The sequence below is a fragment of the Cronobacter sp. EKM101R genome (assembly GCF_963888145.1).
GTDB lineage: Bacteria > Pseudomonadota > Gammaproteobacteria > Enterobacterales > Enterobacteriaceae > Cronobacter > Cronobacter turicensis.
The window spans coordinates 265203-322873 of sequence record NZ_CAWPHW010000012.1; the positions used below are offsets into that span (position 1 = coordinate 265203).

Annotated in this window: 51 protein-coding genes (2 of these 51 cut by a window edge); 25 read left to right on the plus strand and 26 right to left on the minus strand. The window is 58.2% G+C overall.

What is annotated here, in order from left to right:
- The 7 genes from AACV31_RS09820 to AACV31_RS09850 form a co-directional block, all read left to right on the plus strand.
- Nucleotides 1-812: the 3' portion of a Mal regulon transcriptional regulator MalI gene (locus AACV31_RS09820; protein ID WP_105538478.1), read on the plus strand. Its footprint begins 217 nt before the window's first position; only the last 812 of its 1029 coding nucleotides appear in the window; its start codon lies off the left edge, out of view; its stop codon occupies nucleotides 810-812.
- Between the two features lie 724 nt (nucleotides 813-1536).
- Complete coding sequence (locus tag AACV31_RS09825) at nucleotides 1537-2067, plus strand: fimbrial protein (protein WP_165153830.1); 531 nt, start codon at nucleotides 1537-1539, stop codon at nucleotides 2065-2067.
- 68 nt (nucleotides 2068-2135) lie between these two features.
- Nucleotides 2136-2813 (plus strand): fimbrial biogenesis chaperone, encoded by a 678-nt coding sequence (locus AACV31_RS09830; protein ID WP_165153832.1) that lies wholly within the window; start codon nucleotides 2136-2138, stop codon nucleotides 2811-2813.
- A gap of 52 nt (nucleotides 2814-2865) precedes the next feature.
- Nucleotides 2866-5394 (plus strand): fimbria/pilus outer membrane usher protein, encoded by a 2529-nt coding sequence (locus AACV31_RS09835; RefSeq protein WP_165153834.1) that lies wholly within the window; start codon nucleotides 2866-2868, stop codon nucleotides 5392-5394.
- 82 nt (nucleotides 5395-5476) lie between these two features.
- Entirely contained in the window at nucleotides 5477-6415 is a 939-nt protein-coding gene (locus AACV31_RS09840) for a fimbrial protein (protein WP_165153836.1), read from the plus strand.
- 32 nt (nucleotides 6416-6447) lie between these two features.
- Entirely contained in the window at nucleotides 6448-6978 is a 531-nt protein-coding gene (locus tag AACV31_RS09845; protein ID WP_165153838.1) for a fimbrial protein, read from the plus strand.
- 96 nt (nucleotides 6979-7074) lie between these two features.
- Complete coding sequence (locus AACV31_RS09850; RefSeq protein WP_165153840.1) at nucleotides 7075-7590, plus strand: fimbrial protein; 516 nt, start codon at nucleotides 7075-7077, stop codon at nucleotides 7588-7590.
- A gap of 135 nt (nucleotides 7591-7725) precedes the next feature.
- Here AACV31_RS09850 and AACV31_RS09855 read toward each other — a convergent pair whose 3' ends face one another.
- Together AACV31_RS09855 and manA are read right to left on the minus strand one after the other, a co-directional pair.
- Nucleotides 7726-9282: a YdgA family protein gene (locus AACV31_RS09855; protein ID WP_165153842.1), complete on the minus strand. Its 1557-nt coding sequence runs from the start codon at nucleotides 9280-9282 to the stop codon at nucleotides 7726-7728.
- Between the two features lie 99 nt (nucleotides 9283-9381).
- The gene (gene manA / locus AACV31_RS09860; protein WP_165153844.1) at nucleotides 9382-10560 is read right to left on the minus strand and encodes a mannose-6-phosphate isomerase; all 1179 of its coding nucleotides are present in this window, start codon (nucleotides 10558-10560) and stop codon (nucleotides 9382-9384) included.
- A gap of 205 nt (nucleotides 10561-10765) precedes the next feature.
- Between manA and fumA the strand changes: the two genes are divergently transcribed.
- Entirely contained in the window at nucleotides 10766-12412 is a 1647-nt protein-coding gene (gene fumA / locus AACV31_RS09865; protein ID WP_105580714.1) for a class I fumarate hydratase FumA, read from the plus strand.
- A 157-nt stretch (nucleotides 12413-12569) separates the two neighbouring features.
- On the plus strand, nucleotides 12570-13967 hold the full coding sequence (gene fumC, locus AACV31_RS09870) for a class II fumarate hydratase (RefSeq protein ID WP_165153846.1): 1398 nt from the start codon (nucleotides 12570-12572) through the stop codon (nucleotides 13965-13967).
- Here the strand turns inward: fumC and tus are convergent, their stop codons facing one another.
- The 3 genes from tus to AACV31_RS09885 all read right to left on the minus strand — a co-directional run bounded on the left by tus (nucleotide 13968) and on the right by AACV31_RS09885 (nucleotide 17480).
- Nucleotides 13968-14897 (minus strand): DNA replication terminus site-binding protein, encoded by a 930-nt coding sequence (gene tus / locus AACV31_RS09875; RefSeq protein WP_075198390.1) that lies wholly within the window; start codon nucleotides 14895-14897, stop codon nucleotides 13968-13970. It abuts the gene before it with no gap.
- Nucleotides 14898-15252: 355 nt separating this feature from the next.
- Nucleotides 15253-16548: a two-component system sensor histidine kinase RstB gene (gene rstB, locus AACV31_RS09880; RefSeq protein WP_161588864.1), complete on the minus strand. Its 1296-nt coding sequence runs from the start codon at nucleotides 16546-16548 to the stop codon at nucleotides 15253-15255.
- Nucleotides 16549-16574: 26 nt separating this feature from the next.
- Nucleotides 16575-17480, minus strand: coding sequence for a LysR family transcriptional regulator (locus tag AACV31_RS09885; protein ID WP_165153847.1), 906 nt, complete (start codon nucleotides 17478-17480; stop codon nucleotides 16575-16577).
- Nucleotides 17481-17591: 111 nt separating this feature from the next.
- Between AACV31_RS09885 and AACV31_RS09890 the strand changes: the two genes are divergently transcribed.
- Nucleotides 17592-18344 (plus strand): SDR family NAD(P)-dependent oxidoreductase, encoded by a 753-nt coding sequence (locus tag AACV31_RS09890; protein ID WP_165153848.1) that lies wholly within the window; start codon nucleotides 17592-17594, stop codon nucleotides 18342-18344.
- A gap of 34 nt (nucleotides 18345-18378) precedes the next feature.
- Here AACV31_RS09890 and rstA read toward each other — a convergent pair whose 3' ends face one another.
- The 4 genes from rstA to ydgH all read right to left on the minus strand — a co-directional run bounded on the left by rstA (nucleotide 18379) and on the right by ydgH (nucleotide 22443).
- The gene (gene rstA / locus AACV31_RS09895; protein WP_007760913.1) at nucleotides 18379-19104 is read right to left on the minus strand and encodes a two-component system response regulator RstA; all 726 of its coding nucleotides are present in this window, start codon (nucleotides 19102-19104) and stop codon (nucleotides 18379-18381) included.
- 75 nt (nucleotides 19105-19179) lie between these two features.
- The gene (gene folM, locus AACV31_RS09900) at nucleotides 19180-19902 is read right to left on the minus strand and encodes a dihydromonapterin reductase (RefSeq protein ID WP_075198386.1); all 723 of its coding nucleotides are present in this window, start codon (nucleotides 19900-19902) and stop codon (nucleotides 19180-19182) included.
- A 29-nt stretch (nucleotides 19903-19931) separates the two neighbouring features.
- Nucleotides 19932-21314: an amino acid permease gene (locus AACV31_RS09905; protein ID WP_165153849.1), complete on the minus strand. Its 1383-nt coding sequence runs from the start codon at nucleotides 21312-21314 to the stop codon at nucleotides 19932-19934.
- A gap of 184 nt (nucleotides 21315-21498) precedes the next feature.
- The gene (gene ydgH, locus AACV31_RS09910; protein WP_015741160.1) at nucleotides 21499-22443 is read right to left on the minus strand and encodes a DUF1471 family protein YdgH; all 945 of its coding nucleotides are present in this window, start codon (nucleotides 22441-22443) and stop codon (nucleotides 21499-21501) included.
- Nucleotides 22444-22968: 525 nt separating this feature from the next.
- Here ydgH and pntA point away from each other — a divergent pair.
- Together pntA and pntB are read left to right on the plus strand one after the other, a co-directional pair.
- Entirely contained in the window at nucleotides 22969-24504 is a 1536-nt protein-coding gene (pntA, locus tag AACV31_RS09915; RefSeq protein WP_165153850.1) for a Re/Si-specific NAD(P)(+) transhydrogenase subunit alpha, read from the plus strand.
- 10 nt (nucleotides 24505-24514) lie between these two features.
- Nucleotides 24515-25903, plus strand: coding sequence for a Re/Si-specific NAD(P)(+) transhydrogenase subunit beta (gene pntB, locus AACV31_RS09920; protein WP_015741162.1), 1389 nt, complete (start codon nucleotides 24515-24517; stop codon nucleotides 25901-25903).
- Nucleotides 25904-26013: 110 nt separating this feature from the next.
- Here pntB and uspE read toward each other — a convergent pair whose 3' ends face one another.
- The 3 genes from uspE to ogt form a co-directional block, all read right to left on the minus strand.
- Nucleotides 26014-26970 (minus strand): universal stress protein UspE, encoded by a 957-nt coding sequence (gene uspE, locus AACV31_RS09925; RefSeq protein WP_007760929.1) that lies wholly within the window; start codon nucleotides 26968-26970, stop codon nucleotides 26014-26016.
- Between the two features lie 136 nt (nucleotides 26971-27106).
- Nucleotides 27107-27859, minus strand: coding sequence for a fumarate/nitrate reduction transcriptional regulator Fnr (fnr, locus tag AACV31_RS09930; protein WP_004385865.1), 753 nt, complete (start codon nucleotides 27857-27859; stop codon nucleotides 27107-27109).
- A gap of 177 nt (nucleotides 27860-28036) precedes the next feature.
- Complete coding sequence (gene ogt / locus AACV31_RS09935) at nucleotides 28037-28552, minus strand: methylated-DNA--[protein]-cysteine S-methyltransferase (protein ID WP_165153851.1); 516 nt, start codon at nucleotides 28550-28552, stop codon at nucleotides 28037-28039.
- 605 nt (nucleotides 28553-29157) lie between these two features.
- Between ogt and smrA the strand changes: the two genes are divergently transcribed.
- Together smrA and AACV31_RS09945 are read left to right on the plus strand one after the other, a co-directional pair.
- Nucleotides 29158-29721 carry a DNA endonuclease SmrA gene (gene smrA, locus AACV31_RS09940; RefSeq protein WP_165153852.1) on the plus strand — a complete coding sequence of 188 codons (564 nt, stop codon included), beginning with the start codon at nucleotides 29158-29160 and terminating at the stop codon, nucleotides 29719-29721.
- A gap of 202 nt (nucleotides 29722-29923) precedes the next feature.
- Nucleotides 29924-30742 carry a Cof-type HAD-IIB family hydrolase gene (locus tag AACV31_RS09945; RefSeq protein ID WP_165153853.1) on the plus strand — a complete coding sequence of 273 codons (819 nt, stop codon included), beginning with the start codon at nucleotides 29924-29926 and terminating at the stop codon, nucleotides 30740-30742.
- A gap of 27 nt (nucleotides 30743-30769) precedes the next feature.
- On the opposite strand, the gene AACV31_RS09950 is transcribed toward AACV31_RS09945, so the two are convergent.
- From AACV31_RS09950 to AACV31_RS10015, 14 genes are all read right to left on the minus strand, one after another.
- Nucleotides 30770-31864, minus strand: a complete 1095-nt coding sequence (locus AACV31_RS09950) for an alkylhydroperoxidase domain protein (protein ID WP_165153855.1) — start codon at nucleotides 31862-31864, stop codon at nucleotides 30770-30772.
- Nucleotides 31861-32910: a putative FMN-dependent luciferase-like monooxygenase gene (locus tag AACV31_RS09955; RefSeq protein ID WP_165153857.1), complete on the minus strand. Its 1050-nt coding sequence runs from the start codon at nucleotides 32908-32910 to the stop codon at nucleotides 31861-31863. Before AACV31_RS09955 ends, AACV31_RS09950 begins: the two co-directional genes overlap by 4 nt.
- Complete coding sequence (locus tag AACV31_RS09960; protein ID WP_165153859.1) at nucleotides 32907-34517, minus strand: dipeptide ABC transporter ATP-binding protein; 1611 nt, start codon at nucleotides 34515-34517, stop codon at nucleotides 32907-32909. The genes AACV31_RS09955 and AACV31_RS09960 overlap by 4 nt, the downstream gene beginning before the upstream one ends.
- A complete protein-coding gene (locus AACV31_RS09965; protein WP_165153861.1) occupies nucleotides 34517-35365 on the minus strand; it encodes an ABC transporter permease in 849 nt (282 codons plus the stop codon). Before AACV31_RS09965 ends, AACV31_RS09960 begins: the two co-directional genes overlap by 1 nt.
- Nucleotides 35365-36309 (minus strand): ABC transporter permease, encoded by a 945-nt coding sequence (locus AACV31_RS09970; RefSeq protein WP_165153863.1) that lies wholly within the window; start codon nucleotides 36307-36309, stop codon nucleotides 35365-35367. The genes AACV31_RS09965 and AACV31_RS09970 overlap by 1 nt, the downstream gene beginning before the upstream one ends.
- The gene (locus tag AACV31_RS09975) at nucleotides 36309-37925 is read right to left on the minus strand and encodes a TIGR04028 family ABC transporter substrate-binding protein (RefSeq protein WP_165153865.1); all 1617 of its coding nucleotides are present in this window, start codon (nucleotides 37923-37925) and stop codon (nucleotides 36309-36311) included. Before AACV31_RS09975 ends, AACV31_RS09970 begins: the two co-directional genes overlap by 1 nt.
- 146 nt (nucleotides 37926-38071) lie before the next feature.
- Nucleotides 38072-39259 (minus strand): carbohydrate porin, encoded by a 1188-nt coding sequence (locus AACV31_RS09980; protein ID WP_007760943.1) that lies wholly within the window; start codon nucleotides 39257-39259, stop codon nucleotides 38072-38074.
- A 115-nt stretch (nucleotides 39260-39374) separates the two neighbouring features.
- Nucleotides 39375-40895 (minus strand): arabinosylfuranosidase ArfA, encoded by a 1521-nt coding sequence (arfA, locus tag AACV31_RS09985; protein WP_165153867.1) that lies wholly within the window; start codon nucleotides 40893-40895, stop codon nucleotides 39375-39377.
- Nucleotides 40896-40907: 12 nt separating this feature from the next.
- On the minus strand, nucleotides 40908-42311 hold the full coding sequence (locus AACV31_RS09990; protein ID WP_165153869.1) for a glycoside-pentoside-hexuronide (GPH):cation symporter: 1404 nt from the start codon (nucleotides 42309-42311) through the stop codon (nucleotides 40908-40910).
- A gap of 406 nt (nucleotides 42312-42717) precedes the next feature.
- Nucleotides 42718-43047, minus strand: coding sequence for an SMR family transporter (locus AACV31_RS09995; RefSeq protein WP_075198373.1), 330 nt, complete (start codon nucleotides 43045-43047; stop codon nucleotides 42718-42720).
- A 4-nt stretch (nucleotides 43048-43051) separates the two neighbouring features.
- Entirely contained in the window at nucleotides 43052-43618 is a 567-nt protein-coding gene (locus AACV31_RS10000) for a TetR/AcrR family transcriptional regulator (RefSeq protein ID WP_165153871.1), read from the minus strand.
- A gap of 130 nt (nucleotides 43619-43748) precedes the next feature.
- Nucleotides 43749-43886 carry a DUF2474 domain-containing protein gene (locus tag AACV31_RS10005; protein ID WP_007760961.1) on the minus strand — a complete coding sequence of 46 codons (138 nt, stop codon included), beginning with the start codon at nucleotides 43884-43886 and terminating at the stop codon, nucleotides 43749-43751.
- Entirely contained in the window at nucleotides 43886-44896 is a 1011-nt protein-coding gene (gene cydB, locus AACV31_RS10010; RefSeq protein WP_075198371.1) for a cytochrome d ubiquinol oxidase subunit II, read from the minus strand. The genes AACV31_RS10005 and cydB overlap by 1 nt, the downstream gene beginning before the upstream one ends.
- Nucleotides 44896-46305 (minus strand): cytochrome ubiquinol oxidase subunit I, encoded by a 1410-nt coding sequence (locus AACV31_RS10015; protein WP_007760967.1) that lies wholly within the window; start codon nucleotides 46303-46305, stop codon nucleotides 44896-44898. Before AACV31_RS10015 ends, cydB begins: the two co-directional genes overlap by 1 nt.
- A gap of 197 nt (nucleotides 46306-46502) precedes the next feature.
- Between AACV31_RS10015 and AACV31_RS10020 the strand changes: the two genes are divergently transcribed.
- The 11 genes from AACV31_RS10020 to AACV31_RS10070 all read left to right on the plus strand — a co-directional run.
- A complete protein-coding gene (locus tag AACV31_RS10020; protein WP_165153873.1) occupies nucleotides 46503-47945 on the plus strand; it encodes an aminotransferase-like domain-containing protein in 1443 nt (480 codons plus the stop codon).
- A gap of 368 nt (nucleotides 47946-48313) precedes the next feature.
- The gene (ydcS, locus tag AACV31_RS10025) at nucleotides 48314-49459 is read left to right on the plus strand and encodes a putative ABC transporter substrate-binding protein YdcS (RefSeq protein ID WP_165153875.1); all 1146 of its coding nucleotides are present in this window, start codon (nucleotides 48314-48316) and stop codon (nucleotides 49457-49459) included.
- Nucleotides 49460-49472: 13 nt separating this feature from the next.
- A complete protein-coding gene (locus AACV31_RS10030) occupies nucleotides 49473-50486 on the plus strand; it encodes an ABC transporter ATP-binding protein (protein WP_165153877.1) in 1014 nt (337 codons plus the stop codon).
- Between the two features lies 1 nt (nucleotide 50487).
- Nucleotides 50488-51432 (plus strand): ABC transporter permease, encoded by a 945-nt coding sequence (locus AACV31_RS10035; RefSeq protein WP_165153879.1) that lies wholly within the window; start codon nucleotides 50488-50490, stop codon nucleotides 51430-51432.
- On the plus strand, nucleotides 51422-52228 hold the full coding sequence (locus tag AACV31_RS10040) for an ABC transporter permease (protein ID WP_165153881.1): 807 nt from the start codon (nucleotides 51422-51424) through the stop codon (nucleotides 52226-52228). The genes AACV31_RS10035 and AACV31_RS10040 overlap by 11 nt, the downstream gene beginning before the upstream one ends.
- A gap of 17 nt (nucleotides 52229-52245) precedes the next feature.
- Nucleotides 52246-53670 carry an aminobutyraldehyde dehydrogenase gene (gene patD, locus AACV31_RS10045; RefSeq protein ID WP_165153884.1) on the plus strand — a complete coding sequence of 475 codons (1425 nt, stop codon included), beginning with the start codon at nucleotides 52246-52248 and terminating at the stop codon, nucleotides 53668-53670.
- Between the two features lie 86 nt (nucleotides 53671-53756).
- Entirely contained in the window at nucleotides 53757-54215 is a 459-nt protein-coding gene (locus tag AACV31_RS10050) for a GNAT family N-acetyltransferase (protein ID WP_165153886.1), read from the plus strand.
- A 242-nt stretch (nucleotides 54216-54457) separates the two neighbouring features.
- Nucleotides 54458-54796, plus strand: coding sequence for an FxLYD domain-containing protein (locus AACV31_RS10055; RefSeq protein WP_165153888.1), 339 nt, complete (start codon nucleotides 54458-54460; stop codon nucleotides 54794-54796).
- Between the two features lie 55 nt (nucleotides 54797-54851).
- Nucleotides 54852-55052, plus strand: coding sequence for a hypothetical protein (locus tag AACV31_RS10060; RefSeq protein ID WP_007760995.1), 201 nt, complete (start codon nucleotides 54852-54854; stop codon nucleotides 55050-55052).
- 103 nt (nucleotides 55053-55155) lie between these two features.
- A complete protein-coding gene (locus AACV31_RS10065; RefSeq protein WP_165153890.1) occupies nucleotides 55156-57054 on the plus strand; it encodes an NAD(P)-binding protein in 1899 nt (632 codons plus the stop codon).
- Nucleotides 57051-57671 carry the 5' portion of a c-type cytochrome gene (locus AACV31_RS10070; protein ID WP_165153893.1) on the plus strand. 576 nt of this gene lie beyond the right edge of the window, so only the first 621 of its 1197 coding nucleotides appear in the window; its start codon is at nucleotides 57051-57053; its stop codon lies off the right edge, out of view. Before AACV31_RS10065 ends, AACV31_RS10070 begins: the two co-directional genes overlap by 4 nt.

Here is a 57671-nt window from a genome sequence, read left to right on the forward strand (position 1 = left end):
ATCTCACCACGCCGTTTTACGCCGAGCTGACCGCCGGGCTGTCAGAAGCGCTGGAAGCGCAGGGGCGAATGCTCTTTCTGCTCCAGGGCGGGCGTGATGAAGCCCGGATGCAGCGCTGTTTCGATACGCTGCTCGATCAGGGCGTGGACGGGGTTGTGGTGGCTGGCGGCACGGGCCAGGTCGGCGCGTGGCAGACGCAGGCCCGCGCGCGCAACATCCCGCTGCTTTTTGCCTCGCGCGCCAGCCATCATGATGAAGTGGACACGGTGCGCCCGGATAACCAGCAGGCGGCGCGACTGGTGACCGAACATCTTATTCATCGCGGCCATCAGCGCATCGCGTGGCTGGGCGGCGCGAGTTCGTCGCTCACCCGCGCCGAACGGCTTGGCGGCTACTGCGCCACGCTGCTGCAGTACGGCCTGCCATTTCACAGTGAATGGATTGTCGAATGTCCCGCAGGCCAGAAACAGGCGGCGGAAGCCATTACCGAACTGCTGCGCGTTAACCCGACTATCACTGCCGTGCTGTGCCATAACAGCACCGTGGCGATGGGCGCGTGGTTCGGCCTGATGCGCGCCGGACGACAGAGCGGTGACGGGGGCTATGAGAGCTATTTTGAAAACAGCGTGACGCTGGCGGCCTTCGCGGAAGTCCCGGAGGCGCGGCTTGATGACGTGCCGCTGACCTGGGTGACGACGCCCGCCAGGGAAATGGGGCACTGTGTGGCGGAGCGCATGCTACAGCGTATTCAGCACGGTGAGGAATCTACCGGCAGCCTGATTCTCGGGCCGCGGCTGGTGGCGCGGCGCTGACATGCGCAATAAAAAACGGCCTCCTGAGAGGCCGTTTTCTTTTTTACTGCTGTCCTTCCCGGCAGGGCATGCGGTCATTTCAGTAATGAACGCCGGGCGCCAGCAAGCTGTTCCGTCTCTCATCCTATCAGGATGCTCTATATTCCTGGTGCTATTAATTAATTATATGTATGAGAAAGGCCTGAGATATTTATTGAAGAGATGGGTTTCATCTGTGAGTTTATACTGACGCGCGAAACTTTTGGCGGCAATGGAGTGTATCATTTTGGTTATAAAATACAGAATTTAATGTTAAGTCGATGTCAGGCGTGAACTTTTATTAAAGGCATCATATTGATTTGAGTGTCATTAATCATATTCTTCATGACTTATAAAAAGAGAATAAAAGAATATTGCTGTTCATTATAAAAATATGATATCGGTTTGAAGCAAATTCCAAATGTGGAACAATAAATCATTTGAATTAAAAGTTACCATTCGCTACATTTTGTGCGGTATCACCGGGCTGCAATAAGAAACTTAACGCAACAGTGTTCGTTATTAAGTTTTACTGAATAACGCTTTAAATTCCTCTGGCAATGTATGTGCGTTATTCTTTGCCTCGTAATTTAATCAGGCGGCGTATAAGATGCTAATGCACGCCAGGTGATTAATGAATGTAATTGACGGCTTAATATTAAGCGGTTAATTCAAAACTGGAAAATGCTCATTAAGGAAAATTGAAATGAAAAAGATCGTAATTGCTGCTGGTATCGTTGCTGCTACTGCTATGTCTGGCTCTTCCGCTATGGCGTTCGACGGTACTGTTAAATTTACTGGCGAAATTGTCGATCAGGCTTGCACCGTAAACATCGGTACGGATAACACCCTGACCGTTGATATGGGTAAAGTATCGAAAACTGCATTCACTGGCGTAGGTACTGATGCCTCCACCACCAAATTCACCATTAAGCTGAAAGACTGCCCGGCAGCGGTAACTTCTGCAAAAGTGAAATTTGATGGTGCGCCGGATGCGTCTGACTCCGCTCTGCTGGCGCTGGATTCCGCCTCTGATGCAGCTAAAGGCGTTGCCATTAAGCTGATGACTGTTGATAAAGAAGCTCTGCCGCTGCACAGCGTTAATGACTACAGCTACAAACTGTCCAGCACTGAAGAAAACAATCTGGATTTCTATGCAGCGTATCGTTCTACGTCAGCGACTGTTACCGCGGGTAAAGCAAACTCCGTTGCTAACTTCACTGTTAACTACAACTAATTTCTGAGGGTATTTCCCTCAAAAATATGCACAGGGCCGATTCCGGCCCTTTTTATAGAGGTTTTAAAATGAAATTCTTTCAGAAGACGGTATTAACAGCGCTAACGCTGGTTTCGGCAATGCATGCCGCTCAAGCGGGCGTTATTATCGGCGGCACGCGTGTAATTTATGATGGTAATAAGAAAGAATCTTCTCTCAGCGTCAACAACCCTGATACCGTGCCCTATTTAATTCAGTCATGGGTGGAGGCGCCAGATGGGGGTGCTGAGAAAGCTCCTTTTATTATTACACCGCCGCTTTTTCGGCTCGATAAAGGCCAGCAGAATCTGATGCGTATTGTGCGTGCGGGCGCGTTGCCGGAAAATAAAGAGTCAATGTACTGGCTCAATATTAAGTCCATTCCTTCAGCGGAGCGTCGTGATAATACGCTACAAATCGCCGTTAGAACGCGTATTAAAATAATTTATCGCCCGGTCGCGCTTAAAGGAGAAACACCGGAAGAGCACGCCGATAAATTGCAGTGGCGCGCTTCGGGTAATGAGGTTCTGGTGACCAACCCAGGGCAATATTATATGAATTTCAATGAAATCAAAGTCAATGGCGCTGCGCTGGATGATGTGACTTATGTTGCTCCAGGCGCCACGGCGCACTTTCACCTGCCGAATGGTGTAAGCCACGGTAGCGTGACGTTTAAATTAATCAATGATTATGGCGGCGTCGGCGAAGCCCATAAAACCAGCATTTAATTAACGCCGTAATTAATAAATGTGAGCTCAAGGAAAGGTCTGGAGAATATTAATGCGTAACAAAAGCAGGGATGGCTATTTTAAGCCAGCACGTCTGGCGGTACTCATCCCGATGGCGCTGTCAGGCGTAATGACAACAGGCTACGCGCAAGATTACTTTAACCCTGAACTACTGGAATTAGATAACCCAGGTATGAAAGGGGCGGACCTCTCTTCTTTTGAGTCAGGCTCGCAGGCACCCGGGACTTATCGTGTTGATGTAATCATTAACGATCAAACCGTCGATACCCGTGAAATTAAATTCCGGACTGTTAAAAGCGCCAGCGGCGAAGAAAAACTGGAGCCTTGCCTTTCGGTCGCTCTGCTTCAGAGCTACGGCGTAAAAACGCAGCTTTTCCCTGAGCTACAGGCTGACAGTGAATGCGCGCGTTTATCCGCCATTCCCAAAGCGTCCTCAGAGTTTTTGTTCAACACGCAGAAACTGATATTGAGCATACCGCAGGCAGCCCTATCGCCGCAGGCGCGTGGTTATGTCGATCCGGCGTTATGGGATGAAGGTATTCCCGTAGCGATGCTGAATTACAGCCTGAGCGGCGCGAATAACTATGCCGATAAAGGCGGTAACAGCAACAGCCAGTACGCTAACCTGCGTCCGGGCGTAAACCTGGGGGCCTGGCGGCTTCGCAATTACACCACCTGGAACCGCGACGATAAAGGCAAGGATAAATGGGACACCGTCTATACCTATCTGCAGCGCAACATTGTGCCGCTAAAAGCCAAACTGGTGGCGGGCGACAGCTCCTCGCCTGCGGATGTGTTTGACAGTATTTCGTTCCGTGGTGCCCAGATAGCCTCCGATGATGACATGATGCCGGAATCGCTGCGCGGCTACGCCCCGGTGGTACGTGGCGTGGCTCGCACGAATGCGCAGGTCGTGATTCGGCAGAACGGTTATGTCATTTATCAGAGCTATGTAGCGGCGGGCGCTTTCGAAATCACCGATATGTATTCCACCGGCGGCGCGGGCGATCTCAACGTCACGGTAAAAGAGGCAGATGGCAGCGAGCAGCACTTTGTCGTGCCGTTTGCCTCGCTGCCGGTATTGCAGCGTGAAGGGCGCCTGAAATATGCCCTGACCGGCGGTCAGTATCGCTCATATGACAGTAGCGTCGAAAAAACCCCGTTTGCTCAGTTAACCGGGATTTTCGGCCTGCCGCACGGTTTCACGCTGTATGGCGGTCTCCAGGAGGCCAGTAAATACCAGGCGCTGGCCTTAGGGCTCGGCAAAAACATGGGGGCCATCGGCGCCATTTCCGCTGACGTGATTCAGGCGTGGTCGCGCCTCAAAGGTTTTGATAAGAGCAGCGGCCAGTCCTGGCGGATTCGCTACAGTAAAGATTTCGTGGAAACCGGCACGAACTTTGCGATTGCGGGCTATCGCTATTCGACAGCGGGCTACTACAGCATGCAAGAGGCGCTTGATTCTTACAGCAATAATCAGGCCGTCCTGGATCGCCGTCGAAATCGTGCCGAGCTTAGCGTCAGCCAGTCGCTTGGGGGCTCTCTGGGTTCACTGACGGCCAGCGCAGTGCGCGAAGATTACTGGGGTCAGAATAAAACTATGGAGTCTTATAACCTCGGTTATAACAACTCCTGGCGGGGTATCAGCTATGGCCTGACTTACACTTACAGTAAGAACGGCAGCGCCGGTAACTACCACAACAGCGTCAGTTACGATAAAGACCAGATTATTGCGCTCAATATCAGCGTGCCGCTGGATCGCTTCCTGAGCAATACCTGGGCGAACTACAGCATGAATACCAGTAAAAACAACGGCACCACGCACACTGCCGGTATGAGCGGCATGGCGCTGGAAAACAACGCGCTGAACTGGAACGTACAACAAGGCTACGGCAGCGATGACGTCGGCTACAGCGGCAACATGAACGCCGATTATAAAGGGACTTATGGCGAGGTGACGGCAGGCTACAGCTACGACAAGAGCGGCGAGCGCCTGAACTATGGCCTGCAGGGCGGCATTCTGGCGCATGAAGACGGCGTCACGCTGTCGCAGCCGCTGGGTGAAACCAACGTGCTGGTCAAAGCGCCAGGCGCGGGCGGCGTGAGCATTCAGAACCAGACGGGCGCGAAAACCGATTTCCGCGGTTATACCACGGTCAGCAATATTTCACCGTACCGTAAGAACGATGTGACGCTTAACACCGAAAGTATGCCGGATGATGTCGATCTGGAATTGACCAGCCGTACTGTCGTACCAACCCGAGGCGCCGTCGTGCGCGCAGAGTATGTGGCCAATGTCGGTTTGCGCGTCCTGATGACGCTGCTTCAAGCCAACGGCCAGCCGGTGCCGTTTGGTGCGACAGTGTCTGTTGCAGGCCAGCATAATCAGGGCTTTATTGTAGGCGATAAAGGGCAGGTGTATTTAACCGGGCTTGAGCCACACGGCACGTTAAAAGTGACATGGGGGAATAATGATGGCGATAGATGCCAGGTTGTATATTCTCTACCTAACAGTACGCAAGGTAATAATATCTTAACAGCTAATGGTCAATGCCATTAATTACGGCGATTTTAACTCTGAACAGCCTCGAATATAAAGGTTGTAAATTTCGTGGCTATCATATTCGCTAAACAGGTGCGTGATGAAAATTATATTTTTTTTATTAGTGAACTGCATGGCTTGCTCTTGCTTTGCGGCTTGCATGGGATACCCAACATTAACTGACTCCTTCAGCTTCGATGATGTTGTAGTGCAAAGAGATCTGCCTATAGGATCTACGATTAAATCTGTCAATTTTAACTCTACAGGGGGAGCGATTGGCGAATGTGATGGCTCAGGAGGGCACGAATTTGAAGAAATGACTTATGGAGCTGCCACTTCTATTTCTCATGTATATGCGACAAATCTGCCCGGGGTAGGCATTCGTATTCTTCTCTGGAAAAGCGATTATCCAGAATTACCGGCCAGGACCCGGTATTTAAGCAGCTTGGTCGTTCGTGATGGCATGAGTGCTGCTGATTATCATATTGCTGATCTAGTAAAAACAGGTGATATTACTTCAGGTCAGTTGACACCAGGGCAGGTGGCAAAGGTTTATTTTAGCGAAAATCCTGCGGTTCCAGGTTTGGTTATTCAGATGGGTAACAGTTCTGTCACTCAAGTTGCCTGTTCAATTACAACGCCAAATTTAAACTTCCCGATCGGTGATGTACCTGTGTCTAAATTTGGTTCTTCGCCAGGAACGATTCCAGTCGGGGCGCAAAGCACACAAAATCTGGGGCTGGATTGTGAGGCGGGGGCCAATATTAACGTGAGCCTGAGCGGCACGCAAAATCCAGATGTGAGTGACACCAGTGTACTGGCACTGACCGGGCAGGGTTCCAGCGACGTGGCTGGAGGAGTAGGCGTACAGTTACTTTATAACGAATCGCCACTGAAGTTGAATAACCGTATTTTATTAAAGCAATCATCCGGTGGACAAGAGACGTTCCCAATTATAGCTCGTTATTACCAGACCAAAAAAACGGTCACGCTCGGTAAAGCTAATGCGTCCGCTACGCTGGATCTGACTTATCAGTAATTGAAGAGATGTTTTGAAGAAAGGTATTAATCATGAGAAATAAATTAATTGCTGGCGCTCTGTTTAGTACGCTGGTTTCACTCGGCTGTTATGCCGGAGATCCGGTAACAATTAATGTGACCGGCAATATCATCTCTGCGCCTTGCACTTTCGATACTTCAGCGTCAACGCTAAATATTGATTTGGGAGAAAAAGGTATCTCTGACCTTGCCAGTGCAGGCGCAGAGATGCCCTATAAAGTGTTTAGCCTGGCAATGAAAGATTGCCCGGCAGGTACAACGAAAGTTACAGCCACCTTTACAGGCACTGATGATACATCGTCAACGGTCGGGAATGGCTTTAAAAATACAGGCACTGCAACCAATATGGTGGTTCAGATTAAAGATAATACCTCTTCTGACTGGACCTCTTCATTTAAAAGTGGTGACAGTATGACGGTGAATGTTAATACATCGGATAACACCGCTAAATTTGATTTAGCGACCCGGGCTTATACGCCGACAGGCTCCGTGAACCCCGGGACGATTAATGCCAGCATTGTTGCGAATTTCACATATCAGTAAATCAACGCAGCAGGAAATTATTACTGTCAGATGTAATAAATAACGGACAGGTTTTTATTGGTTCGTTATTGATATCTGCCGGTTGCAGGAGAGAATATGCGACACGTTTTTTTATATGCATCGCTTGTACTGTTAGGTAGTGGTTATGCCACGCTGAGTCGGGCCGAAACGGTTATTAACATTCATGGCAAAGTGACAGCTAACCCTTGTACCGTCGATGCGGATACTGTGGATAAACAGATCGATTTGGGGACATTCTACCGTTCGCAATTGACCACCGCCGGGCAGGGCAGCGACTGGAATGATTTTTCACTGCTGCTAACGCAATGCCCGGTAAGCACAACATCGGCTACGGTGACATTCAGCGGTACCGCGGATACTGACGACGCGACGGCGTTTAAAAACAGCGGCGACGCTGCCAATGTCGCGCTTCGCCTTAGCAGTGCGGACCATGCCACGACGTACAGTAATGGGGGCTCAATGAAGGTGACGATTGACGCTTCCACGAAGAAAGCCACGTTTCCGCTCTCTGCACGTATATTTACGCCAAAAGGCGGTGCGGGTGCCGGGAGTTTTAATTCGGTACTTAACGTCGATTTTACCTACGAGTAAAGCCGTCCTGTTGACATACGGGATGTAAAAGAGATATCGAAAGAAAATAAAGCCTCATCTCGTCGTCGCCCGCGATACGGTTTTAGCAGTGCGACAGGTAATAAAAAACGGCCTCCTGAGAGGCCGTTTTCTTTTTTACTGCTGTGGAACCAGCTGCGGCGCGGTTTGCGGCACTGCGCCCGGTTCCGGCGTCCCCTGAGGCTCTGGCGCGGTCAGGCCTGGCATACCGAACATGCCGACAAACTCCGCCAGTGGCATTTTCTGCCCGTTCAGGTTGACCTGGCCGTTGGCGTACTGAAGGCTGGTAACGATGCTGTTGTCCTGCATCGTGGTGATGCGGAACATCTGGCCCATCGCCGCGAGGCCCTTCACCTGCTGCGCCGCCAGCTTCTCGGCGTCCGCCTGCTGGTAGCCTTCCAGTTTCGCTACCTGCGTCATCATCTCGGTCGCCATATCTACCGGGATCACCAGCTTGCTGTCGAGGGTTTTCACCACGCGATCCAGCTGCTCGGCAGGCGCGTCCTGCGTCGCGCTGACCGGCGCCTGGCTCGGATCTTTCAGGAACAGCGACAGGTTAAAGGTGCTTTCGCCTTTGGCGTTTTTCCAGCTCAGCGGCGCGATAGTGATAACCGGGTTGCCTTTAAGCAGCAGCGGCAGGGACGAGAGCAGGATTTCGGTGGCCTGCTGCTGGTACTGCTCCGGATTATCCATAATGCCCGGCTGCGCCATCAGCGCGCGGCTGCGCTCGTTATACTGCTGGCTGAACTGGTGCCACGCCTGACCGTCGATGTTGCCGATTTTCAGCGTCATTTTGCCGCTGCCCAGATTCTGGTTCTGCACCTTCAGGCTGTTCATGACGTAATCCATCTGGCTGTCGATGCTCTTGCCATCTTTCGCCACTTCGGATTTGCCGTTCAGGCTGATGCCTTCCAGCAGCGCCATCTCCTGGCCTTCAATCGCGATAGCCAGTTTGTCGAGATCCAGCTTCTGCTCGCCGACGCGCTCGTTAAAGGTGGTCATTTTGGTATTGCCGTCAGCTTTCAGGCCATTGAAAGTGAGCTGAACGTGCTGGCCGTACTCATTGACCGCGTTAACGAGGCCGCTTCCGGCTTCACCTTTCAGGCTCACTTCATTGCCGTCTTTATCGGCATCCAGCTGGAATTCGCCGCCGCTGAACGACACTTTCTCATCCGGCGTGTCGTAGTTCAGCGCCTGGAGCTGGATATCGCTGGAGGTTGCGCCGCCGTAGCCGATGCGGGTCTGGACGTCAGCGAACGATTTACCTTTCGCGATATCAAACAGCGCTTTGGTCGTGGCGTTGTTCACAAGCGTGGTATGCACGGACGCCATTGCGGGCAGGATATTGAGTTTTTTCAGATCGGCGAGCGGGAAGGGGCCGTGGCTCACCACCTGTTCCAGCACCACGCTCTGACCCGGCTTCAGCAGGGCTTGCTGCTGGCCTGCCGCAGGTTTCACCACCAGTTGCAGATGACTGCTGAAAATCCCTCGCTGGTAATCCTGGTAGCTCAGCTCAAGCCCCGCCTGCGGCGCGCTGCGCTTAAGCTGCGCGTTGGCTTCGGCCACCATTTCGCCGACATGTTTTTCAAACTGCTTACCGGTGTACCACGCGCCACCTGTCCAGATAACCCCGAGAGCGACAATCACGCCCACGGCGACCAGCGATTTTTTCATGATTCAGTTCCCTTAAAACGAAGCCAGACGGCGGTCCGTCTGGCATGACTGGCAAAGATGTTACCAAGCTTAGCAATCCTTGCTTAAAAGATCAGTAACTTAGTTGAGCTTATTATAGACGCGCGCAAGACGCCCCACGCCGCTCGCGTTGACCGGCGATTCATTCGCCGCCACGAAGGCCGATTCGCCCGGTTTCAGGGTCAGACGCTCGTCTCCTTTGCTGAGCACCGCTTCGCCCTCGACACAGAACAGAATCGCGGCGCTCTCCTGCGCCAGGCGCTGAGGCTGCGACTGAAGATCGTGCAGCGAGAAGGCGAAATCCTCGACCGGGATCGGGAATTCCAGCGCCGCGCCGTCTTTTTCAGGCTGCGTCAGCAACTGCGCCGCCGGTTTGGCGACAAACTTCACGTTGGCGACCAGCTCCGGAATATCGATATATTTCGGGGTCAGGCCCGCGCGCAGCACGTTGTCCGAGTTGGCCATAACTTCCAGCGCGACGCCCTGCAGGTAGGCGTGCGGCGTTTCAGCAAACAGGAACATCGCCTCGCCGGGGTTCAGTTTCACCACGTTCAGCAGCAGCGGGGAGAAGAGACCGCTGTCGTCCGGGTAGAACTGCGCGATAAAACGAATGGTGTCCCACGGCTCGCCCTGCTGGCTCGCGACGGTCGCTTTCAGCACCGCCAGCGCGCGGGATTTCTCCTCGCCCTGCATATTCAGCAGCCCGGCGAAGAGCTCGCGCAGGCGGTCGGCATTCGGCTCGGCCAGGAAATGCGCAATAGCGGTATGCGCGCCCGCGACCGGCTGCAGCAGGGAGACAATCTCAGAAAACTCACGAAACGCGTTCATGGCGAGGAACGGCGTCAGGGCGAAGACCAGCTCCGGCTTGTGGTTCGGATCTTTATAGTTGCGCTCGGCGGCATCCAGCGGAATGCCCGCCGCGTTTTCGCGCGCGAAGCCTTCTTCGGAGGCCTGCTTGTTCGGATGGACCTGGATTGAGAGCGGCTGGTCGGCGCACAGCACTTTAAACAGGAACGGCAGTTCGCCGAAGCGCTCCGCCACCGGCGCGCCGAGCAGGGCGGTTTTATCCGCGTCAATCACCTCGCGAAGCGCGGGGGCCTGGCCCTGCGCATCCTGAATTTTCGAGCTGCTTTTCGGGTGAGCGCCCATCCACAGCTCCGCCATCGGCAGGCCTTCCGGGTTCGCCACGCCATAGAGTTCCGTTAACGCCGTTTTGCTGCCCCAGGCGTAGTTTTGCACCGAGTTAATGAGTTTCTGCATGATCAGTCCCTGTATTCGAAGGAAAACATTTTTCGGTATTAAACCAATAAAGCGACGCGAAGTAACCCGGCTGGGTAAAAAGTCGGTTTAGTCTCAGTTTTTGTTAAAAAATTGTGTACGATGTAGCGACTCGCTTTTTCATGCCGCACACGGAATCAGTGGCGGAACGACCTATTTCTTAACTGTAGCTGTAAGTGAGAGTGCAATGTCTGGCAAACCCTTCTTCTGGCAAGAGCCTTTTCCACTGAAAAAGGACGAGACCGAGTATTACCTGTTAACCCGCGATCACGTCTCCGTTTCCGAATTTGAAGGTCAGGAAATCCTGAAAGTCGAGCCGCAGGCGCTGACCCTGCTGGCCCGCCACGCCTTCCACGACGCCTCGTTTATGCTGCGCCCGGCGCACCAGCAGCAGGTGGCGGATATCCTGAGCGACCCGGAAGCCAGCGAAAACGACAAATATGTCGCGCTGCAATTCCTGCGCAACTCGGAGATTGCCGCCAAAGGCATTCTGCCGACCTGCCAGGATACCGGCACCGCCATCATCATGGGCAAAAAAGGCCAGCGCGTCTGGACCGGTGGCGGCGATGAAGCCGCGCTGGCGCAGGGCGTCTACGAGACCTATACCCAGGATAACCTGCGTTATTCGCAAAACGCGGCGCTTGATATGTACAAAGAGGTCAACACCGGCACCAACCTGCCGGCGCAGATTGACCTCTACAGCGTTGACGGCGAAGAGTACAAATTCCTGTGCATCGCCAAGGGCGGCGGCTCTGCGAACAAAACGTATCTGTACCAGGAAACCAAAGCGCTGCTCACCCCTGGTAAACTGAAAGCGTACCTGGTAGAGAAAATGCGCACGCTCGGCACCGCGGCTTGTCCGCCGTACCACGTGGCGTTTGTGATTGGCGGCACGTCGGCGGAAGCGACGCTGAAAACCGTTAAACTCGCCTCGACCAAATATTACGACGGCCTGCCGACCGAAGGTAACGAACACGGCCAGGCGTTCCGCGATGTCCAGCTGGAAGACGAGCTGTTGCAGGAAGCGCGCAATCTCGGCCTCGGCGCGCAGTTCGGCGGCAAATATTTCGCGCACGATATCCGCGTGATCCGCCTGCCGCGCCACGGCGCGTCCTGCCCGGTAGGCATGGGCGTCTCCTGCTCGGCGGACCGCAATATCAAAGCCAAAATCAACCGCGACGGCATCTGGATCGAGAAGCTCGAAAACAACCCGGGCAAATACATTCCTGAAGCGCTGCGTCGCGCAGGCGAGGGCGAGGCGGTGCGCGTCGATCTCAACCGACCGATGAGCGACATTCTGGCGCAGCTGTCGCAGTACCCGGTCTCTACGCGGCTGTCGCTCTCCGGCACCATCATCGTGGCGCGCGATATCGCGCATGCGAAACTGAAAGAGCGCATCGACAGCGGCGCGGGGCTGCCCCAATACGTGAAAGATCATCCGATCTACTACGCGGGCCCGGCCAAAACGCCGGAAGGGTACGCCTCCGGCTCGCTCGGCCCGACGACGGCCGGACGCATGGATTCTTACGTGGATCTGCTCCAGGCCAACGGCGGCAGCATGATCATGCTCGCCAAAGGCAACCGCAGCCAGCAGGTGACGGACGCTTGTAAGAAACATGGCGGTTTCTATCTCGGGAGCATCGGCGGCCCGGCGGCGGTGCTGGCGCAAAACAGCATCCGTCATCTGGAGTGTGTCGAATATCCGGAACTCGGCATGGAAGCTATCTGGAAAATCGAGGTTGAAGATTTCCCGGCGTTTATTCTGGTGGATGACAAAGGCAACGATTTCTTCCAGCAAATCCAGGCCGGGCAGTGTTCGGCGTGCCTGAAGTAACGTAAACGACCCTGATGCAGGCCGGGTAAGGCGCAGCCGCGCCCGGCCAGTCAACCGCAAAAAGAGCGCACAAAGCGCCATACAAATTCTCTGAAGCCATCAATACTTATTCCTGAAGCATGCGAGCAATCCCATCTTTGTTATCAAGGAGAAAGTAATGACCGCCTACCGCAGTGAAAAAGATTCCATGGGCGCTATCGACGTGCCGGCAGATAAACTCTGGGGCGCGCAGACGCAGCGTTCGCTGGAGCATTTCCGCATCTCCACCGAGAAAATGCCGACGGCGCTGATTGAGGCGCTGGCGCTGACCAAACGCGCCGCCGCTAAGGTCAATATGGATCTCGGCTTACTGCCCGCTGAGCGTGGCGACGCCATCATTAAAGCCGCCGACGAAGTGCTGGAAGGCGCGCATTCTCTGGAGTTCCCGCTCGCCATCTGGCAGACCGGTTCCGGCACCCAGACCAACATGAACATGAACGAAGTGCTGGCCAACCGGGCGAGCGAGATCCTCGGCGGCGAGCGCGGCATGGCGCGCAAGGTGCACCCGAATGATGACGTCAACAAGAGCCAGAGCTCGAACGATGTCTTCCCGACGGCGATGCATGTCGCCGCGGTTATCGCGCTGCGCGAACAGCTGATCCCGCAGCTAAAAGTGCTGCATAAGACGCTCAGCGATAAGGCGAGCGCGTTCAGCGATATCGTGAAAATTGGCCGTACCCATCTGCAGGACGCCACGCCGCTGACGCTCGGCCAGGAGATCTCCGGCTGGGTGGCGATGCTTGAGCATAACCTGAAGCATATCGATAACAGCCTGCCGCATCTGGCGGAGCTGGCGCTCGGCGGCACGGCGGTCGGCACCGGGCTGAACACGCATCCGGAGTATGCGCAGCGCGTGGCGCAGGAGCTCGCCGCGTTTACCGGCCAGCCGTTCGTCACCGCGCCCAATAAATTCGAGGCGCTCGCCACCTGCGACGCGCTGGTGCATGCCCACGGCGCGCTGAAAGGGCTCGCCGCCTCGCTGATGAAAGTCGCCAACGATGTGCGCTGGCTCGCGAGCGGTCCGCGCTGCGGCATCGGCGAAATCTCGATCCCGGAAAATGAGCCGGGTTCTTCCATCATGCCGGGGAAAGTGAACCCGACCCAGTGCGAAGCGCTGACCATGCTGTGTTGCCAGGTGATGGGCAATGACGTGGCCGTCAATATGGGCGGGGCGATGGGCAATTTTGAGCTCAACGTGTTCCGCCCAATGGTCATTCATAATTTCCTGCAATCGGTGCGTCTGCTGGCGGACGGCATGGAGAGCTTTAACCATCACTGCGCTATCGGCATCGAGCCGAACCGCGAGCGCATCAGCCAGTTGCTTAACGAATCGCTGATGCTGGTGACGGCCCTGAATACTCACATCGGCTACGACAAAGCCGCGGAGATCGCCAAGAAGGCGCATAAAGAGGGGCTGACGCTGAAAGCCTCCGCGCTGAAACTCGGTTATCTCAGCGAGGAGGAGTTTGACGTCTGGGTACGCCCGGAAGAGATGGTGGGCAGCATGAAGCCCTGATCAGGGCGCGAGGTAAAGATGCAGGCGGGGGATCATCATGACGAGTTCTTCCGCCTGCGGCTTATAGCGGTGCTGTACGTTTTCCGCATCATAGTTCAGCAGTTCGCCGATATCCGGCACCGCGCCGCCGCGCGTCTCGTGACACAGCACAATCAGCGGCGACGGGCAGGCGTATTGCACCTGCCGCTGGTTTTGCGCGTACCAGACGCGCGCTACCGGCTGCACTTTCACCGGACGCTTAATTTTCAGTCGCGCCTTTTGGGGGAGCGCGGCGATATCGTTGTACTCCTGCGTGAGGCGCGCATGCCACTGCTCTTTGGTTAACCCGCCCACCGCGCGCGGCGCTTTCAGCCCGCGCTCCAGCGTCGCCAGCACCTCATCGCGCGTCAGGTTTTTAATAATGTGTTTATTCGCCCAGCCGAAACGCAGCGTGGCGGGGTTGTCCAGCACCGTCAGACGACGATAGGCGTTGAGCGTAATCAGCCCCGGCAGATAACGGTGCACCCATTCAAAACGCTGGGTGGAGGGCAGGCCCGATTCCACGGTGATAATCTCTTCCAGCTGCGTTTTCAGCGCGTTGATTTTCTGCGCCAGCGCGTGCAGCGCCTGGTGCTGCGCGTCATCGACGCTAAAACAGACTGCGCCCGGCAGGCGCACTGCCGCTTTACTGCTGCGCTTTTCCGACTGCTGCTGGATAAACAGGTGCGTAAAGTGACGCAGCGCCGCCTCCTGCGCCTCTTTACCGATTTTTTGCGTCACCGCAATGGTGAGCAGGGGATCGTGCTCTTTGCCTTTTTCCACCTCGGGCAGGCTGAACACCCGCGCCGCCAGCAGACGACAGGCCGCGAGGCCGTCCCGCATTTCCATTAATGCATGTTCCAGTTCGCGAAAGGTGACGTTAAGGCGTTCAACGAGATCGTAACGGGCCATGATGCGCTCACATTAGTTACAACATACTTTATGTTTAGCACAATTTCGCCCGGTTTGACTATAACGAGTTAAACGCCGGGCAGGAAAAAAGCGGGCGGGATGTGGGGGGAAATGGTGGGGTAATGGAAATGGTGGGTGCGCTGCGCTTACCCACCCTACGTATTTACGTACGCGTTAAGAACGTCTGTAGGGCGGGTAAGCGTAGCGCACCCGCCGCAAAACGGGATATAACGCAAATGCTGTTAACCGTAGGGCGGGTAAGCATCGCGCACCCGCCGCAAAACGGGATATAACGCAAATGCTGCTAACCGTAGGGCGGGTAAGCATCGCGCACCCGCCAGATAGGCCATAACCGTTACGCGCTTTCTGATGGCATCGCCACCACCGGCCAGCGAAAACGAAAATGCGCGCCGCCGAGGTCGCTTTGCGTCACGCTCACTTCGCCACTCATGGCCGTCGCGATGGAATGCACAATCGCGAGCCCCAGGCCGCACCCGCCGGTGGCGCGATCGCGGCTCGGATCGAGGCGCACGAACGGCTCAAACACCCGGCTGCGCTCATCTTCCGGAATACCGGTGCCGTCATCTTCCACTTCAAGCGTCGCCTGCGCGCCATCCAGCGACAACCCGATCCGCAGCCGCTGCTCGCTGTAGCGCAGCGCGTTATTCACCAGGTTATCCAGCACACGCTCCATCAGGCGCATATCGAGTGCGCCATAATCGCCTTCATCGACGCGCGTGACGATAAGCTCGCGCTCCGGGTGCAGCAGGCGCACATCGTCAACATAGTCATGCAGCCAGCGCGGCAGCGCCGGGTGCGTCAGATGCAGCTCGGTTTGCGGCCGGTCAAGCCGCGCGTAAGTCAGCAGCTCCTCAATCAGCGCTTCCAGCTGGCCGATATCGCGGTTCAGCGCCTGCGATTCTGACGCGCTCAGGTTATCGCTCATCTCCAGCCGGTAGCGCAGCCGCACCAGCGGCGTACGCAGCTCATGGGCTATCCCGTCAATCAACTGTTTTTTACTGACAATCAGCGCGTTAATGTTGTTCGCCATCTGGTTAAACGCCACGCCGAGCCGCGAAAAACTCGACGCCTTATCAAAATGAATACGTTCATCCAGATGTCCCTCGCCAAGCCGCTGCGCCGCCGACTCAAGGCGCAGCATCTCCTGCCAGTGCGGGCGTATCCAGATAAACACCGGCAGCGCCAGTGAAATCGCAATCAGCGCAATCAGAGCGATATCCAGAAGACGCATCTGATGCAGGAAATAGAGATAGGGCACGGGGCCGACGGCCAGTACATAGTGGCTGCGCGGGATGCGCTGGATAAACGTATATTCGTCGTCCAGCGCCACTATTTCGCCCTCGCGCAGGCGGCGGCTGTTAATGTCATCAAGGTGAAACTGATTCATCGGCTGAATGCGCAGCTTAAATGACAGGTTCAGATCCAGCTCTTTGATGGTTTTATTCCACTCGTGCGGCGGGATCTCACGCAGTTCGCTGCGCATCAGGTAGAGCGAGCTTTTCATCAGGTCGTCCAGCGACTGACGCCCGGCGCGCTCGGCGGTAAATTTATAGACCAGCCCCACCAGCATCGTCATCACCAGAAAACAGACAAACAGCAGCAAATAGAACTGAATAAAGAGTTTTTTCATGAAGATATCTCACGCCTGCGGCGCGGTTACGGGATAGCCGATGTCGTATGCGGAAAGTGCGCGGCCAGATGATCGATAAAGGCTCTGACCGCGGGCGGCAAACCGCGACGCGTGGTAAACACCAGATGCACAATCCCGCGCTGTCCCTGCCAGCCGCGATAAACATGCACCAGCTCGCCGGTTTTCAGCGCCTGCGCGCAGACGTGATCCGGCAGCAGCGCAATTCCCAGCCCGGCGATGGCCGCCGCGCGGATCGCCGTAAAATCGCTGCAGCTGAGCCGCGGCTGATGGCGAATCAGACACCGTTTTCCCTGTTCATGTTCCAGCGTCCAGCTCAATTCGCCGGGTTCGTCGCTGGTGCCAAGCGTCGGGTGGCAGGCGAGGGTGTCGATGGCGCCGCTAAGTTTACTCGCAAGCGTCGGGCTTGCCACCAGAATGCGGTTCGAGGTGCCCAGCGAGCGCATGATCAGCTCGGCGTCGCTGGTGAGTTCCGTGCGCACGCGCAGCGCCACATCCACGCGCTCTTCAATCAAATCGACAGGGCGATCGATGGCGATCATTTGCAGCTTCACCTGCGGGTAGCGGCTCATAAAGTCGGGCAGCAGGGTCTGGATAATTTCCACCATGCCCGTCGGACAACTGAAACGCACCACGCCCTGCGGTTCCTTACGCGCCTGGGCGATGACCGCCTGGGCTTTTTCAGCCTCCAGCAGCATCGCCCGGCACCGGTCGTAAAACGCCTGGCCAATATCGGTGACGCGAAAACGGCGGCTGGAACGCTCAATCAGCCGCACGCCAAGCTGCGCCTCAAGGCCCGCCACACGGCGGCTGAGCTTCGATTTCGGCTGCTTAATCGCCCGGCTGGCGGCGGCGAAACCGCCGTGGTTCACCACTTCGGCATAGTAAAAATAATCGTTAAGATCGGGATGCATTATCGTTCCTCAGACAGAACGCAGGGTGCCATTTTGTCCTGGTACACAGCCTGATGGGAAGCGCTTATTCTCAGCCCATGACAGAGGTCATCATTCACTGAGGATAAAATCATGAACGCACGTTTCACTAATAAAGTCGTTATCGTTACCGGAGGCACCAGCGGTATCGGTCTTGCCACCGCTAAAGCGTTTGCCGATGAAGGCGCGCATGTGTTTATCACCGGGCGTCGGCAGGCGGCGCTGGAGAGCGCGCTGCAACAATTAGGTGACAACGTCACGGGTGTGCGCGGCGATATGAGCCAGCTTGCGGATATCGACCGCCTGTATGAAGCGGTGCAACAGCGCCACAGCCATATCGATGTGATTGTTGCCAACGCGGGCGGCGGCGAGCTGGCGCCGCTCGGCGCGATTTCGGAGGCCCATTATCATGAAACCTTCGATACCAACGTCAAAGGCGTGCTCTTTACGGTGCAGAAGGCGCTGCCGCTCCTGCGTGACGGCGCCGCCGTGGTGCTGACGGCGTCTACCGCCGGTTCCAGCGGCACGCCCGCGTTCAGCGTTTACAGCGCCAGCAAAGCCGCAGTACGCAGTTTTGCGCGCAACTGGATACTCGATTTGAAAGACCGCCATATTCGCGTGAACGCCATCAGCCCGGGGCCGGTTAACACGGCGGGACTGAATGAACTGTTTGGCGGCGGCGACCAGGCCGAAGATGTTAAAAACGAACTCACCGCGCAAATCCCGCTCGGGCGCGTCGGCCAGCCGGAAGAGATAGCCAAAGCGGTGCTGTTCCTGGCGTCGGACGAGGCGAGCTTTGTGAATGGCGTCGAGCTGTTCGCCGATGGCGGGATGGTGCAGATTTAGCAGCCAGCGCCGCGCGGGGAGCGCGGCGCGTACGTTACGCCTCGCTTTCCCAGGCGTGCGGCGCGAACAGATACCCTTTGTTGCGCACTGTTTTTATACGATAAGGCTCGGTTGCGCTGTCATTAAGCTTTTTACGCAGCCTTGAAATCGCCACATCCACGCTGCGATCCAGCCCGTCATACGTCACGCCGCGCAGGTTTTTTAACAGCGCGTCGCGATCCATTATCTGCCCGGCATGGGTTGCGAGCTCCCACAGCAGGTCAAAATCGGCGGTAGAGAGCGCCACCTGTTCGCCCACGAGCGTAACCTGGCGGTTTAACGGATCGATACACAGCGTGCCGAAACGCAGCGCCTTATGGGGCTGTAGCGTCGGGGCGCTATCCGTCGGTGCAGGCGCGGCCATATGCTGGCGCAGGTGCAGACGCAGGCGCGCCAGCAGCACGGCGGGCGGCGTGGTTTTAAGGATGTAATCGCTGGCGCCCATTTCGAGCGACAGAATATGGTTCATATCGCTGTCGAGTGAGGTCAGCAGTACCACCGGCCCCGACCAGCGGGCGCGCAAATCGCGGCACAGCGTCATACCGTCTTTGCCCGGCAGCATAATATCCAGCAGCACCAGATCGGGGTTCTCGCGCTCAATAACCGCTTCGGCGCGATCGCCGCGGCTTTCGACAACCACATCGATATCGTGGCGGCCCAGATAGGCGGCGATAAGCTCGCCGACTTCCGGGTCATCTTCAACAAAAACGATCTTGCTCATAGGTTTCTGCGTTGCGGTAAAAACACCAGGATACACCGGGCCGGCGCGACGCGCCAGCAATGGCGGCTCAACAGGTTAACGCAACGGACGACCGCCGTTCACCGGGTAGCTGTGGCCGGTCACGTAACGGCTGGTAAGGAGATAATCCACCAGATCGATAATCTCTTTTTCGCCGGGGGCGATTTTCATCAGCGATTTATTGAGCGCCTTCTGGCGGTACTCCGGGTCGTCATGCTCGTTAAAGAGAATCTGCGATGGCGCGATGGCGTTCACTTTCACTTCCGGGGCGAGCTTGCGCGCAAACGAGCGGGTGAGATTATCGAGCGCCGCTTTGCTCGCGGCATAGGCGATGTATTTCGCGCTGCCGCGCTCCACGACGTAATCGGTAAAGTGAATAATATCGCAGGCGGCGTGGCCCTGGCCGCGTAGCAGCGGCTCAAGGGCGAAGTTAAGGAGATAGGGCGCATGCACATGAATTTGCAGCATGGCGTTCAGCACATCAGCGGGCGGCACAGGCGGGCTTTCATCCTGCCAGGTGCTGGCGTTGTGCAACAGCGCGCGAATATGCGTGGTGCGCGCTTTAACGGCCTCGGCAAACGCCAGAATGCCGTCGTCATGGCAGAAATCGGCTTCAATGCAGACCGCGCCCGCGTCTTCCAGCACGTCAATCGCCGGGTAACGGGTGCGGTAGCTGACAATCACATCATGCTGTTGCGCCAGGAAATGGTGCGCCAGCGCAAGGCCGATACGGCGGCCCGCGCCGGTGATAACGATGGGTTTATCCAGTTTTTTCACCATGACTCTCCTTAAGCGTTAGCGGCAGGAGATTAGCGCACCAGCATCCAGGTCGCCGGCAGCGCGGCAATCAGCAGCAGGCCGATGACGATTTTCTCCTGACCTTTCAGCGCCACGTTATCCACATGGGTGCGGCGCGCATAGAGGAAGAACACCACCCCAGGCGCGTACAGTACAACGGAAAGCAACAGATGCATCGGGCCTGAGGCATACAGCAACCATAGGCCATAAATGCACGCCCCGACAGCAATCGCCTGATGTAACGGACGCTTCGCGATTTTCAGCAGATAGGCGCCGACCAGGAAATAGGGCACCAGAATCATCTCGGAGGCGATGGTCAGCAGCGTGTTGTAATCAGAGCCGGTAGCCCAGATCAGCACCAGACAGATCTGCACGCTGATATTCGTGAGCCACAGCGAGGCCGACGGCGCGTTACGCGCGTTCTGGCGGGCAAACAGGCGCGGAAACGCCTTATATTGCGCGGCCAGCAGCGGCACTTCAGCCGCCATGATGGTCCAGCTCAGGTAGGCGCCGCACACCGAGACAATCAGCCCGGCGGCGATAATCACTTCGCCCCACGGGCCCATCATTTGCACCATCAGGCCCGCCATCGACGGGTTGCGCATCTGCGCCAGCTCCGGGCGCGCCAGCACGCCAAGCGATAACAGCGTCACCAGCAGATAGACCGCAAGCGCCGCGAGAACGGCCAAAAGCGTCGCCATGCCGACATCTTTTTTGTGCCGCGCGCGGGCGGAAACCACCACCGCGCCTTCCACGCCGATAAACACCCACAGCGTAATCAGCATGGTGTTTTTCACCTGCTCCCAGACGGGTACGCCCAGATCGACGCCGGTGAAATCCAGCGTAAAGGTCTGCAGGCGGAACGCGATGGCGGCCAGCACTACAAACAGGCCAAGCGGCAGGAGTTTAGCCAGCGTCGCCGCCAGGTTGATGCTCGCGGCGGTCTGCACGCCGCGCAGCACCAGAAAATGCACCACCCACAGCAGCACCGACGCGCCGACGATGGCCTGCCAGGTGTTGCCGTCGCCAAAGAGGCGCAGCTGCGGTGTGTCGGTAAAGAAGCTCAGCGCGGAGAAGACGATAACCAGATAAGAGACGTTGGCGATCACGGCGCACAGCCAGTAACCCCAGGCGGAACAGAAGCCGACCAGCTCGCCGAATCCTTCGCGGGCGTAGGTGAAAATGCCGCCGTCAAGATCGGGGCGCAGGCGCGTTAAGAACAGCATCGCCAGCGCCAACAGCAGGATCCCCGCGCCGGTAATGGCCCAGCCGATAAGCAACGCCGCAGGACTCGCCACCTCGGCCATATTCTGCGGCAGACTGAATACTCCGGCACCCAGCATGGAACTTAAAACAAGCGCGGTTAACGCGGCGAGGCCCAGCTTCTTTTCCATAGACAACCTGTTTTGCAAAAGGAAAGATCCAGAATAATTATTGTGCCAGAGCGCATAAAAATGGTGGATCGCACTAAGGCGCGGGATTTTACGGAGTGCGAAGCTCGCTTGCAATGCGACGTACACAAAATGTAGCGGAAAAACAAAAAAAGCGGCCGTAGCCGCTTTGTTTTGAGACTGAGTCTTACTTGTAGAGGTCGGCGCTGATGGTCATGTTGCCGCCGCGCTCTTCCCACTGACGGGTGATGTGATAGTACTTGGCGCCTTTCTTCGCGGCACGTTTTGCCACGTTGTAGGAGATATCGGTCATACTGCTGTAGTGGCCGGTGAACTTCACGCTGTCGAACGGCACCATCTGCGCGGCGGTGATTTTGTTCACCTCTTCGACTTTGGTACCGTCCGGCAGAGTGACAGTGTAACGTCCGCCTTTCGATTCCTGCGTTTCAAAGAAGCGGCCCACATCGCTGCTTGGCGAGGCGGTGGTGGCAACGCCCGGGATTTCTACTTTTTTGGCTTCTTCGCCGCCTTTAGCGAGCGCCGCGCGGCCTGCTTCGGAATCCGCTGGGATCGCGTCCGGGCTTTGCAATACGCGTTTTTTGGCGTCGGCTTTATAGATAAACGCGGTGATGCGCTGGTTGCCGCCCTGGTTGGTGTCAACCTGGCGCACAATCCAGAAAGAGGCCGCGCCTTTGGCTTTCGCCGCTTTGGTGATGGCGTCGTTCACTTCCGGCTGGCTGCGGTAGAAGCCCTGAACGGTAACGGTATCGTACGGCTCAAGCGCGATCGCCTGATCTTTCGGCAGTTCCGTCACGCCATTGATCACACGGTTTTTCGGCGCGTCGGCTTTCGGCGCGTTTTCGTGGTAGACATCGGCCACCACGCGCCAGTTGCCGCTGTTGCCGGTATCGCTGGTGTCCTGAATGTAATAAGACGCCGCGCCCAATGCGTCTGCGCGACGGGAAACGGCGTTGGCCGCTTCGTTAATGGCGTTGAAACGGCCCGTAATGACGATACGGTCAAACGGTTTCAGCGCCGAGGCTTGTTCCGGCGTTAACTCTGTCGCCGCCTGAGCGGACAGCGAAGCCGCGGAAAACAGAGCGGTCGCCAGAAGGGTATGCTTGAGCTTCATAAAAATAGTCCTTCGCCTTGCGCAAAACAGGTACTGATACAGCCTGTGTGAAATGGTTAGTCGTTGATTATTGCATTGAAAGGTGCCGGATGTCTGCGCCATTTTTCACACCTGGTGCTGCCGCTCGCGGTTTATAAATAACTTCAGGTTATGAATGGCGAAAATCGACATCTGACCACTAAAATTGATAAAGCTTATGACTTTTAAAGTTAAATCATTGTTAAATCAGTGCGTGCTGGCGGCGCAGAATCGTTTTTTCCTCCCCGGAAAGAGCGTAAACGTAGCGGCTGACCGCACATTTTAAGCAAAAATCCCTGCCAGACAGCCAGGACGCTACACTTTCACGCATTAACCGTTAAATAGTTGTCCCCGACGGTGGATCGAAGGCGTTTATTTCAGTAGGTTATAGAAAGTTTGTGACAACGATATGGATGGCGAACACCACGGCGCTGCGCTTTTTCGCCGGGCGTTTTCGTCTGCTAAGCGAGTGACAGACCATCTTAAAAATCGATGGAAGGGAATACTATGCGTATTGGTGTACCAAAAGAGCGGGTTGCGCTGGAAACCCGCGTCGCGGCGACCCCAAAAACGGTGGAGCAGCTGCTGAAACTGGGATTCAGCGTCGCGGTGGAGCGCGATGCCGGTAAGCTGGCGAGTTTCGATGACGACGCGTTTATCGCCGCAGGCGCTAGCGTCGTGGAGACCGCCGAGGTCTGGGAATCGGACGTTATCCTGAAGGTTAACGCGCCCCAGGATGACGAAATTGAGCGGTTGCGCCCCGGCACGACGCTGATTAGCTTTATCTGGCCTGCCCAGAATCCCCAGCTGCTGGAAAAACTGGCCGCGAAAAACGTTACCGTGATGGCGATGGATTCCGTGCCGCGCATCTCCCGCGCGCAGTCTCTGGATGCCTTAAGCTCAATGGCCAATATCGCCGGTTACCGCGCGATTGTGGAAGCCGCTCATGAGTTTGGCCGCTTCTTTACCGGCCAGATCACCGCCGCCGGCAAAGTGCCGCCTGCCAAAGTCATGGTGATTGGCGCAGGCGTCGCGGGCCTTGCCGCTATCGGCGCCGCCAACAGCCTTGGCGCTATCGTGCGCGCGTTCGACACCCGCCCGGAAGTGAAAGAGCAGGTGCAGAGCATGGGCGCCGAGTTCCTGGAGCTCGATTTTAAAGAAGAAGCAGGCAGCGGCGACGGCTACGCCAAAGTAATGTCCGAGGCCTTTATCAAAGCGGAAATGGCGCTGTTCGCCGCCCAGGCGAAAGAGGTGGACATTATCGTCACTACGGCGTTGATCCCAGGCAAACCGGCGCCGACGCTCATCACCCGTGAAATGGTCGATTCCATGCAGCCGGGCAGCGTGATTGTCGATCTCGCGGCGCAAAACGGCGGCAACTGCGAATACACCGTGCCGAATGAAATTTTCGTCACCCCCAACGGCGTGAAGGTGATTGGTTATACCGATCTGCCGGGCCGCCTGCCGACCCAGTCTTCTCAGCTTTACGGCACCAACCTGGTCAACCTGCTGAAACTCCTGTGCAAAGAGAAAGACGGCGCGGTCGTGGTTGATTTCGACGATGTCGTGGTGCGCGGCGTGACGGTTATCCGCGAAGGGGAAGTCACCTGGCCCGCGCCGCCGATTCAGGTTTCCGTACAGCCGCAGGCTGCCGCGAGCGCGAAACCGAAAGCCGCGCCGGTTGAGCCGCCTGCGCCATCGTCGCCGTGGCGTAAATATGCGCTGATTGCGCTCGCCATTATTCTGTTTGGCTGGCTGGCGAACGTGGCGCCGAAAGAGTTCCTCGGCCACTTCACTGTCTTCGCGCTTGCCTGCGTGGTGGGCTATTACGTCGTCTGGAACGTTTCCCATGCGCTGCATACGCCGCTGATGTCGGTAACGAATGCTATCTCCGGGATTATCGTCGTCGGCGCGCTGTTGCAGATTGGCGACGGAGGCTGGATCAGTTTCTTTAGCTTTATCGCGATCCTCATCGCCAGCATTAATATTTTTGGTGGTTTCACCGTCACTCAGCGCATGCTGAAAATGTTCCGGAAGAACTAAGGGGTAAGTTATGTCTGGAGGATTAGTTACGGCTGCGTACATCGTCGCCGCAATTCTCTTTATTTTCAGCCTGGCGGGGCTTTCGAAGCACGAAACCTCACAGCAGGGCAACCTGTTCGGCATCGCGGGGATGGCGATTGCGCTGATCGCCACTATTTTCGGGCCGTACGCCAGCAATGTGGGCTGGATAATCATCGCGATGGCGATCGGCGGGGCTATCGGTATTCGTCTCGCTAAGCGCGTCGAAATGACCGAAATGCCGGAGCTGGTGGCTATCCTGCACAGCTTCGTGGGTCTCGCGGCGGTGCTGGTGGGCTTTAACAGTTATCTGCACCATGAGCCGGGCCTCGCGCCGGTGCTGGTCAATATCCATCTGACCGAAGTGTTCCTCGGCATTTTCATCGGCGCGGTGACCTTTACCGGCTCGGTGGTGGCGTTTGGCAAACTGCGCGGCAAGATCTCTTCTAAACCGCTGATGCTGCCGAACCGTCACAAGCTGAACCTGGCGGCGCTGGTGGTTTCGTTCATTCTGCTGCTGATTTTCGTGCAGACAGAGAGCGCCGGTATGCAGGGCTTCGCGCTGTTCGTGATGACGGTTATCGCGCTGGCGTTCGGCTGGCATCTGGTGGCGTCTATCGGCGGCGCGGATATGCCGGTGGTCGTCTCCATGCTGAACTCCTACTCTGGCTGGGCGGCCGCGGCGGCAGGCTTTATGCTGAGCAACGATCTGCTGATCGTCACCGGCGCGCTGGTAGGTTCTTCGGGCGCCATTCTCTCTTACATCATGTGTAAGGCGATGAACCGTTCGTTTATCAGCGTGATTGCCGGGGGCTTCGGCACCGACGGCTCCTCCACCGGCGAGAGCGACGAAGTGGGCGAACACCGTGAAATCACCGCGGAAGAAACGGCAGAAATGCTGCGCAACTCCACGTCGGTGATCATTACCCCCGGCTACGGCATGGCGGTGGCGCAGGCGCAATATCCGGTGGCGGAAATCACCGAAAAGCTGCGCGCGCGCGGCATCAAGGTGCGTTTCGGCATTCACCCGGTGGCGGGCCGTCTGCCAGGGCATATGAACGTACTGCTGGCGGAGGCGAAAGTGCCTTATGACATCGTGCTGGAGATGGATGAAATCAACGACGATTTCAGCGATACCGACACGGTGCTGGTGATTGGCGCGAACGATACCGTCAACCCGGCTGCCCAGGACGATCCGAAAAGCCCTATCGCCGGGATGCCGGTGCTGGAAGTGTGGAAGGCGCAGAACGTTATCGTCTTCAAACGCTCGATGAACACCGGCTATGCCGGCGTGCAGAACCCGCTGTTCTTCAAAGAGAACACGCAGATGCTGTTTGGCGATGCCAAAGCGAGCGTGGATGCCATCCTGAAAGCGCTGTAATTCACCTCAGCGTCCAGAACCGCCAGCCTGCTGGCGGTTTTTTTTCGCCTGTCGCGCGCATTTAGTAATAAAAAACCCACCGGGCGGCGGGTTTTATCAGACGAGAGACCTCAGTCGTCATCGTCCTCTTCATCATCAAGCTCAACGGTGCTCTGGAAATCGTCCGGCTTGATAACCAGCAAGTCGCAGCGCAGATGGTCGATGACCTGCTCGGCGGTATTGCCGAGGAACGCCGCGGAAATGCCGGTGCGCCCGATAGTGCCCAGCACCACAATCCCGGCCTGCAGATGCTCTGCCAGATCCGGGATGACTTCTTCAGGCAGCCCTTTTTCGACATGCGTAACGCGCTCGCCGATGCCGAATTTCTGGCGCAGGGCTTTCATCGCCAGCAGATGCTGGCCGCGAATGGCGTCGTTATAGACGCTCGGGTCGAAATCGGGAAGTTCGATGGCGATATTAATCGGCGTCGCCGGGTAGGCGCCCACCAGATGCACTTCGGTATGGTTAACCTGTTCGGCCAGGTGCAGCGTTTCGCGCACCAGTTTCTCGTTCAGGCCCGTATGGTAAGGCTCTTCGCTCGCGAGATTCACCGCCACCACGGCTTTACCGCCTTCCGGCCACGGCTGGTCTTTCACCATCCACACCGGGCAAGGGCATTTGCGCAGCAGGTGCCAGTCGGTCGGCGTGAAAATCACCGATTCCAGACGGTCGTGCTGGTGCGCCATTTTCAGCAGCAGATCGTGCCCGCCGCTGATCACTTCCTGGATGATGGCTTCAAAGGGGCGGTTATGCCAGACCACTTTGATATCAATGGGGACGCCTGCGTCTAAATAGTATTTCGCCTGCTCGCGGATCCACGCGGTGCGCTGGCTGATAACGCCCTGGCGCATCGCGGTGCGCTCATCAGGCGACAGCAGGGTGGTCATTTCGTAGGAAAAGTCATAGATCGGCAGAAAGGCTTTGATTCGCCCGCCAATGCGCTGGTGTAGATAAACTGCACGCCGTAGAGCCGGTTGGTCATCCTGATTGGGGTCGATGGCCACCAGCATGTTTTGATACCTTGCCATACAGGGTCTCCTTACAACTGCTTACCCACAGTTTGTCATTTAAGAGTAACCCATATGATGTGAATGAAACAGGAGAGAATTCCCAGCCGGATCAATAAATCACGAAAAATTAACGATCCGGCGGGAGAGGAAAAGCTTATGCCACGTTGCGCGATTGTCCGGCGAGTTCCGCCAGGATTTCGTGGTTTTCGATGGTGATGTATTTGCCTTTTACTGCCAGCATTCCGCTCTTCTGGAAACGGCCCAGCAGACGGCTGATGGTTTCTACCGTCAGGCCGAGGTAGTTGCCGATATCGCCGCGGGTCATGGTCAGGCGGAATTCGCGAGGCGAGAAACCGCGTTCGGCGAAACGGCGCGACAGATTGTAAATAAAGGCCGCCAGGCGCTCCTCGGCGTTCTTTTTAGACAGCAGCAGGATCATATCCTGGTCACCTTTGATCTCGCCGCTCATCAGACGCATCATCTGCTGGCGCAGGCTCGGCATTTTGCCGGAGAGATCGTCGAGCGTCTCGAACGGGATTTCACAGACCATGGACGTTTCCAGCGCCTGAGCGAAGCTGGGATGATGCGCGGTGCCGATAGCATCAAAGCCCACCAGATCGCCTGCTAGGTGGAAGCCGGTAATCTGCTCGTCGCCCTGTTCGGTAATGGTGTAGCTCTTGATCGTGCCGGAACGGATAGCGTACAGCGATTTTAATTCATCGCCCGCTTTAAAGAGCGTTTGCCCTTTCTGGATGGGCTTTTTGCGCTCGATAATATTATCGAGCTGATCAAGCTCATGCTCATTCAGGGTAAAAGGGATACACAACTGGCTGATACTGCAATCCTGGCAATGGATGGCACAACCGCCAGACTGAATGCGTCGTATAATTCGCTTTTCCGGGATCATAAGTTCGCTCAAGCCTTAATTGATATTAGTCAATTTTAACATAAATTGACCGCACAGGTAAATCGGGCTAATGAGCAATTAGGCAAAAGATCCTGGTTCAAATCTGGCGTTTACCGCCATCCAACTGAATTACGGCGTGTTTAATAATTTCCAGAAAATATTATTTTCCAGTCTGAATTAAATCAGTAAATAGCCTTCATGGCGCAACAGCCATTCTTTACGCGCCACGCCGCCCGCATACCCGGTTAGCGTGCCGTTGCGGCCGATAACGCGATGGCACGGCACGACAATACTAATGGGGTTCGAGCCATTCGCCGCACCAACGGCGCGGGCTGCGCCCGGACGTCCCAGCCGCTGCGCCATCTCACCGTAATGCATCACCTGGCCGCACGGGATCGTGCGCAGCATCTGCCACACTTCACGCTGAAACGGCGTGCCGCCGGTAGCGGTGGGCAGGGTGTCAATCACCGCCAGATCGCCGGCAAACCACGCGCGCAGCGAGTCTGAGAGCCCGCCGGGGTTGTCACAACCCACGCGGCGAAATCCTTCCGTACGGTAGTGAATCGCCAGCAACTGCTCCATGCGATCGCTGTGTTCTTCCCATTCCACGGCGCGCAGGCGCGACTGTTCATCGGCGATAACCCACAGCGGGCCTAAGGGGGTATCGATTTTATCTTCCAGTAAGGTCAGCATTCGCGGTCTCCTTGTTGAGGCGTCAAAATAGCATGGCGGCCAGCGGCTCGCCATACCGCCACAGGAGGAGCGGAGGGGGGATAAACCGGGCATTCCGTTGCCCGAAGCGGCCGCTAAACGGCGCGCCCCTGTCACTGCGGGAGCAGGATAGGGGATACACATTCGCGCTGCGCCGCCTGCATTCCCAGAAAAAACAAAGTGAACTCTCTTTTTTCTGGAAAATAAAAAATAGAGCCTGAAGACATCATATTCAGGCCCCACAGTACACACAGCAGCGCTTCCTGGCTTTGGTACCGCTTTATTATTCCTTAACATGCGGATAAGAAATATATAGCAACATAAACGCCCATTGTCACAGCGAAGGGGTGATTTATTTCACATATATTTAACATGAAGCATTAACGAAACTGAATAATGTGATCCCGCATCGCCTTGTTTGCTGCGTCATTAACGGGAAAATACGCGATTTATTTTTACGGTTCGCGTTTCGCTTTAACGAAGCGCGAAGAATGCCCGCAGAAAATAGTGCGCACAACGCGGCGCATTGAGCCATTCTGAAAGGGAAGCTATAGTGTGCGCCCTGACGAAGTCCCGGAGGATTGACCGTGAACCCTGACGACAAATCACTCTTTCTTGACGCCATGGAAGATGTCAAACCCCTGAAAAATGCCAACGTCGCGCCGTGCCTGAAACCGAAAGCCCCGCGCCTTGCGCCGCGCATCGATACCTTACAGCTCGACAACCCGCTGACCACCGGTTTTCTGGATCTCATCCCGCGCGAACAGCCGCTCGAATTTCGCCGCGAGGGGCTCCAGCAGGGCGTGCTGGATAAACTGCGCCTCGGTAAATATACCCAGCAGGCGAGCCTGAACCTGCTGCGCCAGCCGGTGGAGCAGTGCCGCCAGATGCTTTTTGCTTTCATCAACCAGGCGAAACGCGACGGGCTGCGCAATCTGCTTATCATTCACGGCAAAGGGCGCGAGGATAACTCCCACGCCAATGTCATCCGCAGCTATCTGGCGCGCTGGCTGACCGAGCTTGATGACGTTCAGGCGTTCTGCACCGCGCTTGCCCATCACGGCGGCAGCGGCGCCTGTTACGTGGCGCTGAAGAAATCCGCCGAGGCGAAGCAGGAGAACTGGGAGCGCCACGCCAAGCGCAGCCGTTAATCCGCACCGGGCACCCCTCGCCCGGTACGCCTTCATGAGACTTCCCGTTAGCCGCGCTGCGGTTTCCGCTATCTTTAAACAGAGACAATTCGCTGTAACCTGAAGGTTTCATATGAAAATGATTCCACCTTTACTCATATGGCAAGCGAATAAAACAGTGATAGCATGAGCCGCTTATGTGGTAATGACTAAATGAGGCAGTATGAAAATTCAGCTCATCGCAGTAGATATGGACGGCACCTTTCTTAACGACAACAAACAGTACGATAAAGAAAGGTTTACAACGCAGTATGCGGCGCTGAAGCAGCAAGGCATTAAATTTGTGGTGGCGAGCGGCAACCAGTATTACCAGCTCATCTCTTTCTTCCCGGAGATCAAAGATGAGATAGCGTTTGTCGCCGAAAACGGCGCGCTGGTTTATGACCACGGCGAGCGCATCCACCACGGCGAGCTGACCCGCGAACAGTATCATCAGGTGGTGAAAACGCTCTCGGCGCAGGGCGATTTCAACTATGTGGTGTGCGGGCTTGCGAGCGCGTATTACCAGGCGGGCGCGCCGGAGGCGTTTATCAGCCTGATGTCGAAGCACTACCACCGCCTGAAGCCGGTGGAAAACCTGCTCGATATCGACGATATCATCTTCAAGTTTTCCCTCAACCTGCCGGATGACCAGATCCCGGCGCTGATTGAAAACCTGCATAACGAGCTGGAAGGCGTCGTGAAGCCCGTCACCAGCGGCTACGGGTTTGTCGATCTGATTATCCCCGGATCGCACAAAGCCAGCGGCCTTGAGCGCCTGATGGCGCGCTGGAATATCTCGCCGGAAGCCTGCGTGGCGGTGGGCGACAGCGCCAACGATCTCGAAATGCTGCGTCTGGCGACCTATTCCTTTGCGATGGAGAACGCGGCGGCGGAGGTGAAAGAGACGGCGCGCTTTGCGACTGGCTCCAACAACCAGAGCGGCGCGCTGCAGGTTATCGACGCTGTGTTGCATCACCACAGCCCGTTTAACGCGCAGTAGCCGGGCGCACTGACGCCCGGCGGCAGGTCAGGCTGGCACAAAAGGCTCGCCGAGCGTCAGCATCAGGCGGTTCGCCCAGGCGAAAAAGGCGGTGGCCTGCACCAGATCCAGCAGTTCCAGATCGGTCAACCCCTGTTCACGCAGCGCGACAACGTGCGCCGCGCCTGCCGTGGCGGGGGTGGCAGACAGCGCGGCGCTGAAATCGATAATTGCCTGCCAGCGGGCTGACTGCCCCACGCTCAGGCTCCCGCCCGGCGCCACTTCCAGTAAACGCTGCACCGCGTCGTTATCTTTTGACAGCTGACTCGCCTTACGGGCATGTACCGAGGCGCAGTAAATGCAGCCGTTCACTTTGCTCGCGACCGTCGCCGCCAGCTCCCGCTCCGCCCGCGCCAGCCCGCCCGGCGTATAGAAAATCCCTTTATCCGTCAGCGTCCGGGCTTCCAGTACGGGCAGGTTACGAGCCAGCAGGCGGAAATACGCGGAATCGTGATGCCCGAAACGGCGCAACGTCTCCTGCTCGTCGGGGCTGAACGCGGCGAGCGCTTTCGGCGCAAGCCACGGCTCCCAGCCCAGTTCATCCTGCGTGAAGGCGGTCGGGGCTGGCTGTCCACTGTGCGTGGTGGGCGTGGTATGCCAGCGGCCTGCGGGCGGTATGGCCGTCTCGACCGCCACGCGCCCGCCGTTAATCAGCCGGTAGCCATGAAGCAGGCGGCTTTGAAAACTCACAAACGCCACCACCTGCGCGAGCGACACAATGGCTTCTTCGCTGAATCCGGCTTCCGTCAGCGCCGTTATCGCCTGCGCGGTCGCCTGTACCGGGCGAAACGCCAGGATCTCCGCATGACCGAGGGCAGCGGAGAGACGCGCTGCTGGTGCCGGTTCGTTTTTCAGCGCCGCCGAATAGTGCGCGTACAGCGCCTCATCCTCATGCCAGTGCGCCACCTCGCGGGCGAGATGCAGGCGCTCCGCGCGGGTGAGATCGCTTGCGCCGCTAAACAGCGCCTCGTGGCTGCGGGCTATGTTCAGCGTCGCGGCGTCGCGGGTGGCGCGCGCCAGCGCCAGCGGGGAGCCGGGGGCGATATCCGCCAGGGTATCGAGAAGATCGGGCGAGCGGGTCATAAGGTTTCCTTGATCGGGTTAAGGGAGACGACATCAGCGAACGGTGCGCCCTGTTTCCAGCCCAGCGCGGGCGCCACCTGCTGCGCCAGTAGAGAGATGGAGCGCAGAATAAACGGGTGCGGCGGATCGATGGAGTGCACCTGGAACGACAGATCGGTGGCGCGCTCCAGCGCCGTATCGTTTGATAGCGTGGCGAGCGTTTCCTGCGGCGTGCCGAGATGCACATCGAACGCGGCGATATAGTCTTCCAGCGTTTCGCCCGCGAGCCGGTGGCCCTGGGCGCGGAACTGCGCCGCCTGGGCCGCAAGCCCCGTTTGCGCGAAGCGGCGGGCATCGTCGCTGCTGTCCGTCACAAACGCGGTGCGCGAGGCCATAATGCGCGGCGCGACGCCAGCGGGCAGCGCGTCGAGATAGGCGTCGATAATCGGGTTTTGCAACGCGTCCAGCGGCATATCGGGCTCACCCGGCGGGCGCGGCTGGGTGCGTGACAGCATCAGGCCGTCACCGTCGCGCCCGGCGCGCGCGCCGCCGTCCACCGAGAAAGTCGCCTGCCAGAGCCGCTGACGTAACCCGCGCGCCGCCGGGTAGAGATGGTTATCGGTGCCCGCCAGCGGCTCATCGTTCAGCGCTGCGCGCAGCAGCGCCAGATGGCGGCCATAGGCTTCGCCACGTTCCTCGCTTTGCAGCCCGAACGGCGGAAACGAAGAGGGCGTGCCGCCAGAGCCCAGCCCCAGCTCGACGCGCCCGTCGCTGAGCAGATCCAGCACGGCGGCGTCTTCCGCCACGCGCAATGGCGACTCCATCGGCAGCGTAATGATCCCCGTGCCGAGCCGGATGCGCCGGGTCTGCGCCGCCACGTGCGCTAAAAACAGCAGCGGCGAGGGCAGCCCGCCTTCCGCTTCATGAAAGTGGTGCTGCGCCACCCAGGCGGTGTCAAAACCGCAGCGCTCGGCGTGCAGGATCTGCTCGGTGGCGAGGCGGTAGCGCTCGGCCGCGCTGACGCGGTCCAGCAGGCGGGTGAAAAAACCTAAACGTTTTATTGTCATGCGACATCCTTATTAAACGGGCGGGGCGCCGGAATGGCGTCCAGCAACTGGCGCGTGTACTCGCTCTGCGGCGCGTGGAACACGGAGGCGACATCGCCGTGCTCCACAACCTTACCGGCGCGCAGCACCGAGACCTGATGCGCGAAGCGGCGCACGGTCGCCAGATCGTGGGAGATAAACAGGTAGGTGAGGCCGAGCTCATCCTGCAATGTTTCAAGCAGCGTCAGGATTTGCGCCTGCACGGTGACATCCAGCGCTGACGTCGCCTCATCAAGGATGACGATTTGCGGGTCCGCGATCAGCGCCCGCGCAATCGCCACGCGCTGACGCTGACCGCCGGAGAGCTGATGCGGCTTGTGCGCCAGCAGCGCAGGGGCCAGCGCGACGCGCGCGGCCATGTCATAGACTTTCTCGCGCCGTTCCGCGCGGGAAAGGCGGGTAAAATTGCGAAGCGGTTCTTCGATAATCGAGAACAGACTCTGGCGCGGATCGAGTGACGAAAACGGGTTCTGCCAGACCATCTGGATCGTCTGGCGCAGCGGGCGGCGCGCTTCGCGGTTTAGCGTGGCGTAATCGGTGCCATTGACTGTCACCGTGCCGCTGACCGGCGTCTGAAAGCCGAGCAAAAGGCGCGCCAGCGTAGTCTTGCCGCTGCCGGATTCGCCCACCAGCGCATGCGTAAGGCCGCGTTCCAGCGTCAGGTTTACCGCGTCCAGCGCGGTCAGCGTATGGCCGCCGCCCAGCGTGAAGCGTTGCGTCAGCGCGCGGATCTCTGCCGCAGGCGGGCCATTCAGCGCTGGCCGCGTCCGAAAGCTGTCGGCAAACGCCGGGGCGTCGGCAAAGAGCTGCCGGGTATAGGCCGCACGCGGCGCGTGGGTAATTTGCGCCGCACTCCCCAGTTCCTGAATTTCGCCGTGACGAAACACCAGCAGGCGATCGGCACGCGAGGCGGCCAGCGCCAGATCGTGCGTGATAAACAGCACGGCGGTGCCGGCGTCGCGGCGCAGTTCATCGAGCAGATCGAGAATGCGCGCCTGCACCGTGACGTCCAGCGCGCTGGTGGGCTCATCGGCGATGATAAGCGCGGGCTTCAGCGCCAGCGCAATGGCGATCAGCACCCGCTGCTTCATACCGCCCGAGAGCTGGTGCGGGTACTGCTTCGCCCGCAGCGCCGGTTCGCTCAGGCCGACACGCGCAAGCAGCGCTACCACTTCAGCGTCACGCGCGCGTCGCCCCAGCCCGGTGTGAAGCTGTAAGACTTCGGCGACCTGATCGCCGATGGTTTTCACCGGGTTCAGCGAACTGCCGGGATCTTGCGGCACGAGACTGATAACCCGCCCGCGCAGGGCATTCATCCGGCGCTCGCTCGCGTGGGTAATCGTTTCGCCGTTCAGGCGGATATCCCCGCCCAGCCACACGCCGTTTTCGCCCGCAAGCCCGATAATTGTCTGCGCGAGTGTGGTTTTGCCGGAGCCGGATTCGCCGACAATCGCCAGCACTTCGCCGGGGGCGACGGAAAAAGAGACGTTATGGACCACGCGGCGCACGTCGCGCCCGTGACGCCAGCCGAGGCTCAGAGTGCGCACATCCAGGACGGGTTCGCTCATCATGCTCTCCGGGTGTAGTAGTGGCTGAGTGTATTAGCGGCCAGCACCACGGCGATTGCCGCAAGGCCGGGGAAGGTGGTGAGCCACCAGGCGGTCGAGAGATAGTTGCGCCCTTCGGCAATGAGCAATCCCCATTCCGGCGTGGGCGGCGGCGTGCCGTAGCCGAGAAAGCTCAGGGTGGAGAGCGCAAGAATGGCGTTGCCGAACTGGAGCGCGGCGTAAGCCAGCACCGAGGTCAGCGAATTGGGCAAAATATGGCGCCACAGCGTGCTGAAGAAGGTGCCGCCACAGGCGATCGCCGCCTCGACATAATCGGTATGCCGCACCCGGACGACTTCAGCGCGGGCAAGACGCGCAAAGCTCGCCATCGAGGTAATGCCCACCGCCAGCGCGGCGTTCACCGTGCCAAAACCGAGCAGAATAATGACGCACAGCGCCAGCAGCAGGCCGGGGATCGCCAGCAATACATCCACCAGCCGCATCAGCCACTGTTCGGCGCGCCCGCCCGCGGCACCGGCGACGACGCCATACAGCGTGCCTGCGCCAAGCCCCAGCGCGACGGCCACCAGCGCGCCGCTGAGCGTATGCGACGCGCCCCAGACCAGCCGGGCGTAAAGATCGCGCCCCAGTTGATCGGTGCCGAGCCAGTGTTCGCTTCCCGGCGGCAGGCGCTGCGCGCCCGGCGTGCCGGTGAGCGGATCAAACGCGGTGAAGAGCGACGGAAACAGCGCCCACAGCGCGGTCAGCAACAGCGTGAGCCAGGCGAGCGTCAGCCCTGGCGGCAGAGGCGGATGCCGCAAAAAACGCCCGCGGCGCGCCCTGACAGGAGTGAGATCGAGCGTGGTCATCAGGCGGCCCTCCGCGACAGTGACAGCCGGGGATCGAGCAGCGGATAAAGCAGATCCACCAGCAGATTGATGAGAACAAACCCGAGCGCCGCCACCAGTACGATGGCCTGTAACACGGCCAGGTCCTGATTGTTCACCGCGTCGCGGGTCAATTGTCCAAGTCCGTTTAAGCCAAACACGGTTTCCGTCACCAGCGCGCCTGCGATGAGTTCACCCAGCAGCAGGCCCGCGACGGTCAGCACCGGCAGCAGGGCGTTGCGCGCCACGTGACGCCACAGCACGCCGCGATGGCTGGCGCCTTTGGCGCGCGCGACGGTGACAAACGGCTGGTGCATAACGACGTCAATATTGCGAATCAACAGTTGCGCCAGCGGGGCGCTGATCGGCACCGCAAGCGTCATCACCGGCAATATCAGTCCCTCCCAGAACCCTGGATTTATCACCGGGATCAGCCGCCACTGGAAAGAAAAGAGCTGAATGAGCGTGATTCCGAGCCAGAACGTCGGCACCGAGACAAACAGCGACGGCAGCGCTGCGAACGTCCGGCGCAGCACGCGCCCGTGGCTAAGCGTGGAGAGCGCGGCGAGCAAGACGGCAATAACCAGCGCCAGCGTAAACCCGAGCGCGGCGAGGCGCAGCGTGGCGGGGAGGCTGGCGGCGAGCAGGGCGCTCACCGGCACGCCCGCCTGTAGTGAAAAGCCGAAATCGCCGCGCACCGCGCCGCCGAGGCTTTCCAGGTATTGCCGCCACAGCGGCGCGTCGGCGCCATAGGCGGTGCGCATCTGCGCTATCTGGGCGGCGCTTAACCCCAGTTCCGGGTTCTGAAACTTAATGGCGATCGCATCGCCCGGCAGCAGTTGCAGCAGTACGAACGAGACCGTAAAGCTGGCCCACAGCACCAGCAACGCCTGACCGACGCGCGCGCCGAGATAACGCCCGTCCATCAGTGTTTCTCCAGCCAGGCGCCGTAAAAGCTCGGACGGCCTACCGCCTCGAACGCGAGGTTTTTCACCCACGGCGCGGCGGCGTAAACCTGCGGCTCTTCGAAAATCGGAATGATGTAGGCGTTATCGATGAGATACGTCTGCGCGTCGCCTGCCGCCGCGAGGCGTTTTTGCGGGTCGACCTCCGAGGCGATGGTGGTGAGTAACGCATTGAGTTTGTCGTCGATAAAGTCGGTTTTCTGGCTCAGGCCGCCTTTTTGCAACAGCGCGTCGCGGTTTAACGGATGAAACTGGCTTTTGATGACATCCGGATCGGCGCGGCCCACTTCCACCACATTCACGGGGGTTTTGGCCGGATCGAGGCTGTCCTGCGCTTTGGTGCCCGCGTCGCCCGCTCGCACGTTGAGCTGCACGCCTACCTGTTTCCACTGCTGCGCCACCAGTTGCAGCACCTCTTTATTCTGCGGCTGCGGCAGCGATTCATAGACCGTCAGGCTCAGCGGCTGTCCCGCTTTGGCCCGGATGCCGTCCGCGCCTTTTTGCCAGCCCGCCTCGTCCAGCAGACGGTTCGCCAGCGTCGGATCGAAGGTCAGTCTGGCGCTTAAATCGCGGTAGCCGGGCGCACTTTTCGCCACCACAGAGGTGGCGACCGGATAGTTCGGCGAAAATAGCGTGTCGACAATCTGGCGCGCGTTGGTCGCATGGAGCAGCGCCTGACGCACTTTCAGATCGGCCACCAGCGGGTTGGCGGGGCGAAAGGCGATGCTGTCATTGACGCCGCGGGTCGGCGCGGCATAGACCGGGAACTGCTGATCCGCCGCCTGTTTTTCATCATAGGCCTGCACCTGGCGAATGGCGTCCGCCTGGCCTGCCAGCAGCGCGCCGATGCGCACGCTGTCCTCCGGCGTCACTACGATTTTGATGCTATCAAGATTCGCCGGGCCCTGCTGCGCGCTGTTCTGCGGGCCCCACTGGTAATCCTTGCGCGCGGTAAGATTCACCTCGCGGCCCAGCGTCTCGCTCTGCACCACAAACGGGCCGGAGCCGATGATATGGCGCGCGTCGCCAAGCTCATCAAGATTGCGCGCGAGCGTACTGAGAGACACCAGCCCGGAGCCGATCGCCGAGGTGCCCTGTAAAAAGCCGGGCGAGGGCTTGCTGAAGTAAAACTTCACGGTCAGCGGATCGATGACTTCGCTGCGCTGGTAGTTATTGATGACCTCGGAGACCGGCAGGCGCTGCGCCTTATTGCCAAGTCCGTAGGTATCGAAGTTTTTCGCCACGGCTGTGGCGTCAAGCGGCGTGCCGTCAGAGAACGTCACGTTTGGGCGGATTTTAAAGGTGTATTCGGTTTTATCCGCGTTGCTGCTCCAGGACTGCGCTATCCACGGCTCTATTTCCAGCGTTTTCGGGTTCTGCCAGGTGAGCTTATCGGTTATCTGGTTCAGGATGCCGCCGTTGGGGTAAAAGCCGCCTGCTGGCGGGTAGAGCGTCGTGTGCGCCTGCTGCTCCAGATAAATCAGCGTGCCGCCTTTCACCGGCGCCGCGCTGGCCGTATTTATCAGGCTGAACGCGAGGCCGAGCGCCACGCCGCGCGCGGTAATGGAAAAATGCATGGTGAATGTCCCTTATCGTCCGTTGTTATGTGTTGTCTGTCGACGTAATAAAAACGCAGGGCGACGGGGATGAGAACCAACAAAAATCGCTATCTAAATGCGGAAAATATATTTGGCCCCTCCGCGGGCGCGGAGGGGCGAGGGCGTCAGAAGAAATATTTAAAGCGAACGCGCGCGCCGTAGCGGTCTTTATCGCCTTCGTTGTCGTAGTCGCTCTCTTTGAGCGACAGCTGCGACCAGTAGGCGCCGAGATAGATATTGAAGTTATCCATATCCATCACGTTGGTGAAGCCGTAGGAAAGGTGCACGGTGTGGATGTCATATTTGCCGGGGTATTTCAGCTGGCCGTCTTCTTCACCGACGCTCGTCATATTGAAATCATCAATATTGTTATGCGCGTAGATATAACCGAGTTCCAGATGACGCCACAGGACGTTGGCCCCGGCGCTGAAGTCGGTTTCATCGTCGGCGTCCATATACGCGGTGTTGAGGTTAATCACCGTCCCGTCATCCGGATCGTTTTTCAGGCTGTTCCAGGTAAAGGTCGCGCCATAGCCGGTGCGGTCTGACTGATCCTGAAAACGCCCCTGGGCGTCGTTGTAACCGTAAGCGTTACTCACCACGTTCGTTTCCATCGCCACGGCGGCGGAGAAGTGGTCGTCGCGCCACGCAATCACCGGGCGCATATAGATGACGTTCTTTTTGTTCTCCAGCGCATTGCCGTGGTAGGTGTCGTCGGCGAACAGCGTGGTGCCGTCTTTCACCATGTTGTTCAGCTCAAAGTACCAGTTGCCGTATTCGCCGCTGAACTGCACCGCGCCGCCGTTGCTGCTGCGCCCGCGGCCCTCTTTCATCATATAGACATAACCGAAGCCGTCGCCGTAGATATCGTTCGCGGTGTTGCCAGAGTACTGAATAAAGGTGTCCTGGTTGAGCGGGAACATGTCGTAGGCTTCAAAACGGCCCACTTTGATTTTCCAGGCCTGCGGCTGGCCGAAGTAAAACGCCGCGTCATCCAGATTGGTATGCCCCGACAGATCCGCGAGCGGCTGCACCGTGAACCCGGCGAAATTGCCGTTTTTCTCGCGGTAACCATCGACACCCAGCAGAATACGACCATTGACGTCCCACTTTTCGTGGTCGCCCGGTTTCCAGTCTTTATCGTCAGATGTGCGCAGCGACGTAAGTTGTCCGGTGCGGCTCGCCGCATCGACGTTAAACTCCACATCGCCGTAGAATTTCAGATCGCCCTGCGGCGTATTCACTTTCATTTCCGCCATCGCGCAGGGCGCCAGCAGGCTGAACACACAGGGCAGTACCATCATCTTTTTCATCGTGTCTCTCTTATTGTTGTCAGTTTTCAGGCATACAGCGGCCCTGCCGCCGTCCGAAAACGGCGGTTCGGGCCTGTCAGAGGTGATTCAACGCGCGGGGCGCGCGGCGTTCTCCTTACGCGCGGGCGACCGACAGCGTGATGCGGTTCCAGGTCAGCGGTGAGAGCGTGAGCGTGTTCTCGCGCAGGCTGCCGTGCGGGTAATCGATAATCTCCGGATGCACGCGGTTGGGATCGTCGAACGTGTTCTTCGCGTAGAGATCGTCGCTGCGCAGTACTTTGTGTTCCTTCAGACGGCAGTCGCTAAAGGCCGGCAGGTTGATATCCAGCTCATAAGCGGTGGAGAAATCGCAGTTGACGGCAAATATATAAATTTCGCCGCGCGCCTCGTTATACACGACCGACGACTGAACGCTGCGGGCGTCGCCATATTTACTCTCAAACGTCGGGACCGGCAGCTGGTGGCGCAGCACCACGCCGTCGCTGACGCTCGCGACCATCTCGAACGGCCAGTAAAGCGTCTGGCAGAGCGCGCCTTTGCCCGGCTCGGTGAAAATCGGGGCAATCACATTCACCAGCTGCGCCAGGCTCGCCATTTTCACCCGGTCGGCGTGGTTCAGCAGCGAGCAGAGCAGGCCGCCCATCACCAGCGCATCGAGGAAGGAATAGCGGTCTTCTAGCAGCGGCGGCGCCTGGCGAAAACGGTTCGCCGGATCTTTCATCGGCGCGTCCCACGGATCGCCGCGCAGATACCAGACGTTCCACTCATCAAAGGAGATCATCATCTCTTTATTGCTGCGCCGCACCGCTTTGGCGTAATTGGCGGTGCTGACGATGGTTTCGATGAAATTGTCCATATTGACGAAGGAGGCGAGGAAATCGGTCTCGCTGCCTTCGTTCTCGTAATACTGGTGGCAGGAGATGAAATCGACGTAATCGTACAGCTCCTCCAGCACAACGCGGTCCCACTCCGGGAAGGTCGTCATCGCGGAGCTGGAGCTGCCGCACGCCACCAGCTGCGCCTGCGGATCGATACAGCGCAGGATCTTGGCGGTTTCGCGCGCTTTGTGCGCATATTCGCGGGCGTTCATCTGCCCGGTCTGCCACGGCCCGTCCATCTCATTGCCAAGACACCACAGGCGGAAGTTATACGGCTCGCGACGGCCATGCTGAATACGCAAATCGCTGAGCGTGGTGCCGCCGGGGTGGTTGCAGTACTCGGCGAAATAGCCCGCCTCCTGCGGCGTGCCGGTGCCGAGGTTCACGGCGATCATCGGCTCGACGCCGGTCTTTTCGCACCAGCGGGCAAACTCCTCAATGCCAAACTGGTTGGTCTCTTTACTAATCCAGGCGTAGTCGAGGCGCACCGGGCGCTCTTCTTTCGGGCCGATGCTGTCGCGCCAGTTAAAGCCGGAGACATAATTCCCGCCAGGGTAGCGCACCGTGGTGACGTGCAGCCCTTTGACGAGGTCAATGACATCCTGGCGAAACCCGTCTTCATCCGCGAGCGGGTGCTCCGGCTCATAGACGCCGGTATAAACCGCGCGGCCCAGATGTTCAATGAACGAACCGAACAGGCGCGGGTCGATGGCGGAAATCACGTTCTGCGGGTCGAGCGTGAATGAAAGCGTGGTCATAACGTCTCCTTATTAACGAAGGGCGGCATCGCTGGCATATTTGCCGACGCTCAGGTCGTCCTGAATTTTCTGCATCGTCTTTTTATCGAGCTTATAAAACAGGAATATGATGGAGGTCAGTACGCCGCCGATAGCCGGAATAAAGGTAATCAGCATCATAATGGCCTGTTGGGTGGACGGAGACTGCACGGCGGCTTCCGGGACATAATGCGTGGCGGAAAGCACCAGCGCGGTGATAGCGCCGCCAATAGCCAGGCTAACTTTCAGCGCAAACAGGTTGCCGGAGGCGTAAATACCGGACATGCGTTTTTTCAGTTTCCACTCGCCGTAATCGTCGGCATCGGCGATAAACGACCAGAATACCGGAACGGTAATCGCCCCAATCCACGCGCGCAGGGTATTCAGAATAAAGATCAGCATCACATTTTGCGGGTCAACAAAATAAATGACGACGGAAATAGCAGCCGTAATAAAGCCCACTGCGATATACAGTTTCACTTTGCAAATATAACGGGTGACGAAACTCGTCGCGAGGTTGCCGAGCACGCAGGCGACCACGCCAATACTGATAAACAGCGTCGTCATGGTGTTATCGAGGTGCATTAAATATTTGGTGAAATAGATAGTGGCGCCGCCGCAGACAAACGCCGGAATACAGCCAATAAACATTCCGGCGACCACCATCAGCCACTGATCATTTTTAAAGGCCGAGCGGAAATTGCGGACAATATTTTCCTGTTTTTCACGCTGGGGGATAACGCGCTCGCGGGTATTAAAAAAGCAGAGTAAAAACAGACACAGGCCGATCACCGAGAACATCGCGTTGGTAATAAAAAAGCCTTTCTGCTGATTGCCGCCGCCGAGGTAATCCACCAGCGGCAGTAGCGTCAGCGAGCAGAGCAGCACGGCGCTGTTAGCCATCGTGAAGCGGTAAGACTGGCAGGCCACGCGGTCAACGGGGTTTGCGGTAATCACGCTGCCGAGCGAGCAGTATGGAATATTCACGGTACTGTAGAGTACGGAGAGCAGTAAATAGGTGACGAAAGCGTAAATCTCTTTGGCGCCCGTGCTTAAATCGGGCGTATAAAAGGCGAAAATACAGATGGCGCAAAAAGGCACGCATCCGTAGAGGATCCACGGGCGAAAACGGCCGTGGCGGGTGGGGTAACGGTCAGCCAGCGCGCCGATCAGCGGGTCAATAAACGCATCCAGCAGACGCACCACTAAAAACATGGTGGCGATCAGCGCGGCGTTTAAGCCAAATATATCGGTATAAAACCAGGTTAAAAACATGGTTACCGGGCCCCAGCTCATATTGCAGGCCGCATCACCAAATCCGAAACCTAATTTCTCCCGGACCGTCAGGCGGTCCTGGGCAGGCGTCACTTTATCCAGCACTGCTGATTGCTGCACCATGATAAACCTCGTTGAATGAAATACCTGAAAGCCAGGGTGAGCATAAGGTAGCGGAGGAATACCCGGTGCGATGTGGCGCGCTTTTTATATTTTATAAGTGCCGCATCTCATCCATATAAATGACAAAAAATTACATACCACTATTTCGAATGAAAATTCGCATTTTAAAGTAATTATTTCTGATGGTGATTATAATTTTGGGGAATAGTCGCGGTTATGTTTGCAGCAATTATTTTTGCCGCTGCGTTTATAGGCGTAATAATATTGTGCCTATATTTGATGGCGGCATGACAATATATTTTGCGCGCTTAGGATTATCCTTAGATTCAGAAAGCAATAAACCCAGGCCTGGCCGTGAGAGAGCAATAAGAAAACGCGATAGCCGGGCGCGAGGCCCGGCAGGAGATTAATGCGCGACCGCGCGGGAAAAGAGGTTTATCACGATGACGCCTGCGATAATCAGCCCCATGCCGAGCATGGCGGGCAGATCGAGCTTTTGACCGAGGAAGATCCAGCCGACCACGCCAATCAGCACGATGCCAACGCCGGACCAGATGGCGTAAATAATGCCGGTCGGGATGGTGCGCATGGTGACGCTTAAACACCAGAAGGCAATGCCGTAACAAACCACCATCACCAGCGTCGGCAGCAGGCGGCTGAAGCCTTCGGAAAGCTTCAGAAATGTCGTGCCAATCACTTCACACACAATCGCCACAGAGAGCAGCAGCCAGGTCATAACGTCACTCCGTCATTGCCAGTAAGGTTTCGATTAACGCCGCCCGATCGTCAGGCGGCACCGTGTGGTCGCCGCACAGCGCGGCGAACCAGAGTCCGTCTGCCGTCATGCGGCAGAGTAGCCGACGCCGCGCCTGCTCAGGCGACGCGAGGTCGTCGTCACGCGGCAGGGCGTCCCGTAAAAAGACGCCCCAGCGCTGCTGCAGCGCCGGATCGGCAAAAATCGCCGTCATCAGCGCGCGGTTCATCGCCTGCTCACTGTCAGGCATTTCTCTGACACAGGTATGAATGTAGGCGCGGGTGGCGCGGCCGTTCGGGTTGGGATCCTGCGCCATTAACGTCTGGATCTCCTCCAGCAGCATGTGCTGAAGATGCTGCATCACGCCATCCACCAGCGCCTGACGGGTAGGGAAGTGATGCTGTAAACCGCCTTTGCTGATACCTGCGCGGCGGATGACTTTTTCCTGCGTAAGGCCCGTCAAACCTTGCTCGGCGATAACCTGAGCGGCGCACTCCAGCAAGGTCTGGCGCAGCGCCTCCGGTGATTTGGAACGATGGTGTGCCTGGCTCATGATTAAACAATCCGTCTGGATGGATTGTTTAATTCTATCGGGAGTTCAGTGGTTGATCAATCAACCTGAGTTAAACGCGGCAAGGGAAGGGAAAAAACAGGGCCAGCGCGAAGGCTGGCCCGAAGAGAGATTAATGCGCTTTTAAGCCAGCGGCGCTCATCAGCAGGCGCAACACCATGCTGACCGCGCCGAGCGCCAGGACGCTGGCTGCCCAGATTACCACCAGCCACATCAGCTTTTTCCAGCGCGGCGAATCGTGATGTTCCATCAGTGATAGCCCTCCCCATGCTGAACTTTGCCGCGGAACACATAGTAGCTCCAGAAGGTGTACACCAGGATTATCGGGATAATCAGCAGGGCGCCCACCAGCATAAAGCCCTGGCTTGCAGGCGGCGCGGCGGCCTCCCAGAGCGTGATATCAGGCGGAATGATATTCGGCCAGATACTGATGCCAAGCCCGCTGAAGCCTAAGAAAATCAGCCCCAGGGTGAGCACGAACGGCAGCGTGTGGCTCTGTGTGTCCGCCAGTTTGCGCCAAAGCCAGAGGCTGAACAACGCCACCAGCACCGGCACCGGCAGCAGGAACCAGAGGTTCGGCAGCGTAAACCAGCGCTCGGACACCGCCTGATGCGCGAGCGGCGTCCAGGCGCTGATGATGACGATCACCGCCAGCAGCGCCAGCAGCAGCGAACGCGCGAGGCGACGCATATTGTGGTGTAGCTGGTTTTCACTCTTCATCACAATCCAGCTCGCGCCGAGCAGCGCATAGGCGACCACCAGGCCCACGCCGCAGAAGAGGTTGAATGGCGTCAGCCAGTCGAGCGCCGAGCCGCTGAAGGTGCGGCCGGTGACTTTAAAGCCGTTGATTACCGCGCCCACCACCACGCCCTGGCAGAAGGTGGCGAGGATCGAGCCGCTCAGAAACGCCTTATCCCAGAAAGGCCGGTGGGCGGGCGTCGCCTTAAAGCGGAATTCAAACGCCACGCCGCGAAAAATAAGGCCAATCAGCATTAGCGTCAGCGGAATGGTCAGCGCGTCGATAATCACCGCATAGGCCAGCGGAAACGCGCCGAACAGGCCCGCGCCGCCCAGCACCAGCCAGGTTTCGTTGCCGTCCCACACGGGGGCGACGCTGTTAACCATGACATCGCGGTCGTGGCCGTCACGCACAAACGGGAACAGAATGCCGATGCCGAGATCAAAGCCGTCCATCACGATATACATCAGCGTGGCGAAGACGATGATAACGAACCAGATGATGGAGAGATCGATACCCATTACGCTTTCTCCTCTGCGCTATCCAGAGATTCGCCCGCCGCAGAAAGCGGACGCGCTGGCCTGCCGTCGGTGCTGGAGGGGATATCATCCAGCGGCTGCGGCCCTTTTTTAATCAGTCGGATCATGTAGCTATAGCCGACGCCGAAGACCGAGGTGTAGACCACGATAAAGGCGATGAGGCTCAGGCTCATCTGCAAATCGCCGTGGCCGGAGACCGCGTCGCGGGTGCGCTGCAACCCGTACACTACCCACGGCTGGCGGCCTACTTCGGTCGTCACCCAGCCCGCGAGGATAGCAATCAGCCCGGCGGGGCCCATCCAGAGCGCAAAGTGGAGGAACGGTCGCGAGGTATAAAGCCGGTGCTTATAGCGCAGCCAGACGCTCACCACGCCCAGCAGGATCATCAGCAGCCCCATTGCCACCATGATGCGGAACGACCAGAACACGATAGTGGAGTTCGGGCGTTCGTCTTTCGGAAACTCCTTGAGCGCCGGTACCTGTTTATCAAGGCTGTGGGTCAGAATAAGGCTGCCGAGTTTCGGCACTTCCAGCGCGTATTTGGTACGTTCTTCATCCATATCCGGGATGCCGAACAGCGTCAGCGGCGTCGCTTCGCCCGGCGGGTTCTCCCAGTGGCCTTCGATGGCCGCGATTTTGGCCGGCTGATGCTTAAGCGTATTCAGCCCGTGCATATCGCCAATCATCGCCTGAACCGGGGCGACAATCAGCGCCATCCACAGCGCCATCGAGAACATGCGGCGAATGGCGGGGGTATCGTTGCCGCGCAGCAGATGCCAGGCGGCAGACGCGCCGACAAAAAACGCGCTGCTCAGGAACGCCGCTATCGACATATGCAGCAGACGGTACGGGAAGGAGGGGTTAAAAATCACCGCCACCCAGTCCACCGGCACCACTTGGCCGTTGTGGATCTCAAATCCCTGCGGCGTGTGCATCCAGCTGTTGGAGGCGAGGATCCAGAACGTCGAGATCAGCGTGCCGAGCGCCACCATGCAGGTGGAGAAAAAGTGCAGGCCGGGGCCGACTTTATTCCAGCCAAACAGCATCACGCCGAGGAAACCGGCTTCCAGGAAGAACGCGGTCAGCACTTCGTAGGTCAGCAGCGGGCCGGTAATGCTGCCCGCGAACTGCGAAAAGCCGCTCCAGTTCGTGCCGAACTGATAGGCCATCACCAGCCCTGAGACCACGCCCATCCCGAAGTTAACGGCGAAGATTTTTGACCAGAAATGGTACAGCGAGCGCCATACCGGATTTTTTGTTTTCACCCACAGCCCTTCCAGCACCGCCAGATAACTGGCGAGACCGATAGTGATAGCGGGGAAAATAATGTGGAAAGAAACAGTAAAGGCGAACTGAATCCTTGCCAGATGAAACGCATCTAAACCAAACATGCAAACCTCATGACATATCGTTGTCCGCGATCATGGTAATCAGGAGCAGCACGAACGTGCAGAAACAGAAAAACGTTATTTGACTATAACAGTTAAATAAAAAGTTGCGATTTCGCTTGCCTGATCTAACCAGACGGCACGATGATACGCGCTTTGCGTTAACCCCTTGTGAAAGCGGCCGGATGCCGCGAGGTGCGATGAAAAAATACCAGCGGCTGGCTCAGCAGATTACCGATCAGATTGCCCTTGGGGTGTGGCACCCCGGCGACCGGCTGCCGTCGCTCCGCGAGCAGGTGGTCAGCAGCGGCATGAGTTTTATGACCGTGAGCCACGCCTATCAGACGCTGGAAAGCCAGGGGATCATCGTCGCCCGCCCGCAGTCCGGCTACTACGTGGCCCCGAAACCAACGCCGCGCGCGCCGCAGGCCGTCGAACAGGTCACGCGCGACGAGCAAGTGGATATCAACACCTATATCTTTGACGTGCTCCAGGCGAGCACCAATGCCGCTGTGGTGCCGTTCGGCTCCGCGTTTCCCGACCCCAGGCTTTTTCCCCTGGCGCAGCTCAACCGCTCGCTCTCAAGCGTCAGCCGCTCGGCCAACGCCATGAGCGTGATTGAGAACCTGCCGCCGGGCAATGAGGCGCTGCGTAACGCCATCGCCCGGCGTTACGCCATGCAGGGGATGAATGTGTCGCCGGATGAAATCGTCATCACCGCAGGCGCGCTTGAGGCGTTAAATCTGAGTCTCCAGGCGGTGACCGAGCCGGGCGACTGGGTGATTGTCGAAAACCCCTGTTTTTACGGCGCGCTCCAGGCGCTGGAGCGCTTACGGCTCAAGGCGCTGTCTGTCGCCACCGACGCGGCGCAGGGGATCGATCTCGCGGCGCTGGAAAAGGCGCTTCAGGAATACCCGGTCAAAGCCTGCTGGCTGATGAGCAACGCCCAGAACCCGCTCGGCTTTACGCTGAGCGCGCAGAAAAAGCAACAGCTGATGGCGCTGCTTTCGCGCTACAACGTGGTGCTGATTGAAGATGATGTCTACAGCGAGCTCTATTACGGGCGCGAAAAACCACTGCCGGTGAAAGCCTGGGACGACCAGGGGCTGACGCTGCACTGTTCCTCGTTCTCTAAATGTCTGGTGGCGGGTTTTCGCATCGGCTGGGTAGCGGCGGGGCGCCATGCGCAACGTATCCAGCAGCTACAGCTGATGAGCACCGTTTCTACCAGCTCGCCGATGCAGATGGCGCTGGTGGATTATCTCGCTACCCGGCGCTATGACACCCACCTGCGACGACTGCGCCGCCTGCTGGCGGAGCGCAAACAGGCGGCGTGGCAGTCGCTGCGCCGGCACTTTCCGCAGGCGGTCAAAATTCATCGCAGCGAGAGCGGCTATTTTCTGTGGGTAGAACTGCCCGCGTCGCTCGACGCAGGCAGGCTGCACGAGCGCGCGCTGGCGCACCAGATAAGCATCGCGCCGGGGAAAATGTTCACCACCAGCGCGCTCTGGCATAACTATTTTCGCTTTAACGCCTCCTGGGCGTGGGGCGAGCGTGAAGAGCAGGCGGTTAAAACGCTCGCGCAGCTTATCCGTGAGGCGATGGCGACCTCGCCGCAATGCGAAATTAAACGCGCAAAATAAGCCTTCTTTCTTGCGCGTTTATATTCTCAAATAAAGAAAAGGTTATTGCCGAAATAAAAAACCACGCCTGTATGAGGCTTATTCCTGAGGGATTATTTCTGTGAATCGTATTTCCTGTGGGGCATAGGAAATCATAATAGTTAACGCAAAACGCTTCACATCGCTAAGCGCCTGTCTACACTGTGAAAAACCGCTGCCAGATTTATGCAACTTAAGCACCGAAACAATAAAGAGTGCGCGGTTTGTCACAACCTGAATAAATTCCGCCAGCGCCCGCAGGCGCGTTTATCCGTGCCTGTATATGGTTATTTTGGGAGATATTTTTACGGCACGGCGGCCGACTCATCATTCAGACAGGAGTATTGACCATGACCAAATCCTTCGCGCTTAGCGCGGCCGCCGCGCTGTGCCTGACGACCGGCATCGTCAGCGCCGCCGAGCCGCCTTCAGCACTCGGCCAGGGGGAAGGCCGCCTCGATATCATCGCGTGGCCGGGCTATATCGAACGCGGCCAGACGGATAAAGCCTATGACTGGGTAACCGAATTCGAAAAATCGACCGGCTGCGCTGTGAATGTGAAAACCGCCGCCACGTCGGATGAAATGGTGAGCCTGATGGCGAAAGGCGGCTACGATCTGGTCACCGCCTCCGGCGACGCCTCGCTGCGCCTCATCATGGGCAAACGCGTGCAGCCGATTAACACCGCGCTCATCCCGAACTGGAAAAATGTCGATCCGCGCCTCGTGAAGGGCGAATGGTTCAACCTCGACGGCAAAGTCTACGGCGCGCCGTACCAGTGGGGACCCAACCTGCTGATGTACAACACCAAAGCGTTCCCGACGCCGCCGGACAGCTGGGCGGTCCTGTTTGTGAAGCAGGCGCTGGCGGACGGCAAATCAAACCAAGGGCGCGTGCAGGCCTACGACGGGCCGATTTATATCGCCGACGCGGCGCTCTATGTTAAAGCGACCCAGCCGGAGCTCGGCATCACCGATCCTTACCAGCTTACCGAGGCGCAGTATGGCGCGGTGCTGAAAGTGCTGCGTGACCAGCATCAGCTCATCCACCGTTACTGGCACGACACCACGGTACAGATGAGCGATTTCAAAAACGAGGGCGTCGTGGCCGCCAGCGCCTGGCCGTATCAGGCCAACGCGCTGAAAAACGAAGGCCAGCCCATCGCCACCGTCTTCCCGAAAGAGGGCGTGACCGGCTGGGCCGACACCACCATGCTGCACGCCGACGCGAAACACCCTAACTGTGCTTACCAGTGGATGAACTGGTCGCTGACGCCGAAAGTGCAGGGCGACGTCGCCGCCTGGTTTGGCTCGCTCCCGGCGGTGCCGGAGGGCTGCAAGGCCAGCACATTGCTCGGCGAGAAGGGCTGCGAAACCAACGGCTTTACCTTCTTCGACAAAATCGCCTTCTGGAAAACCCCGGTGTCGCAGGGCGGGAAATATGTGCCCTACAGCCGCTGGACCCAGGATTACATCGCGATCATGGGCGGGCGCTAAGCGCGGGGGACGTATGGCTTACGCAGTAGAGTTTCAGCAAGTCTCGCGGCGCTACGGCGACGTGCGCGCGGTCGATAACGTCAGCATGACCATCGAAGACGGGGAGTTTTTCTCCATGCTGGGGCCGTCCGGCTCCGGCAAAACCACCTGTCTGCGAATGATTGCGGGCTTCGAGCAACTGAGCGACGGCGCGATTCGCCTGTTTGGCCGGGAGGCCAGCGAGCTGCCGCCGTGGGAGCGGGACGTTAACACGGTCTTTCAGGATTACGCGCTCTTTCCGCATATGTCGGTGCTGGAGAACGTCGCCTACGGGCTGATGGTGAAAGGCGTCGATAAAAAAACGCGGCTTACCCGCGCTCGCGAGGCGCTGGAGCGGGTGGCGCTTGGCTTTACCCATGCGCGCAAACCCTCGCAGCTCTCCGGCGGCCAGCGCCAGCGCGTCGCCATCGCCCGGGCGCTGGTGAACCAGCCGCGCGTGCTGCTGCTCGACGAACCGCTCGGCGCGCTCGATCTCAAACTGCGCGAGCAGATGCAGGTGGAGCTGAAAAACCTGCAACGATCGCTCGGCATTACGTTTGTGTTTGTCACGCACGATCAGGGCGAAGCGCTGTCGATGTCTGACCGGGTGGCGGTGTTTAACAACGGGCGAATCGAGCAGGTGGACGCGCCGCGCGAGCTCTACATGCGTCCGCGCACGCCGTTTGTCGCGGGCTTCGTCGGCACCGCCAATGTGCTGAGCGACGCCATGATGCGCGAACTCGGCGGCGAGCCGGGCACGTTTTCGCTGCGCCCTGAGCATATCCGGCTTAATGAGCCTGGCGATATTTATGTCCGGGGCACGGTGCAGGCGGTGCAGTTCCAGGGCGCGGCCACGCGCATAGAACTGATGCTGGAGAGCGGCGAAAAACTGCTGGTGAGCCAGGCGAATCCCTCGCCGGAAGCCGATGCGGCGCTGCCACGAGCAGGCCAGGCGGTGACCGCCTCCTGGGCGCGCGCCGCCATGATCCGGCTGCATGGAGAGGGGTGAGATGGATATGACGCTTTCGCCCCCTGCACGCGCCAGTGGCCCGCTGCGACGCGCGGCGGCGCTGCTCTGGCGGCGTCCAAATTTATGGTTATTTCTGTTACTGCTGCCGCCGCTGATGTGGTTCGGCATTATCTATCTCGGCTCGCTGCTGACGCTGCTGTGGCAAGGGTTTTACACCTTCGACGACTTTACGATGTCGGTGACGCCGGATTTAACGCTCGCCAACCTGAGCGCGCTGTTTAACCCCGCCAACTACGACATCATCGTGCGCACGCTGGTGATGGCGATTGCCGTTTCCATCGCCTGCGCCATTCTCGCGTTCCCGATGGCCTGGTATATGGCGCGCTATACGCGCGGCTCGCTGAAGGCGTTTTTTTATATCGCCGTCATGCTGCCGATGTGGGCGAGCTATATCGTTAAAGCCTACGCCTGGACGCTCCTGCTGGCGCGTGACGGCGTGGCGCAGTGGTTCCTGCAACATCTGGGGCTGGAAGGAGCGCTCACCGCGCTGCTGACGCTGCCGGGCATTGGCGGCAATACGCTCTCCACCTCGGGGCTCGGGCGGTTTCTGGTCTTCGTCTATATCTGGCTGCCGTTTATGATCCTGCCGGTGCAGGCGGCGCTGGAGCGTCTGCCGCCGTCGCTGTTGCAGGCGTCCGCCGATCTTGGGGCGAAGCCCTCTCAGACGTTTCGCCACGTGGTGCTGCCGCTGGCGGTGCCGGGCATCGCCGCCGGTTCGATTTTCACCTTCTCGTTAACGCTTGGCGATTTCATCGTGCCGCAGCTCGTCGGCCCGCCGGGCTTTTTCATCGGCAACATGGTCTATTCCCAGCAGGGGGCGATCGGCAATATGCCGATGGCGGCGGCGTTTACGCTGGTGCCGATTGTCCTGATTGCCGTTTATCTGGCGTTCGTGAAGCGCCTGGGAGCGTTTGATGCACTCTGACCGCGCGCCGTGGCCGCTCAAAATCGCCGCCTGGGGCGGAGTGATTTTCCTGCATTTCCCGCTGGCGATTATCGCGCTTTACGCGTTCAACACCGAAGAGTCTGCCTTTAGCTTTCCGCCGCAGGGCTTCACGCTGCGCTGGTTTCACGTGGCGGCTAACCGTTCAGATATTCTCGATTCGGTGACGTTGTCACTTAAAGTCGCAAGCCTGGCGACGCTTCTGGCGCTGGTGCTCGGCACGCTCGCCGCCGCCGCGCTCTGGCGGCGCGAGTTTTTCGGCAAAAGCGCGGTGTCGCTGCTGTTGCTACTGCCGATCGCGCTGCCGGGGATCATCACCGGTATCGCGCTGCTGACGGCATTTAAACAACTCGATATCGAACCGGGGTTTCTCACGATGGTGGTGGGCCACGCCACATTTTGCGTGGTGGTGGTCTTTAATAATGTGATTGCCCGGTTACGGCGCACGGCGTACAGCCAGATTGAGGCGTCGATGGATCTGGGCGCCGACGGCTGGCAGACCTTTCGCTATATGGTGATGCCGAATCTCGGCACCGCGCTGCTGGCGGGCGGCATGCTCGCGTTCGCGCTCTCGTTTGATGAAATTATTGTCACCACGTTTACCGCAGGCCATGAGCGCACGCTGCCGCTGTGGCTGCTGAACCAGCTTGGCCGTCCGCGCGACGTGCCGGTCACCAACGTGGTGGCGCTCTGCGTCATGCTACTCACCATGATCCCCATCCTCGGGGCCTGGTGGCTGACGCGCGATGATGAAACTGTCGCCGGTAGCGGCAAATAACCTCAAAGGAACACGCTATGCAGAGTCAATTACTGATTAACGGCGCGCTGGTGGAAGGCCAGGGCGAGCGCCTGCCGGTCTATAACCCCGCGACGGGCGAGGTGCTGCTGGAGATTGCCGAAGCCAGCGCCGAACAGGTGGATGCGGCGGTCAATGCCGCCGATGCGGCCTTTGAACACTGGCGTCTCACCACGCCCAAAGCGCGCGCCGAGGCGCTGCTGAAACTCGCGGAGGTGATTGAGGCTAACGCGCAGATTTTCGCGGAGCTGGAGTCGAAAAACTGCGGCAAGCCGCTGCACTGCGTGGCGGGTGACGAAATCCCGGCGGTGGCGGATGTGTTTCGCTTCTTCGCCGGCGCCGCGCGCTGTTTAAACGGCCTTGCCGCCGGTGAATATCTGGCGGATCACACCTCGATGATCCGCCGTGATCCAGTGGGCGTCGTGGCCTCTATCGCGCCCTGGAACTATCCGCTGATGATGGCCGCCTGGAAACTGGCCCCGGCGCTGGCGGCGGGCAACTGCGTGGTGCTCAAGCCGTCTGAAATTACGCCGCTGACGGCGTTTAAGCTCGCGGAGCTGGCGAAAGATATCTTCCCGGCGGGCGTGCTGAATGTGCTGTTTGGCCGCGGCCAGACGGTGGGTGACCCGCTGACGGGCCATGAGAAAGTGCGCATGGTGTCGCTCACCGGCTCTATCGCCACCGGCGAGCACATCATCAGCCGGACTGCCTCATCCATCAAGCGCACCCATATGGAGCTTGGCGGCAAAGCGCCGGTACTGGTGTTTGACGACGCCGATCTCGACGCCGTCGTCGAAGGCATCCGCACCTTCGGCTTCTATAACGCGGGCCAGGATTGTACGGCGGCGTGTCGCATCTACGCCCAAAAAGGGATTTACGACACGCTCGTTGAAAAACTTGGCGCCGCAGTGGGCAGCCTGAAAACGGGCGCGCCGGAGGATGAAACCACCGAACTCGGCCCGCTCAGCTCTCAGGCGCATCTGGAGCGCGTGAGCCAGGCGGTGGAGGCCGCGAAAGCGCTGCCGCATATTCGCGTGGTCACTGGCGGTCAAAAAGTCGACGGGCCGGGCTATTATTTCCAGCCGACCGTACTCGCTGGCGCGAAGCAGGAGGACGCTATCGTGCAGCGCGAGGTGTTCGGCCCGGTCATCAGCGTGACGTCGTTTGAGGATGAAGCCCAGGCGCTGGCCTACGCCAACGATTCGCAATATGGACTGGCGTCATCCGTCTGGACCCGCGATGTTGGTCGCGCGCACCGCCTCAGCGCCCGCCTGCAATATGGCTGCACCTGGGTGAACACGCACTTTATGCTGGTCAGCGAAATGCCTCACGGCGGCCAGAAACTCTCCGGCTACGGCAAAGATATGTCGATGTACGGGCTTGAGGATTACACCGTGGTGCGGCATGTCATGATTAAGCACTGATGAGGTTCGGCCAGCTTAACCGGGCTGGCCTTTTCCAGTCACCACACCACCACTCTGTATCTCATCTGCACAGAAAACGGATAACGATGATAACGACCCGAGCCGCGACCCCTGCTGATGCACCGGCCATCAGCGCCTTATTAACCGAACTGGATTACCCGGATACGGCACACTTTATCGAACGACGCATCGCTGAACTGCTGGCGCACCCTGATGAAAAGTTGCTGGTCGCCGAAGAAGATGGCGCGCTGCTGGGCGTGTTGTCGCTGCACTTTATTCCCCAGCTTGCGGTGGAGGGGGATTTCTGCCGCATTAGCTATTTCTGCGTTAACAGCCGCGCCCGCAGCAAAGGCATTGGCAGACTTCTGGAAAGCGAAGGTGAGGCGCTTGCCCGCGCCCGCAGTTGTGATCGTATAGAAGTTCACTGCCACAGTCGCCGTAGCGACGCGCACCGCTTTTATTACCGTCAGGGATACACCGAGTCGCCGAAATATCTGTGTAAATCGCTGGCGGATGGCGGGCGCAGTCGTGACGAACAGGGATGATTCTTCACCGCATACAGCGCTTTCCTGTTATCCGCGCCGCGTTCGCGCGCATCACTTTTATGAAACACAGGGGTATCGAGAAGTGCGCAAGCGGTTTGTGAAACGCCCGGTATGAACAGAACTTCCGCTTCTTCTTAACATTCACATCCCTTTACCCTTTAGCGGTTTTGCTGGTTAAATCGACGTTATGAATCAGTTAGCATTTTGAGCAGGCCTGATACTTCCCACTCATCTGAGAACACATGAAACGACTGTTAACCCTCTTTGCGCTCGCGTGCGCGCTGTTTATCTCCTGCGCGCGGGCGGATATCGCGCCCGTGTCGCTCACTGACGTGCACTTTGTGAAAACCGAAGCCGGTAAGCTGCGCCTTGAAGGCATGGTCAAAAACCTCACCGACCGATCCTTACGGCAGGTCTATGTCGCCTTTAATCTCCTGCGCAACGGCATGGTGGTGGGCTACACCACCGCCATCACCTTTAACCTGGCGGCGGACGACACCTGGCATTTTGAGGCGCCGTGCCGCACGCGTGTATTTAAGCCCGATCACTTTCGGCTGGCTGAGCTTTCGGCGATCCCCTGACGCAGTGCGCGAAAATACTCTACCTTTTAAGAGATAACGACTGAAAGGAGGATGTATGTCACTGTCTATCGACAAAAAACAGCAGCCGGGCGGAGCGTATGAATATACGGCTACCTGCCGCGAGGAAAACTATCACTTCGTGATAACCGGCAAAGGCGCAACGGCCACCGAGGCCGATAACAATCTGCTTAATAACCTGAAAGAGATGCAACAGCGGCTGGATGAAGTCGCGCAAACCGGCAAACTTTCCGCCTGAATCTTCCGCAATCCCACGCCTGCCGGGGTGCCTGGCAGGCAAAAATTCTGTACCATTATATAACAAACTGAAAACAATAATTTTTGTCCTTTAAGGAAGTTCTATGGCAATCACCCGACGTGATTTTCTCAATGGCGTCGCCATTACCGTGGCCGCCGGAATGACGCCGTGGCAAATTTTGCGCGCCTCGCCGCAGACGGCCGCACAGTCGCTCTACTATCCGCCGACGCTCACGGGGCTTCGCGGCAACCATCCGGGCTCGTTCGAACAGGCGCACGCGCTGGGGCGTGAGGGCAAGCGGTTCGACCCCGCCAGCGTCCCGGTGGAGGAGGAGTACGATCTGGTGATTGTCGGCGCGGGCATCAGCGGGCTTGCCGCCGCCTGTTTCTGGCAGGAGCTGCGCGGTAAACAGCAGCGTATTCTGCTGCTCGATAACCATGACGATTTTGGCGGCCACGCCAAACGCAACGAATTTCACGTCGACGGGAAAACGCTGCTCGGCTACGGCGGCAGCGAGTCTTTCCAGTCGCCCGCCAGTAATTTCAGCGAAACCGCGATGGGGCTTTTGAAAACGCTGAACGTCAGCATTGAGCGCATGGCGAAAAGCTTCGACCAGACGTTCTACCCGGATCTCCACTTAAGCCGCGGCGTCTATTTCGATAAAACCAACTTCGGTGTTGATAAAATCGTCAGCGGCGATCCGGGACGCGCGGTGGCGGACGATATTCCGCCCGATCGCATGAACGCCCGCGATATTCGCGCGTTCATCAATGACTTCCCGCTGCCGCAGGCGGATCGCGACGCGTTAATCGCGCTGCACACGGAGAAAAAAGATTATCTTGCCGGGATGAGCGTCGAGGATAAAGTCGCCTGGCTCGATGCTCACAGCTACAGCCAGTTCCTGAGCGAAAAAGTCGGGCTCAGCGACAGCGCCATCCGCTATTTCCAGCAGCGCACCAACGATTTCCAGGCCATCGGCATTGACGGCACCTCGGCGAGCGACGCGCGTATCTGCGCGCTGCCGGGGCTTGACGGCATGAATCTGCCGCCGCTCGACGCGGAATCGCTGGCGGATCTCGAAGAGCCGTATATCTACCATTTCCCGGACGGCAACGCCGGGCTGGCGCGCCTGATGGTGCGTCATCTTATTCCGGCCGTGGCGCCGGGCAACAGCATGGACGACATCGTGCTGGCAACCTTCGACTACAGCCAGTTGGATAAACCGGAGCATCCGGTGCGCCTGCGCCTCAACAGCACCGGCGTCCACGCCGCCAATGTGGCGGACGGTGTGGAAGTAACCTACCTGCGCGACGGTAAACTGCGCAAAGTCAAAGCGGGGCAGACCGTGATGGCGGGCTACAACATGATGATCCCGTATCTGGTGCCGGAGATCCCCCATGACCAGCAGGAGGCGCTGAAGCAGAACGTGAAAGCGCCGCTGGTCTACAGCAAAGTGGTCATCCGCAACTGGCAGCCGTTTATGAAGCTCGGCGTGCATGAAATCTATTCTCCCGCCGCGCCGTACAGCCGGGTCAAACTCGACTACCCGGTGGATATGGGCGGCTACCGGCACCCGCGCGATCCGAACGCGCCCATTGGCCTGCACATGGTCTATGTGCCGACGTTCCCTGGCAGCGGACTCAGCGCCCGCGAGCAGTTCCGCAAGGGTCGCGCGTTTCTGCTCGGCACGCCATTCGAGGTGCATGAGAAGATGATCCGCGATCAGCTACAGGGCATGTTTGGCGCGGCCGGTTTTGACCACAAGCGCGATATCGCGGCGATCACTGTCAACCGCTGGTCGCACGGCTACTCCTACTTCTTCAGCGGCCTGTTTGATGACGAAGAGGGCTCGCAGAAAATCATCGAAAAAGCCCGCCAGCCGGTCGGGCGCATCACCATCGCCAACTCAGACGCCGACTGGAGCCCGTATGCCAACTCGGCGATAGACCAGGGCTACCGCGCGGTGAAAGAGCTGCACGAAATGGCGAAGGAGGGCGCATGAAACGTATCACGGTATTGGCGTTAAGCCTGTGGGCGGCGCAGGCGGGCGCGCAGGAGATGTCGCGTGGGGAATATGTGGCGCGAGCAGGCGACTGCATGGCCTGCCATACGGCCGCGGACGGCGCGCCGCTGGCGGGCGGGCTGAAATTCGCCACGCCGCTTGGCGATATTTACTCCACCAACATTACGCCGGATAAAACCCACGGTATCGGCAGCTACAGCTACGATGAGTTCACCCGCGCCATGCGTGAAGGCATCGCAAAGGATGGTCACCATCTCTACCCGGCGATGCCATATCCGTCGTATGCGAAAATGAGCGATGGCGATCTGCGCGCGCTCTATGACTATCTGATGAACGAGGTCAAACCGCAGGCCACCGCAAACCGCGAGAGCGACATTCCGTGGCCGCTCTCAATGCGCTGGCCGCTCGGCATCTGGAACCGCCTGTTTGTAGACGATCAACCGTTTACGCCGCGCGCGGACAAAAGTGCTGCATGGAACCGCGGCGCGTATCTGGTGCAGGGGCCGGGCCACTGCGGCGCGTGCCATACGCCGCGCGGCGTGGGGATGCAGGAGAAAGCCTTCGACGAGCGTGACGAGCAGTTCCTCGCAGGCGAG

Excerpts from the sequence above, each read along its gene's own strand:
- AACV31_RS09825 (WP_165153830.1), top strand. The coding sequence starts at position 1,537 with ATGAAAAAGATCGTAATTGCTGCTGGTATCGTTGCTGCTACTGCTATG.
- AACV31_RS09830 (WP_165153832.1), top strand. The coding sequence starts at position 2,136 with ATGAAATTCTTTCAGAAGACGGTATTAACAGCGCTAACGCTGGTTTCG.
- AACV31_RS09835 (WP_165153834.1), top strand. The coding sequence starts at position 2,866 with ATGCGTAACAAAAGCAGGGATGGCTATTTTAAGCCAGCACGTCTGGCG.
- AACV31_RS09840 (WP_165153836.1), top strand. The coding sequence starts at position 5,477 with ATGAAAATTATATTTTTTTTATTAGTGAACTGCATGGCTTGCTCTTGC.
- AACV31_RS09845 (WP_165153838.1), top strand. The coding sequence starts at position 6,448 with ATGAGAAATAAATTAATTGCTGGCGCTCTGTTTAGTACGCTGGTTTCA.
- AACV31_RS09850 (WP_165153840.1), top strand. The coding sequence starts at position 7,075 with ATGCGACACGTTTTTTTATATGCATCGCTTGTACTGTTAGGTAGTGGT.
- AACV31_RS09855 (WP_165153842.1), bottom strand. The coding sequence starts at position 9,282 with ATGAAAAAATCGCTGGTCGCCGTGGGCGTGATTGTCGCTCTCGGGGTT.
- manA (WP_165153844.1), bottom strand. The coding sequence starts at position 10,560 with ATGCAGAAACTCATTAACTCGGTGCAAAACTACGCCTGGGGCAGCAAA.
- fumA (WP_105580714.1), top strand. The coding sequence starts at position 10,766 with ATGTCTGGCAAACCCTTCTTCTGGCAAGAGCCTTTTCCACTGAAAAAG.
- fumC (WP_165153846.1), top strand. The coding sequence starts at position 12,570 with ATGACCGCCTACCGCAGTGAAAAAGATTCCATGGGCGCTATCGACGTG.
- tus (WP_075198390.1), bottom strand. The coding sequence starts at position 14,897 with ATGGCCCGTTACGATCTCGTTGAACGCCTTAACGTCACCTTTCGCGAA.
- rstB (WP_161588864.1), bottom strand. The coding sequence starts at position 16,548 with ATGAAAAAACTCTTTATTCAGTTCTATTTGCTGCTGTTTGTCTGTTTT.
- AACV31_RS09885 (WP_165153847.1), bottom strand. The coding sequence starts at position 17,480 with ATGCATCCCGATCTTAACGATTATTTTTACTATGCCGAAGTGGTGAAC.
- AACV31_RS09890 (WP_165153848.1), top strand. The coding sequence starts at position 17,592 with ATGAACGCACGTTTCACTAATAAAGTCGTTATCGTTACCGGAGGCACC.
- rstA (WP_007760913.1), bottom strand. The coding sequence starts at position 19,104 with ATGAGCAAGATCGTTTTTGTTGAAGATGACCCGGAAGTCGGCGAGCTT.
- folM (WP_075198386.1), bottom strand. The coding sequence starts at position 19,902 with ATGGTGAAAAAACTGGATAAACCCATCGTTATCACCGGCGCGGGCCGC.
- AACV31_RS09905 (WP_165153849.1), bottom strand. The coding sequence starts at position 21,314 with ATGGAAAAGAAGCTGGGCCTCGCCGCGTTAACCGCGCTTGTTTTAAGT.
- ydgH (WP_015741160.1), bottom strand. The coding sequence starts at position 22,443 with ATGAAGCTCAAGCATACCCTTCTGGCGACCGCTCTGTTTTCCGCGGCT.
- pntA (WP_165153850.1), top strand. The coding sequence starts at position 22,969 with ATGCGTATTGGTGTACCAAAAGAGCGGGTTGCGCTGGAAACCCGCGTC.
- pntB (WP_015741162.1), top strand. The coding sequence starts at position 24,515 with ATGTCTGGAGGATTAGTTACGGCTGCGTACATCGTCGCCGCAATTCTC.
- uspE (WP_007760929.1), bottom strand. The coding sequence starts at position 26,970 with ATGGCAAGGTATCAAAACATGCTGGTGGCCATCGACCCCAATCAGGAT.
- fnr (WP_004385865.1), bottom strand. The coding sequence starts at position 27,859 with ATGATCCCGGAAAAGCGAATTATACGACGCATTCAGTCTGGCGGTTGT.
- ogt (WP_165153851.1), bottom strand. The coding sequence starts at position 28,552 with ATGCTGACCTTACTGGAAGATAAAATCGATACCCCCTTAGGCCCGCTG.
- AACV31_RS09945 (WP_165153853.1), top strand. The coding sequence starts at position 29,924 with ATGAAAATTCAGCTCATCGCAGTAGATATGGACGGCACCTTTCTTAAC.
- AACV31_RS09950 (WP_165153855.1), bottom strand. The coding sequence starts at position 31,864 with ATGACCCGCTCGCCCGATCTTCTCGATACCCTGGCGGATATCGCCCCC.
- AACV31_RS09955 (WP_165153857.1), bottom strand. The coding sequence starts at position 32,910 with ATGACAATAAAACGTTTAGGTTTTTTCACCCGCCTGCTGGACCGCGTC.
- AACV31_RS09960 (WP_165153859.1), bottom strand. The coding sequence starts at position 34,517 with ATGAGCGAACCCGTCCTGGATGTGCGCACTCTGAGCCTCGGCTGGCGT.
- AACV31_RS09965 (WP_165153861.1), bottom strand. The coding sequence starts at position 35,365 with ATGACCACGCTCGATCTCACTCCTGTCAGGGCGCGCCGCGGGCGTTTT.
- AACV31_RS09970 (WP_165153863.1), bottom strand. The coding sequence starts at position 36,309 with ATGGACGGGCGTTATCTCGGCGCGCGCGTCGGTCAGGCGTTGCTGGTG.
- AACV31_RS09975 (WP_165153865.1), bottom strand. The coding sequence starts at position 37,925 with ATGCATTTTTCCATTACCGCGCGCGGCGTGGCGCTCGGCCTCGCGTTC.
- AACV31_RS09980 (WP_007760943.1), bottom strand. The coding sequence starts at position 39,259 with ATGAAAAAGATGATGGTACTGCCCTGTGTGTTCAGCCTGCTGGCGCCC.
- arfA (WP_165153867.1), bottom strand. The coding sequence starts at position 40,895 with ATGACCACGCTTTCATTCACGCTCGACCCGCAGAACGTGATTTCCGCC.
- AACV31_RS09990 (WP_165153869.1), bottom strand. The coding sequence starts at position 42,311 with ATGGTGCAGCAATCAGCAGTGCTGGATAAAGTGACGCCTGCCCAGGAC.
- AACV31_RS09995 (WP_075198373.1), bottom strand. The coding sequence starts at position 43,047 with ATGACCTGGCTGCTGCTCTCTGTGGCGATTGTGTGTGAAGTGATTGGC.
- AACV31_RS10000 (WP_165153871.1), bottom strand. The coding sequence starts at position 43,618 with ATGAGCCAGGCACACCATCGTTCCAAATCACCGGAGGCGCTGCGCCAG.
- AACV31_RS10005 (WP_007760961.1), bottom strand. The coding sequence starts at position 43,886 with ATGGAACATCACGATTCGCCGCGCTGGAAAAAGCTGATGTGGCTGGTG.
- cydB (WP_075198371.1), bottom strand. The coding sequence starts at position 44,896 with ATGGGTATCGATCTCTCCATCATCTGGTTCGTTATCATCGTCTTCGCC.
- AACV31_RS10015 (WP_007760967.1), bottom strand. The coding sequence starts at position 46,305 with ATGTTTGGTTTAGATGCGTTTCATCTGGCAAGGATTCAGTTCGCCTTT.
- AACV31_RS10020 (WP_165153873.1), top strand. The coding sequence starts at position 46,503 with ATGAAAAAATACCAGCGGCTGGCTCAGCAGATTACCGATCAGATTGCC.
- ydcS (WP_165153875.1), top strand. The coding sequence starts at position 48,314 with ATGACCAAATCCTTCGCGCTTAGCGCGGCCGCCGCGCTGTGCCTGACG.
- AACV31_RS10030 (WP_165153877.1), top strand. The coding sequence starts at position 49,473 with ATGGCTTACGCAGTAGAGTTTCAGCAAGTCTCGCGGCGCTACGGCGAC.
- AACV31_RS10035 (WP_165153879.1), top strand. The coding sequence starts at position 50,488 with ATGGATATGACGCTTTCGCCCCCTGCACGCGCCAGTGGCCCGCTGCGA.
- AACV31_RS10040 (WP_165153881.1), top strand. The coding sequence starts at position 51,422 with ATGCACTCTGACCGCGCGCCGTGGCCGCTCAAAATCGCCGCCTGGGGC.
- patD (WP_165153884.1), top strand. The coding sequence starts at position 52,246 with ATGCAGAGTCAATTACTGATTAACGGCGCGCTGGTGGAAGGCCAGGGC.
- AACV31_RS10050 (WP_165153886.1), top strand. The coding sequence starts at position 53,757 with ATGATAACGACCCGAGCCGCGACCCCTGCTGATGCACCGGCCATCAGC.
- AACV31_RS10055 (WP_165153888.1), top strand. The coding sequence starts at position 54,458 with ATGAAACGACTGTTAACCCTCTTTGCGCTCGCGTGCGCGCTGTTTATC.
- AACV31_RS10060 (WP_007760995.1), top strand. The coding sequence starts at position 54,852 with ATGTCACTGTCTATCGACAAAAAACAGCAGCCGGGCGGAGCGTATGAA.
- AACV31_RS10065 (WP_165153890.1), top strand. The coding sequence starts at position 55,156 with ATGGCAATCACCCGACGTGATTTTCTCAATGGCGTCGCCATTACCGTG.